The sequence below is a fragment of the Lederbergia galactosidilytica genome (genome assembly GCF_017873565.1).
GTDB lineage: Bacteria > Bacillota > Bacilli > Bacillales > Bacillaceae_C > Lederbergia > Lederbergia galactosidilytica.
Genome location: NZ_JAGGKH010000012.1, coordinates 57,672 through 115,342, shown reverse-complemented (window position 1 = coordinate 115,342; position 57,671 = coordinate 57,672). Strand labels below are relative to the sequence as shown.

Genomic DNA, 57,671 nt, shown 5'->3' with positions numbered 1-57,671 from the left:
ATTCAGGACATTCATCTCATTCCAGATGTAAAGAAGAAGAGTGTGGAGCTTCGTGTGAAAATTGATCGCAGGAAATGTCAAGATATGAGTGGATGGACACTAATAGCCAAAGTGATTCAACATGACGGCATAATGGATGCTGAAGCTCTTGAAGTAATTCCTGAGGAGAAAAATGGCCATTTTGTCAAACAACATCTGCACATTCAACTTGGAGATAAGGCTATATTTTGGTCACCAGATAATCCCTATCTATATGAATTGGAATTGATTTTACGACATCATGATGAAGTATATGATGTGAAAAAGACTACCTTTGGGTTAAGGAATTTGGAAACGGCAGGTAGACAAATTTTACTTAATGGCAAACCTATTTTTCTAACTGGATATGTGGATTGTTGTATTTTCCCACAAACGGGATATCCAATATGGGATGTAGATTATTATAGAATGCAGTTTAGGATAGTAAAAGGTTATGGATTTAATCATGTGCGGCTTCATGGCTGGACACCACCTAAACCGTTTTGGGAGGCGGCAGATCTTGAAGGGATGCTTGTCCAAACAGAATTACCGCATTGGAGTAAGCAATACTTGAATCGACGCAAGAGTGCGAACAATGAAACACATGGTTTTTTAAAGAGAGAACTAGAGCGCATCATTCGCAGTCTCCAATTACACCCATCTTTTGTTATGTTATCGTTGGGAAATGAGTTAATCAGTGCTGAAGGCCATCCACAATTAAATGAAATGGTCCAATTTGCAAGAAAACTAGATTGTTCAAGGCTTTATACAGATAATACAGGGTTTGGAGAGTTACCGAGTTTGGATCGGGAAGGTGATTATTTTACTCCGACATTCAATTGGCATCCTCCTTACAATATCGAACATGCGGCTCTTCCAGACACTACATTGGACTATGAAGAGATTACGAGACTGGAGAATAAACCACTGATCGCTCATGAGCATGGACAATTTACTATGTATGTCCGCCCTTTTGAAGCGGAGAAATATAAAGGGATTTTAAAGCCGCATTGGTTGGAAGCAATCAATGAAACACTGGAAGTGAAAAATGTAAGTGAAAGAGTACAGGACTTCATTAATGCAACGGGGATTCATCTTGTGCGTTCTTTAAAAGAAGCGATGGAAAAGGCAAGAAGAACAAACGGGTTAGCTGGTATTCAATTATTGGATATCCGTGACTTTCCTGGACAAGGTCATGCAACGGTTGGCATTTTGGACGTATTTTGGGATTCGAAACAAATTGTTAAGCCAGAGGAATTCCGTCAATTTAATGAGCAAACAATTTTATTAATGAGGGCAAAGAAGCGAACGTACTTTCAGGGAGAAATCCTTTCAGCGGATCTTGAAGTTTCTCATTTTGGAGAACCTATCACCTCAGCGATATTGTTATGGGAATTGAAGGCAGATAATAAAAGGATTGAAAAAGGCAGGAAGGAAGTATCATTCATTTCTGGGGATGGGATTACGGAGATAATTAAAGTGCGAGTCCCTTTGCGAAGTGAAGAAGCGCGAAGGCTGACATTAAGTGCAAGCTTAGATTATGAAGGAAAATCAGTTACAAATGAGTGGGATTTCTGGGAGTTTCCTCGGCAAAAATTGCCCCAACATCCTGAACGCATATGGACAAATATTGGAGCGATTCGGTCTGTTCTTTATGGTGCTAGGGTAGAGGGGATGATCGGGATTGAACAACATAGTTTTAAAGCAGAAGAGGATGTAGATCTTCTCATTACAGACCAACTCTCCAGAGATGTTTTGCAAAACTTAGTTGATGGTGGTTCTGTGTGGCTTATGGCGCAAAAGGATCGTCAATATGATGAGGTGCTAACAAAGTATTTGCCGATATTTTGGAATTATATTTGGTTTCCACAACAAAGAGGGACAACGATGGGAATGTTGATTCATGAGCATCCGGTATTGAAAAACTTCCCAAATGATCAATATTCCGATTGGCATTGGTTTCATCTTGTCGATAATACTGTTGCATTGGGAATGGAGCTACTGCCGAAAGTGAAGCCGATTGTTGAAGTAATTGATAATTTTAATCGGGCAAAACATTTAGCTTATGCTTATGAAGTGCAAGTCGGAAAAGGAAAGTTATTTGTGTCTACATTCAATCTCGCAAATAGGGAAACAATGAAACGACCAGAAGCCAATTATTTGTTTTTTGAGATATTGCAATATATTCAAAGCAAGGAATTTTCACCAGAGGTGAGAATATCAGTAGGAGAGCTGTTGGGAATTTTTAAAGTTAGATCATTAATTGAAATGAATTATGAATAGAATAGCGAAGAGAGTAAATTTACTATGTGGCAGTACGTGTAAATGGAGGTGGGGAGATGGACGTTGTTGGCATTGGAGAGACGATGGTATCATTTATGCCAGATACTTTTGGGCGGATGAGATATACGAATAGATTCACAAGTAGAATCGCTGGAGCAGAAACGAATACATTGATAGGTCTAGCAAAACTTAATCATCAAGTAGGCTGGATTAGCCGTGTGGGAGAAGATGAATTTGGAGCCTCCATTCTCAAGTTTGTTCGTGGAGAAGGAGTAGACATTTCGCAAGTGAAACAAACGAAAAATATTGCGACAGGAATATTTTTCAAGGAAGTTATCAATGAAAATGATGTTCATATCTATTATTATCGGAAAAATTCTGCAGCCAGTACGATCGAACGACGTGACATTAATGAAGAATATGTTAAAAGCGCAAAATACTTGTATTTGACTGGGATTACGCCAGCTTTAAGTGAATCTTGCCGAGAAGCGATTTTTCATTCTATTGAGGTTGCCAACTTCCATGGGGTGAAAGTGGTATTTGACCCGAATATTAGAAAGAAATTATGGAATGACGATCTAGCGAAAAAGACGATTTTGGCGATTGCTGAAAAGGCTGATATCCTCCTGCCTGGTATAGAGGAAGGAGAGTTTTTAGTAGGGAAAAGTACTCCAGATGAAATCGTTAAACAATTTCATAGGTTGGGGATAGATACCGTAGTGTTGAAACTCGGAGAAAAAGGTGCTTATTATTCTTGTCGAGATGAGTGTGGATTCGCTCCTGCCTACAAGATATCTAGAGTAGTAGACCCTGTTGGAGCAGGCGATGGCTTTGCGGCTGGCTTATTGTCTGGAATGTTAGATCAATTAGAAATGGCTGAGGCGGTGGCACGAGGATGTGCTGTGGGAGCACTAGTTGCAACGGTTTCTGGTGATGTGGAAGGTTTGCCTGACCGGGAACAGCTGAAGAAATTTACTCAATTGAATGACGGACAAGATGTATCAAGATAAATCCGGATAAAGGGGAATGTTCACATGATGGATGTTAAATCGCTGATTTTAGATAAAAAGTTGATTGCGATTCTAAGAAATGTGCCTGCGGATCACGTAATAGAAATTTCGAAAGCACTACAAAAAGGCGGTATAAGCATCATTGAAGTTACTTTGAATTCACCAGGGGCCCTATACGCGATTGAAAGAGTGGCCAATGAGCTTGGAGATGAAATACTTGTTGGTGCTGGAACTGTCCTAGATCCGGAGTCTGCGCAGCTGGCCATTTCTGCGGGAGCCAAATTCATATTATCACCTACCGTAAATCTTGAAACAATCAAGCTGACTAAAAGATATGGTGTGGTCAGCATACCGGGTGCACTGACACCAACCGAAATACTGACTGCCTATGAACAGGGGGCAGATATGATTAAGTTATTTCCTGCTCTTGTAGGAGCGGATTATATCAAAGCGATTCAGGGACCGTTGCCATTCATACCATTACTTGCTACAGGGGGAGTGGATCTTGATAATATCAAAGGCTTTTTACAAGCAGGTGCTGCTGGATTTGGAATTGGTGGTTCCCTCGTAAACGCTAATGAACCTTTTACAGCCGAATCGTTAGCGCGAATATCTGAAAAAGCAAGACAATTTGTAAAAGCGTTGGAGAGTGAACAGTAAAGATCAAGTATATTAATCTAGCTAAACTGGTAGTAGGATTCTTACTTCAGGAATTCGAGGAGAAAAAGTTGTTAATTCACTTTATCGAAAAAATAAGAAGAGGAGATGGAGACAGTGAAAATAATAAATATGGAATGTTTTATTGTTCCTCCTCGATGGTTATTTTTAAAGATCGAGACGGATAATGGTCTTGTTGGCTGGGGAGAACCAGTTGTTGAAGGAAGAGCACATACGGTCAAAGCGGCTGTTGAGGAGCTAAGTGATTATTTGATTGGCAAAGATCCAATGCGGATAGAGGATCATTGGCAAGTGATGTATAGAGCCGGCTTTTATCGTGGCGGACCTATTCTGATGAGTGCGATTGCAGGCATTGACCAAGCGTTATGGGATATAAAAGGAAAGTATTATCAAACACCCATCTATGAGTTGTTAGGCGGAGCATGTAGAGATAGTGTGCGGGTATATTCCTGGATAGGTGGCGACCGTCCTGTGGATGTAGCAATAGGAGCTAAAGAAAAAGCAGAGGCTGGGTTTACAGCGGTTAAAATGAATGCCACGGAAGAACTACAATACATTGATTCATTTAAAAAAATGGATGAAGTGATTGAAAGGGTGGCAAAGGTAAGAGAGGCAGTCGGCGATGACTTTGGAATAGGGATTGATTTTCACGGGCGTGTCCACAAACCAATGGCTAAATACTTAGCGAAGGAACTGGAGCCGTATCGCCCAATGTTCTTGGAAGAGCCTGTGTTACCTGAAAATAATGAAGCCCTTCGTGAAATAGCTCATGCTACCACAATCCCGATAGCAACAGGGGAGAGAATGTTTTCAAGATGGGATTTTAAAAAGTTATTATCAGATGGTTATGTGGATATTATTCAGCCGGATTTGTCACATGCGGGTGGGATCACCGAATGTAAAAAAATCTTCGCCATGGCAGAGGCATATGATGTGGCTGTTGCTCCACATTGCCCACTTGGACCGATTGCATTGGCAGCATGTTTACAAGTAGATGCCACAGCACATAATGTGTTCATTCAAGAACAAAGCTTAGGCATTCATTATAATGAGGAAAGTGACTTATTGGACTATCTTGAAGATTCATCTGTGTTCGAATATAAGGCCGGATCTGTTGCAAACCTGTCAGAACCTGGCCTTGGGATTAAAATAAATGAAGACTATGTTAAACAAAAGGAAAAAATCGGTCATAAATGGAGAAATCCAGTATGGAGACATAAAGACGGAACGATTGCAGAGTGGTGAAGATTTTAGAGAAGTGGCGTAAATCTATTATTTTGCAAGAGACTCGAACATTTAATATGGTAAACTCTGATAACGAATAATGCATGACTTTAGCGAAGGAAATATATTCAGACTTCTGCCAAAGGTCTGAGATGCTCCCCAAAAGTTAGGTAAATAATTTTTGGGGAGACACGTATGGAACAAACATAATAGTTCATTAATCGGGATATGAGAAAGGTTTTTTTGGTAAATACATTCTTATCCCAAGCTCTGTTCATTTGTTTTTTCTAATTCTATATGTGGATTCGTTCTCCATAGGAATAGGAATGCAAGTAGTATCGGACTTGGTGCTATGCTTCTAGAATGGGTATCTCAGTTTTGGAATTTCCAAGTTTTATTCATCGTTAGTGCAGTGTCAGTCGTCTGTTCCTTATTATTGTTCTCACTTTTCGTCCACCGGTTGCTGAAGAGCAAAAGGGATTCCCAAATGAGCGCTGGATCCCCTTCCTCTAAAACAATGTAAAAAATAGGTTACTGTTCATTGGAAAGGAAATGGATAGTAGCTATAGGGGAGGGGGGAAGGATATTTCCCGATTTTGAGTAAAGAGCCAAGGAAAAGTCAGTTGGCTTTCGGTGGTTTTACTTGATGGGGAGGTGAGGTATTATCCAATTCCCCATATATCTGATAGATTCATTTTACCCCTCTCCTACAATTAGAGAGGGGAGAGTAATGACAGTTATTCATAGCGCATATAATCTTAACTCTAAAAGCCTAGCAACAATCCGCTTATGAGGAGAAATTCCAACTAATTCAATCCTATAATATCCTTTCTAGCTCACTTGAGATTCTCTTATCCATTTGATAAGGAATTTGGAAGCTGCTCCTGAATTTCTTTTAAAAACATTTCAGCTGCCTTGGAAAAAACTTGATGCTTTTTCCACACAAAATTCAAGCCAGATTCAAGTCTCGGCTCTAATGGTCTAAAGCAGAGATTACGATCACTTGATGTATTTACTATTTTATCAAGGGCAATGGCATAACCGATCCCTTCTTCCACCATAATGGCAGCATTATAGGCAAGATTATAGGTCGTTACAACGTTTAATTTATCAAAGTCTTCTCCAAACCAATCCGCAAATTCATTTTTGGAATAGGTTTTCAAAGGCTGTCGTGAACAGATTAGTGGAATATTTAATAAATCGATTGCTTGAATAGTGTCTCTGGAAGCAAGTGGACTGTCTTTTCTCATCACAACACCCCAAACATCTTTGGCAGGGATCTCGATATAATTATATTTAGATAAATCAGCTGGTTGAATTAAAATCCCAAAATCAAGTAATCCTTTATCAAGTCGTTCTGTTACATCATCCTCGTTTCCGCTGTAGAGGTGGTAGCGAATATTGGGATAATTGGACTGTAAATCTTTTGCCACCCGGGCAATTTGTTTCATCGCGTCAGTTTCCCCACTGCCTATGTAAATATCTCCATTGATCGTTTCTTCCATTGCCTGAAATTCGTCCTCTAATTTTTCGACCATTCCTATAATTTCTTCTGCGCGCTTTCGGAGGAGTATCCCTTCGTCTGTAAGAATGACCCGATGGCGACTACGAGTAAAAAGCTTCTTCCCTAATTCTAGTTCAAGGTCTTTTAATTGCCTTGACAAAGTTGGCTGTGTCACGTGTAAAAAATCAGCGGCTGCTGTAATGCTTCCTTCGCGTGCAACCGTAAGAAAGTATCGTAAAACTCTTAATTCCATCCTAATTACTCCCCTTTACTCTTTCAGTATAGTGATTTTATAAATGCCTATTAGGCATATCTTACTATAATATATAAGTATTAGCTATATAATCAAAACGCGTTAGAATAAAGAAAGAAACAGGTTAGCAAAAAATCCTTGAAAATCTGAGTCAACTTTTTGTTATTAGGAGAGTAGGCACCGAGAAAGATCACGAAGTTCTATAGTGAGAATCATAGTTGAAAGGATGTTGTGTAATATGTCTAATCAAAATAAAGTGGTCATTATTATGGGAGCTTCAAGTGGAATTGGTGAAGCAACAACGAAGAAACTGGCCCACGCAGGGGCAAAGTTAGTCATTGCAGCACGCCGTGAAGAGCGCTTGAAAGCTCTTGTGGAATCATTGCCTGATGCTGATTTATCCTATGTTGTGGCCGATGTAACAAACAAAGCTGATGTTCAAGCTGTTGTGGATGTTGCTGTTGAAAAATATGGACGTGTGGATGTCCTCTTTAATAATGCGGGAATCATGCCCCAAAGTCCCCTTGCAGAAAAACGTTTTGATGAATGGCAACAAATGCTAGATATTAATATTATGGGCGTTCTAAATGGAATTGCTGCGGTCTTACCGATTATGAAAAAACAACAATCTGGTCAGATTGTGACAACGGATTCTGAAGCTGGGCATGTTGTATTTCCAGGAGGTGCTGTATATTGTGGGACTAAGTTTGCAGTTCGTGCGATCATGGAAGGCTTACGCCAAGAGGAGCGAGAAAATAATATTCGCAGCATCCTTATCTCCCCAGGAACAGTTGACACTGAACTTCATCTAACGATTCAAGATCCAGAAAGGCGCGAATGGACAGAGGATTTGCAACGAAGAATTGGTTTAAAATCAAGTGATGTTGCTGATGCCGTAGTGTATGCCATTAGTACACCTGAAACCGTTACTGTAAGTGAAATTGTTATTCTACCAACGAAAAAGGGGTTCTAATTATAGGGTGGTTAGTTGGTGCGAGCTTGAGACTGTTAACCACAAGAATTTAAAGTCCACCCGAACTGGCAGATTCGTTAAAAGAATGTGCAAAAATAAGTAGGCAATCGACAGCCGCAAAAGTTCGATTCATTCAATTAACAATTAGTGGGGGAGGAAGGGACCTCCTCTGATTGGAGTTTCACCTGTCCTCCTTTTTGCACGCATGAGCATACGGTTAAAGGTTATTTTTAGGAGGAATATTTTTGACTAAACGAGACCAATTGCTCGTATTTATCGTTACAATAGGGGTTTTCGGAATTATTAATACTGAAATGGGAGTGATTGGCATTTTACCTTCGATTGCGGATCACTTTCAAGTCAGTGTTTCAAAAGCGGGATTACTTGTAAGTCTCTTTGCCCTAGCTGTTGCAGTATCAGGGCCAACGATGCCACTCTTATTCTCAGGGGTTGATCGCAAAAAGATGATGTTACTCGTTCTCGGAATTTTTGTGATAGGGAATATGGTTTCCCTCTTAACGACGAACTTTATCATTGCTTTAATTGCTCGGGTGGTGCCAGCTTTTTTTCATCCAATTTATTGTTCATTAGCTTTTACCGTCGCTGCGGACTCTGTTAGTGAGGAAGAAGCACCAAAAGCTGTTGCGAAGGTCTTGATAGGGGTATCCGCGGGAATGGTGATAGGGGTACCCATTGTAAGTTTTCTAGATAGTGCTGTTTCATTTGAAATGGCAATGGCCTTTTTTGCGATTGTCAATGTTCTCGTCTTTTTTGCCACAGTAGTTTTTGTTCCATCTATGCCTGTGAAGGAAAGAATTTCTTATGGGACACAATTATCTGTATTAAAAAAACTAATTCCATGGCTTTCGATTGTCGCTGTAATTTTATTAAATTCGGCAGTATTCGGAGTGTATAGTTATCTAGCTGAATATTTAAAGACAGTGACAAATATGTCCCCAAATGCCACTAGTTTATTCTTATTTATTTATGGTGGGGCCAATATTATTGGAAACATTGCGGCAGGGAAGTTACTGACTAAAAATGCGCTTAAAACTGTAGTGATTTTCCCCTTTGCATTGGGTGTGATTTACACCATATTATACCTATTTGGTCAGCTTACATTTCCGATGGCAATTATTACTTTAATTTGGGGGATATTGGCTGGTATCGGAGCAAATATCAATCAATATTGGATTATGTCTTCAGCTCCTGAAGCACCTATTTTTGCTAATGGTTTATTTTTAACATCCGCTAACTTAGGAACCATGTTTGGTGCTGCTATCGGTGGAATATTTATTGCAAAATTAGGGACGCCATATGTGGTATTGGTAGGATTTATCTCATTACTACTAAGTGTTGTATTCATTTTACTTAGAAATTATCTGTCTTGTACAAAAAACAAATCAAGTTGCATGTTAAACTGGAACAGAAAATGATAAAGCTCAAACTAGGCAAGTTCGACTTCGTGCTTGCCTAGTTTGAGCTTTTTTATTTAAGAGGATTTTGACATTGCAGAATACTACTTATGAGTTAAATGGTGCTTAAATTAAGGGATTTTTCATTGCAAAGGTTTTAGTTTAACTTCATTCCGAAAGGAGTCTCCCTCTCCAAAAGGGTGTTAAGAAGGGGACATTCACTAATCTAAATGCCGATAACGGTTAAATGTAAAGACTCTGTAAAGGTTATGTAAATGATCTCATTCTATATTGAAAATAAGCAAAGCGTAACATATACTCGTGATATCGAAATGCGATATTGAAGACCGATATTAATAGGCAAGGAGAGGCTAGTTTGGAAGATAAAGTATTGCGGAAACTTTTTCTTGGTTTTATTCATATCCACATTTTGCATCATGCAAAAGAGCATCCCATATTCGGAGCGTGGATGTTAGAAGAACTTCGAGAACATGGCTATAGGATCAGTGCTGGTACACTTTATCCTATCCTCCATTCGATGGAATCTGATGGTCTTCTTATAAGAGAGGATAGAAATGTGGACGGGAAAATCAGAAAATATTACACGACCACGGAAAGGGGAAATCTCATCCTTAGTGAGGCTCGAGAAAAAGCATATGAACTTTTTAAGGAAATTAAAGAGTGATAAAAAGGAGTTAATGATGACTAAGAATAACCCAAACAGCGGCTTTAAATCGCTTCTAGAAATTTTGCTCGTTTCAACACGACTTGGTTTTACCTCCTTCGGTGGACCAACAGCTCATTTAGGATATTTTTATGAAGAATACGTACGTAGAAGAAAGTGGCTAGATGAAAAAAGTTATGCAGATTTAGTTGCTTTGGCGCAATTTTTACCCGGTCCGGCTAGTAGCCAAGTGGGAATTGGGATAGGTGTCATGCGAGCGGGTATATTAGGAGGTGTGGTATCCTTCCTTGGTTTTACATTACCTTCAGTAGTTGCCCTTATCCTTTTTGCCATCCTACTTACTGAGTTTGAAATCAATCATGTTGGCTGGATACACGGATTAAAGATTGTAGCAGTAGTAGTCGTTGCTCATGCCATAATGGGGATGGCAAAAAAATTAACCCCTGATTTAAAAAGAAAAGCAATTGCTTTATTTGCACTCATTACAACACTTATTTGGCAAACAGCCTTTACACAAGTAGGCGTCATTTTGATAGCCGCACTCATGGGTTTTCTTCTATTTAAGCATCAACAGGAAAAGGAAGAAGTTCGTTCATTCTTTCCAATTGCTAAGAGTGTTTCAATAATATCGTTACTGTTGTTTTTCGCTTTACTTTTTTTACTACCGATTATCAAGGAGGTAACAGGATCGGACTGGATCGCTATGTTCGATAGTTTTTATCGATCAGGCTCTCTGGTTTTCGGTGGGGGGCATGTAGTTTTACCTTTATTGGAACAAGAACTTGTACCGACCGGTTGGATGAGTGAAGAGACATTCTTAGCGGGGTATGGTGCTGCGCAAGCCGTTCCGGGTCCCTTGTTTACTTTTGCCGCTTATTTAGGCGCTGTTCTGAATGGCTGGCAAGGCGGACTGCTCGCAACGATTGCAATATTTTTACCAGCATTTCTGCTTATTATCGGCACACTACCATTTTGGGATCAGTTACGGAATAATAGGAAAATTAAAGGAGCGATTATGGGGGTAAATGCTGCAGTTGTGGGAATATTAATCTCAGCGTTTTATCATCCCATTTGGACGAGCTCCATTTTATCACCTGGGGATTTTGCTTTTGCTGCTATTTTATATAGTATGTTAGTCTATTGGAAATTACCGCCTTGGATTGTGGTGCTGACTGGTGTAATTGGTGGTTTACTTATGAGCTTAATTTAGGTAAACAATGCTATGTTCAACGGAATGGGGCCATGCTTAACAGGAGCGGATAAAGAATATTTGGAAAGGGGCCCAGGTATGACGGAATTATGGGAATCTAGTTTTCAAGCAAATCAAATGATGTGGGGATTTGAACCTTCCGACTCCGCAATCAAGACAAAGGACTTTTTCCTTGAAAAGAATGTGCAGGATATACTGATTCCAGGGATCGGATATGGCAGAAACGCAAAGGTCTTTCTGGATAACGGTATAAATGTAACAGGGATTGAAATTTCAAAAACAGCGATTGAATTGGCACGACAAAATGGACTTAATATGGATATTTTTCATGGGGCAGTTGGTGACATGCCGTTTGATGACAAATTGTATGATGGGATATTTTGCTATGCGTTGATTCATTTATTGAATGAACGTGAGCGAGAGAAGTTCATTCAAGATTGTTATAACCAGCTGAAGCCAAACGGTTATATGATTTTTACGGCGATTTCTAAAGATGCCCCGATGTATGGCAAAGGTAAAAAACTAGGGAAAAATTATTTCGAAATCACGGAAGGTATAAAAATGTTTTTTTATGACTCTAATACGATTAAGCATGAGTTTGGAAAGTACGGACTGGTTGAATACACTGAGATTATTGAGCCACATAAGGATAATGAAAAGAAACCTCCTTTTAAATTTTTAATGATAAAATGCCAAAAGGAACAATGATAAAGGTTTAGATCTTCAATGCCTTTAATAATTTGTAGGAGGGAGTCAACAGGCTTCCCTTCTTCTATTTAAGCTATTTCTGAAGGAGAACCGTGAATCGGTTTCTAATCATCAATTAGGTGAACTATCTACTTTAAAGGCGACATCTACACCATCTGGAACAATAGCGCGAATAGCCTCCACGGAATTTCCATTACTTGAGTTAATAATATGTGTTGTGCCTAATTCTTTCGCTTTTTCAAGGCGTGTTTCAGATAAATCTAACACGATGATCTTACTTGCACCCGCTGCTTTTGCAGCAATGACAGTTAATAATCCGATTGGCCCAGCACCGAATACAGCTATAGTATCCCAAAATTGAAGTTGACCTTCTTTGACAGCTTGTACAGCGACAGCCATTGGTTCTACCAATGCACCATCTTGTAAGCTTAATGTTTCTGGAAGATGATAAACATTGGATTCTGGCATTTGCATAACTCGTAAACCCGCCATCTCCGTGTAAGCCAATAAAACTGAATCCGTGTATACTAAGTATAAAAACGCTTAAAATTGTTTTTAGCCATTTCACATTCTTCGTTAATTGACTATAAATAACGCAAGCAATAGAGAATATTACATAATTAACTACTATCTTCGTCTTATAGTAGTTAGGGAATAATCTTGTTAGATATTGAACGACTTTTTTCCTGCTATGGGCGTTATTTGCAAAATATTCAAACCCTTGGGAAGAAAAAGAGGCGTACCTTTACGCCTCTTTTTGAATTTCTAGATTCAGTTAACACTATAGGAATCTATCATTGTTTTTAAGCCATATTTTGCAACTTCCAATGGTGATTGATCTCCATATTCCTCGATAAATAATTCTAATGATAAATATCCATTAAAGCCACTTTGTGCCAATACTAAGCCCATTTCTTTTGTATTGCCTATCCCTTCGCCAGGAAAAACCCGATCACGGTCCACTAAATTTCCGTTTATTGGAGTGGTAGGGTAATCATTAACATGGACCACTCCAATTTGGTTTGCTTGTATATTTTTTAATTCTGAGAAATCACTGCCACCAATATACATATGGAAAGGATCTATAAGAATTTTAGGTGAGGATATGTCGACTTTATCGATGATGTACCGAGCTTGAGTTAAAGTAGATAATTGCTCAGCCTTTCCCCAAAATTCAAGAATGGGTTCAATCCCTATATCGCGACCAAGTAGGACCAGTCGTTCAAAGTACTGGCTTATTTCGTCTAAGTGTACTGATTTTACATTCCCGAATGGAGGAGCAGCTATGGAAATACACCCTAACGATGCTAATAGCTTCATCTCCTTTTCAGCTTGTTCAAATGCTTTTTCTCGGGTTGATTGATCTTTGTCAGCCCACTTGAAAAAAGCTATCGCATTTATAAATGATAGATTTGTTCTGTTCAAAGCAGTTTGAATCGATTGGATTGTTCCTCCATTTGATAAATAATCTTCAATATCACGTACCCAAAGCTCAATCCCATCGTAGCCAGCTTGCTTGGTAATTTCTATTTGTTGAATGACATCTAGTTGAAATGGAAATAAAGTTGATGCATTTAGAGAAGTTTTAAATGGAAACATACAATTTCCCCTTATCTTGATATTATTTTCAATTATCCACTAGTAACGTCCGGCCTTCTTTATGGCTTTGCAATGCCCTTTCAATCAAGTGAATGTTATAGCTTGCTTCTTCTGGCTTCACTTCCAGCTCAATGTTTTCCATAATATGATCATAGATATTTTGGTAATAATTTTGATAGGCACCTGGAAGGGTTTCTATTTTTCCTTTCAAATGAATCTTGCCAAGCGAGGTATTTAATTCTCCCCATTGTCCCTCCGGCTCCACTCCCCATTGTGGAGTTGAAGCAGGGGATTGACCACTAATTAATGCTTTTTCTTGTGGGTCCAGTCCATATTTAATAAAAGAACCTTTCTCGCCATGTAAAATGTAACGGGGAGATTCGCTGCGTACAAATGGAGAAGACTTCAATGTTACTTTTAACTTGTCATCATATCCAAGTGTAACAGCAAAATAATCATGGGCATTTGCACCCTCCCGTTGAATCTGAATATCTGCTGCTATTTTATTTGGTTTACCAAAAAGCTGAACAGCTTGATCAAGTAAATGGACACCTAAATCATAAAAGACGCCTGCACCTTTACCTGCTTGATCTCGCCAGTTTTTTCTAGATGCGGTTGGGTGAAAACGATCCCAATGAAAGGCGCATTCCCTTATTCTGCCAAGTAAATTATTCTGCAAGATTTCTTGAATTGTCAAGAAGTCTCCATCCCAGCGACGGTTATGGAAAACACTTAGTACCTTATTTTTCTGTTTTGCTAATTGGATTAGCTCATCTGCTTCGCTTTTCGTTACTGTAAAAGGTTTCTCTACGACGACATGTTTTCCAGCATTCAGAGCATTTCGCACAAAATCCACATGGTCGGTACTAGGCGTTGTGATGATGATTAAATCAATATCTGAATCAGCGTACAGTTCATCAGCTGATTTTACAACTTCAACCCATGGATATCGTTCCTTGGCACTTTCGCTACTACGTTGAACCACTTTCTGCAAATTCAAACCGGGTATAGAAGTAATAATGGGGGCATGAAACGTTTTGCCAGCGAATCCATAGCCAATCAAGCCAACCTGAAGCTGCGGTTTCAAATTTAATCACTCTCCTCATGGTAAGTTGATATTACATTTGCTTCGCAGATGCTCTCAAGATTCTCGATGTTAGAATCAGCTGATGAATAAAGGGAACTATGGTATACCTAAATTACTAGTGTCTGAAATGATTGGAGATATGTATGATCCATTAACTGAGCTTGAACAACTTGATATGGTAATGATCTACTAACTTTCCTTATCGGTAAAAATAATATAGCATAGAATAGACCTATTATACAGAAGAATCCAATAATTTATTGGAGCTTTTTATTGTTGGGAAAAGGACACAAATGAGTAAGCGGGGGATATAAGCGGATTTTATCCCTATTAATGATTTTATTAAAAAGTCTTTTATAAAGTAGCTAAAGTTGATATATTATATCATAACAAGTTGTAAGGCGGGATAAAGATGAAGATACCATTATATAAAATTATCTACGAAAAAATTTTAGAGCAAATTAATGGGGGTGTTTTAGCTAAAGGCGATAAAATTCCTTCGGAAAAGGAATTAGCTGAGCAATTCGGGGTAAGTAGAATTACTTCAAAAAAAGCGTTAGATCTGTTGGCTCAAGAACAATTTATTGAACGGATTCAAGGAAAAGGTTCTTTTGTTGCTGACATTCATGGACAGATAAATAATCAGTCCAGTCCAGTTAAAGTGGAGGAGCAAGAGATCTATGTAAATACTAAACCAAAGATAGGATTAGTAATTTCCGACTTTTCAGATAGGTTTGGCTCTACTTTAGTGAAAGCGATTGAAAAGAATGTAACCGCTCGTAATGGGAGTTTGCTGATTAAAATAACAAAAGAGAATCTTGAGGATGAAGAAAAAGCGATTCAAGATCTATTGGAGGCCGGAATTAGCGGGATTATTATTTTGCCTATCCATGGAGAACATTATAACCATAAGATTCTCGAATTAGTACTAAAAAAGTTTCCTGTTGTCTTGGTTGATCGCTATTTACGCGGAATACAAATAGCTTCAGTGGTAACAGATAATTTTAAGGCAACAAAGGAAGCGACAGAATACTTAGTATCTTTAGGCCATGAGCATATTGCTTATATAACGGCTCCTTATGAGGGGACTACAGTTTTAGAAGATCGACTGAAAGGATATCAATTCGCATTTACTAAGCATCAGCTTGATTTAAATTTAAAATATACTTTTGAATCAATGGCCTCTGATTTTGTTCTACAGGAACGCAGTCAGTCAGAATTCACCTCTGAGCTAGAAAGAATGAAGCAATTTATAGAAAATAACCCTGAGATTACAGCATTTGTCGTATGTCGCTATGGTTTAGCAAAAATTTTATTACATGTAATTCACTTATTGGGGAAAAAGGTACCTGAGGATTATTCCATCATTTGCTTTGATTCCCCCCCAACAGATATTAGTGAACCATTGTTTACTCATATTGCTCAAAACGAAGAAAATATGGGTGGAAAGTCTGTGGAATTGTTGTTTAATCAAATTGAGGGCATAACGGAGGTAGTGACTGAAATCATTGACTTTGACATTATTGAAGGTAGGTCTACAGAAAAGCTAAAAGAGAATATTTAAGCATCTTTTAGATTAAGATATACCTTTTCCACTCTTCCAATATTTCTTAGTGAAAAGTATCACTTAACTGATTGCCGCTAGTAGAGGGAAAAATATAATAAATATGTCGAAAAAGAGAAACTAGTTTCTCTTTTTTATATTGACATATTATTATGGATGTTATATTCTATTGGAAAGATTAGTCATAAATCATTGGTTAAGTATGTTGTTATATGTAAGCGTTTTATAAGAAGGGGGTAATGATATAAAAATAATCTAAACAAAATACGCTCTTAGTATTTCGAACCTTCGGAATATTGGGTTGATAATTTACTTTCTTAGAGGATGGCCAGCAGATTATTCAAATTTTTCATTTAGGGGAGCGGTGAAAGATAACCGAAAAGTAGTAATTGAAACAAAGGGAGGGGTATCGTGAAAACACAAAAAGTCATTAGTCAAACTCCGCTGCAGAATGTTCAAAATAAAAGTCGTATACAAGAAGTGAAGAAGAAACTTAAAAAGAATATCCCGCTATACATCATTATCGCACCAGCAATTATTTACTTTATTATATGGCATTATTGGCCAATGTATGGAGTAATCATTGCTTTTAAAAACTTTTCACCCGCATTGGGGATATTTGATAGCCAATGGGCTGGATTCTCTCACTTCGAACGATTTTTTAATTCCTTTCATTTTTGGAGACTGTTGAAAAACACTTTAGGGTTAAGTATTTATAGTTTAGTAGTTGGTATACCTGCTCCTATTATTCTTGCATTATTATTTAACGAATTAAGATCAAAGTTTTTCCGAAATGTTGCACAGACGATCTCTTATGCCCCACATTTTCTATCTGTTGTTGTTTCGGTAGGAATACTATTTTTCTTCATTTCTCCTAATAACGGTATTATCAACGCGGTAATTGAAGCAATTGGAGGAAAACGAATTGATTTCCTAGCAAATCCCGATAATTTCTGGCATATCATGGTTTGGTCTGGAACTTGGCAAGGAATTGGTTGGGGATCACTTATTTATACAGCTGCAATGGCTGGGATCCCACAGGATCAATACGAGGCAGCTTACATCGATGGTGCAAGTAAATTACGGAGAATCTGGCATATCACACTCCCAGGAATTCGCCCGACAATTGTTATACTTGCTATTTTAGCAGTGGGAGGAATCATGGGTTCAGACTTCCAAAAAATCTTATTACTGCAAAATGGTTTGAACTTGGAAAAATCAGAGGTTATCGCAACTTATGTTTATAAGAGCGGTATTATAGAAGCACAATATAGTTTCTCGGCAGCAGTAGGGTTATTTAATAACGTAGTAGGTTGTATTCTTCTGATTATCGTGAATTGGATTGCAAAAAAGGTAAACGAGACGAGTCTATGGTAATGTACGCGTTTGCGGAAAGGGAGTGGCATCATGTTGAATCAAATTAAAAGGTCAACAGGCGAAAAGATATTGGATGGTTTCATCCTTGCTATGGTTATCTTGATCATATTTATGTTTTTATATCCACTAATCTTTGTGTTATTTGCCTCGTTAAGTGATCCAAGGTTAATTTATGAAAGTCCACTACTCATTTGGCCAAAAGGCTTTAATATAACAAGTTATATCGAGGTCTTTAAAAACAGCGAGATTTGGATTGCCTTCAAAAATACAATTATCTATACAACGATAGGGACCTTTATAAATATTTTTATGACGACTTTAGGGGCTTATCCATTATCAAGAGATCGATTCTATGGGAAAAACGTCATCACATTCTTTATAGTTCTTACTATGTTCTTTAGTGGTGGATTAATTCCACTCTATCTCGTAAACCAACAGCTAGGATTAATGAATACGATGTGGGCACTAGTTCTTCCGCCGGCAATTAGTGTATTTAACCTGGTCATTATGAGAACGTACTTCCAAACAAATCTCCCGAAGGAAGTAGAGGAAAGTGCCTTTGTGGATGGTGCTACAGAATTTCAACTGTTATATAAAATTGTATTACCTTTATCTACTCCCATCATCGCCGTATTAATATTATTTTATGGAGTAGCCCATTGGAACTCTTATTTTGAAGCATTGATTTATTTAACAGATCGAGAAAAGTTTCCATTACAGCTTATTTTAAGAGAGATCCTCGTACAAAACTCGATGGAACAAATGCTTGAAACGGCAGTAGATGCTGGATACGCAGACCGAATGATTGAAAAACAAAGTTTAAAATATGCGGTAGTTATAGTATCAACATTGCCATTGTTAATTTTATACCCATTGTTATCTAAATTTTTTGAAAAGGGTATCATGGTTGGTTCTTTAAAAGGATAGATTTTCATTTTGAAACTAATTGAAAGGAGGAGAGTTAAGCAGACCAAGTCGTTTTTTTCAAATCATGAGAATGAAATATAATAAAAAATTCGATATCTAGAATACGACTGTATTCTTTAGATATAAAGAATTAAAAATTAGGAGGAGTAAGATGAAAAAACTTTCATGGTTGGGATTGATTTTGCTTCTAATTTTTTCAATGGTATTAACTGCTTGTACTGGTGGGGGTTCCAAAACTAGCAAAGAAGAGAATAAGACGGAAGATGGCAAATTATCACTGCACTTTATGAAAAGAGGTTTTGGCAGTATCCACCCACCAGCAGATGAATTATGGATGTGGAAAAAGATGGAGGAAAAAACAGATATCCACATCAAATGGGAAGAGATTCCTGATGAGAGTAGAGGAGAGAAAAAGAATGTCATCATGTCATCCAAGGAATTACCTGATGCGTTCTATGGAGCTTTCGGCTTTTCAGCAGATGAAGTTGCAAAATATGGACAAGAGGGTCTATTTATTCCACTTGAAGACTTGATCGCAGAACATGCACCAAATCTAACAGCATTATTTGAAGAATATCCGTCAATTAAACAAGCTGTCACAATGCCAGATGGACATATTTATTCTTTGCCATATGTCGATTTCTCGGGGCCGGAACGCTCTTTAAGGTATAACATTAATAAAAAATGGTTAGAAAATATCGGCATCGATGATCCTTCCTCAATCACGACTTTAGATCAATTTACGGATGTACTTCGTAAATTTAAATCAGAAGACGCCAATGGCAATGGGGATGCCAGTGACGAAGTGCCGGTTTCTCTAGCACCTGGTGCAATTGGAATGTTTGAGGAACAAATGCTTGGATCCTTTGGGATGGGAAATGGTGGTCTAAAGGCAGCTGGAATGAAGCTATATTTAGACGAAAAAGGTGAATTACAACTAACCCTTACAGATGAGAAGTTCAAAGATTTATGGTCATATTTTAACATGCTTTGGCAGGAAGAATTATTTCATCCACAAACATTCTCTGATATGGAGTATGAAGAGTGGGTAACAGAAGGAACCCAAGATAAAGTCGGTGTTTTTTCATGGGTAGGTCCAGATTATTTAGGAAGTAAAGTTGCAGACAATTTTGTTGGGTTGCATGCTTTTGAAGGAGCGAATGGTGACAGAGTATTAAACTGGATTGACCACCCCGCCCGTGGTACGACTCAATTTATGATTACGAAGGATAATCAAAATCCTGAAGAAACGATTGAATGGGTTGATTACTTCTACGGTGAAGAAGGTTCCAATTTCGGCTTCTTTGGAATTGAAGGTGAAACATATGAAATGGTGGATGGAGCTCCTCTTTATAATGATGAGATTTTAAACTATGAGGGTGGTCCACAATTAGGTGCATTCCAATATGTGGATAATGTGTACGGTGCATTTTATCCCTATCTTGAACCTGAACCAGCATGGCGCGCAAAAGCTAGAGGGCTAGAAATTGATGATATATATAACGCTAATACTGAAGAAATTGAAACATTAGAGCCAGAAACAATCTTACCTCAATTCCAAAGTACGGCGGAAGAAAGTGCTGAAATTTCCGCCATCATGACAGATGTTGACACATATGTTGAAGAGATGCGTGCGAAGTTTGTAACAGGTAAGGCGGATATCGAAAAAGATTGGGAAGGCTATGTGAAAAACTTAGAAAAAATGGGGATTGATCGTTACTTAGAAATTAGACGGGCCCAATATGAAAGAATTCAAAGTCAATAAACCCAAAATTCGAAAGATAAATAGATTGATAGGTGAGTCAATTTCATCATTGCATTAATGATCAATACACGAACGTTATTGTTAAAGGAGATTGAATGGTTAATCCATGTATTTCCTTAACTTAGTTGATTGGAGCGAAAGGTGGTGACTCCTGGTGCTTAGCGTGACAGATGAGATCCCACAGGAGCATACGAGCTGTCCACCTGAAGCGTAAATCAATGTTGTTCGGATTTGAATGCTAAAATCTCTATTATGAAATTGATTCAGGTAATAAAATGGCTATCAAACTTTTAAACATTTAGGCAAAACAGGGAGGGATTTTCTGATTGTTCAAAGTTCCTCCCTAGTTCTGAAATAAAGAGAAAAGTATTCTCTAGACACTAATTTTAGGTTTTTAAAATTGGAGGAATGCTCTATGAATTTTCAAATTGGAATGCGGATCCCACCGTACATCGGTAAACAGGGAATTGAACAGGTTGCACATTGGGCTGCCGATATCGGCTTAGATGTAATAGACGTACCAGTTTATAACGAAAAGACAAAAACGGCCTTACATAGTTTGGGGCTTGAGGTTGGCTCAGTCGATCTAAAAAATACTTCATCTTTACTTAGTGAAGATGAAACTTCTCGTGCGGATGCTATAGAATCAATGAAACAACAAATTACTGAAGTATCTGAGCTAGGCGGCAAAGTGATGTTTATGGTCCTTGTTCCACAAGATGCCAACCAATCACGCGAAAAAAGTTTCTCGATTTGGAAAGAGACATTTCCTGAAGTAGTCAGTCATGCAGAAGAGAAGGGCATATACATGGCGTTAGAAGGATGGCCCGGACCAGCTCCACAATATCCTGCTATTGGCTGTACACCTGAAACAATAAGGGCTATGTTCAATCATATTCCGTCCAAACATTTTGGTCTTAACTATGATCCATCGCATTTAGTGCGTCTTGGGATTGATTATTTACGAGTTCTCGCAGAATTTGGGGATCGGGTTAATTATTGCCATGGGAAAGACACCGAAATACTAAGGGATGAATTATATGAATTTGGAACATTGCCTACCACATTTGGAGCAAATTATGGTTTTTCAGATGGCTCATGGCGATATACAATCCCGGGACATGGAGATGTGGAATGGGGGAAGGTAGCTGTTCGTCTAGAGAAAATAGGCTATAAAGGACCGATCAGTATTGAATTGGAGGATCAACGTTTTTGGGGGTCACTAGAAGCAGAACAACAGGGAATTATTAAAGCAAAAAATCACCTGGAATTATATTTTAAGTAAAGCAATCATAATATTAATAGGATTTTCCATATATATCTAAAGTATCTATTTCTAAAAAATCAAAAAGTGGATAATGGAAGGGAACTGATTATTATGGATAAAATTCGCGTAGGCATGATTGGAACAGGTGGGATCTCGAATTTACATGGGGATCAATTAGCGGAATTGGACTATGTAGAGGTTGTCGCGCTTACAGATCCAAATGTAGAAAATAGAAAGAAATTTATTACAAAGTATCAACTTAATGATGCAAAAGAATTTGCAGACCATAAAGAGATGCTTAATCACAGTCAATTGGATGCTGTCATTATTTGTTCACCCCATACCCTCCACTTTGACCAAGCTATGGATGTAATGAATCATGGTTGCCATGTATTGATAGAAAAACCTATGGCTTGTTCAAAAAAAGAGGCAGAAGAATTAATTGAAACCTCCGAAAAGCTAGGGAGAGTATTACAAGTCTCATACCAACGCCATTTTGAACCAGAGTTTATCTATATTCGTGATACAATCGCAAGTGGTGAAATTGGCAAATTAACTTCTGTCACCGCCTCCCTTTATCAACAATGGGGACATGGCCCTGATAATGTATGGCGTAAAAATCCCGCGCTCTCAGGTGGTGGGATGTTAATGGACTCGGGTAGCCACATCTGTGATGTCTTACTCTGGACAACAGGATTGACTCCACTAGAAGTAACTACACAAATGGAAAAACATCATTCACCAGTTGAACTAGATTCTTTTACTGCAATCCGCTTTGAAAATAATGTAGTGGCTGGACTGAATATTGTTGGTTATGCACCAATTTGGCATGAAACCTATGCCTTCTGCGGAGACAAAGGTGGGATCTTTTATGATAATGGAAAAGTGACCCTTCATCGATTAAGAGAAGAGCCTATTGTACCGGAACTTCCCGAAAAGACAACTAATCAAGATAAAAGCTTTTTCGATGCCATCTTAGGAAAACATGAAATTAAGGTGCCAGGCCATTTTGCCAAAGAAGTTGTCAATCTTACAGAAATGATCTACAATGCAGCAGGATATAAACCGTTGGAAAGTAATGCGATAAAGTAAAACGTATTTTCATAGGAAAATAGAAATTGTATCTCGAAGTAGTGTTGTTTTTATGAACATAAACACGAGTTAACTTTGCTAATTTTTGCTAAATACCAGGTTCTCGACAATGCTGAATATTGTCGAAGCCTGGTATTTTGTAATTTACATTAACTCTTAACTATTCTATAATGAAGCAAATGTTCTTAATATTTGGCCATGTAGAGAAAAAAGTCTGAAAAAACATTGGCATTTACATTTAATAAGTTTTAGGAATGACCATACCTTCCAATTTTATTCCCCTTCAAGTTAGATGACTTCTCCGAGGAATTCCCCGGCCTATACAATCGATCACTTTTTTCAAGGTTCTTCAAAATTTAGCTAGTTTAATAATTTGAATCAATATCATCATTGCTTATTCATGATCAATACACGAACTTTTTGTTAGAGAAGATTTCAATGTTAGTCAATGTATTTCCTAACCCAATCGATTGGAGGGGAAGGTGGTGACTTATCGGGCCTCAATCTAGACTTTCAGATGTATAATTAGCTTAGCCAAATTAATTTTCATCACTTGAGTAATTCCTCCCTTACTAACATCTACAGCCCCCAATTACATCAATGATCTATACTATCTACTAAATTAAGAGTAAATCCATACCAAGTCCTGAGAATATTAGATATTTTTGTAGTTTTTACGGATAGTTTTTAAATTTGGAAGCGCTATAATTTATTTTGATAGCGCTTTATATAGTGAAGGATGGGAGGAAATTGTAATGAAGAAGTTAGGTTATATCTTTATAGGATTACTTATGGTGGTAGTTCTAGCTGCGTGTGGTAGTAAAGATGCTAAAGAAACACAAGCCGTAAAGGATGGAAGTATTGAACTGACACTTTGGACGGATTGGACTGAGGATCGTCCAGAAAATACCCTTTATAAAGACCTTATTTCTAAATTTAATCAAGAGCATGAAGATATCCAAATTAAGGTGGAGGCCATTCCCCATGACCAATATGAAACAAAATTAAGAACTCAGGCGGCAGGTAATCAATTGCCTGATATGATGCGTGTATGGCCCGGTGCTAGAACAGCCCCTCTTGCCGAAGGTGGAGCTATACTTCCCCTCAATCCAATCATTGATAATTGGGAGGGAGATATTTTAGATTCAATTCTCCAAGACTATGCGATTGATGGAAATTATTATGCTATCCCGGCAAATGTAAGTATCACAAGCTTGATTTTTTATCATAAAGACCAGCTTCAAGATGCTGGTTATGATGAGTTTCCTCAAACATATGATGAATTGAAAGAGCTTATAAAAGCTCTAAATGATAAAGGAACAACCCCAATTGCTTTAGGGAATAAAGCCATTTGGCCATTACAATCTGTCTATCTATCAACCATTGCGGACCGATATACTGATAGCGATTTCTTAGAGAGTGCATTAAACGGAGATGGAACATTTGAGGATCCACAATTTATCAGTGCATTATCTGTTATCGATGAATTAACGAAGGCAAATGCATTTAATGAAGACATGAATACTCTCGATGAGGCTCAATCTAGAAATGAATTCATTAAAGGAACCGCCGCCATGCACTTTGCTGGTTCATGGGCGATTGGACCAATTTTAGAAAGTGTTGAGAATATTGGAAATATTGGAGTGGCACCATTCCCGACATTTCCAGGGGGTAACGGGGACCCTGCAAAAATTTCCGGTGCCGCTGGTGGTGGGATTGCAGTAAGTAGCCAATTAAGTGAAGAAGAACAAGAAGCAGCTTTTACTTTTTTAAAATATTTTTATGGTGAGGAATTATACCAGGGGTTAATCAAGGCGAATGTCGTAATTCCAGCTGATATTGAAATGGATGACAACATCCCAGAAATCTTTAAAGAGGCTAATAGCTTTGTTCAGGGTGGACTAGCCCCAGTATATGATGCAACATTGACACCTGAATTAACCGATATGATTAACAATGGCTTACAATCGATTACTTTAGGGGAAAAAGCACCAGAAGGGTTAGCTAAAGATATGCAAAAAGAGAATGAAAATAAATAACAGTCCGATACATCAACCATGGGTTGTCATAAAAGTCAAAAGTCCTCAAATAGACTGCCTGCTCAGGCCTACTGGAAGTAAGCCAAGCAGGCATTGCGGTTTCAAGATGACTAGTGCAGACTAAGCAACAGAATTGCCTTATGAGTCTACTGCTAGGGGAACGTCAACTAAGCCATCGATCCCACTTCGTTTTGGGGGCTTCTGGTGCTATTCCCGTAGTCGTATCGCCATTTTTGAGGATTTTAATTCGAGTGATTTGACAAGAAACTAACTTCCCTTGTCTTTTTAATCTAAAGACCTACTAGACAGCCCAGTGAACATTTAGGGGGGAGAACATGAGATTAACAGGAAAAAGTAAATTCGCTATTATATTAGGCATATTACCTGCTTTTGCCCTATATGTTGTTTTTGCCATCTATCCAATTCTTCAATCCTTCTATTATTCTCTTATGGATTGGAATGGTTTTAATGAAATGACATATGTAGGATTTAATAATTTTAAAAAGTTATTTGCGGATCCCCTTTTTTGGAATTCTGTAAAAAACAATATATACGTAGTATTAGCCTCTGTATTAGGTCAAGTCCCCATTGCTTTATTCTTTGCCCTTTTGCTTAACCGCAAAATGAAGGGAGCAAAGTTATTTAGAACGATTGGGTTTTTACCAGTTGTTTTATCAACTGTTGTAATCTCCTTAACATGGAGTTTAATTTATAATTCCCGTAATGGATTAATTAATGAAGTTTTACGCTCTATTGGTTTAGATGCGCTAGCCCAAAATTGGTTAGGTGATACAAAGTGGACAATGGGAGCTGTCTTAGTTGTTGTTATTTGGCAGTTCGTTGGTTTATATTTAATTATTTTCCTTGCAGCTTTACAAAATGTGCCAAACGAGATCATGGAAGCAGCGAAAATAGACGGTGCTTCAGAATGGAAGAGAACCTGGAAAATTACAATCCCGATGATTTGGGATACAATTTTAGTAGCGATTATCTTATGTATTTCAGGGAGTCTGAAAACATTCGACTTAATTTATGTTATGACAAATGGTGGCCCAGCGCATTCTACAGATGTTATGGCGCTCTACATGTTTAATGAAACATTTACAAAATTACAGTATGGCTATGGAAGTGCTGTGTCAGTTTTTATTTTCTTCTTTAGTCTTATTTTAATTGTCATTGTTAACAAAGTTTTAGGAAAGAAAATGATTTAGGAGGTGGGCATAATGGCGAAGAAAAGCAAAGGTCCTCAGAGTAAAAAGATTAAAAAAATAAGTATTTATCTAGCATTAATCATATTCGCGATCATTAACGCCTACCCAATTATTTGGATGGCCATTAATTCCTTTAAATCAGAAAAGGAATTTGCAACAAATCAATTTGGTTTTCCTAAAAAATTTGTATTAGAAAATTACACTGCTGCATGGGATATCGCCAATCTTGGTGTCCTATTTAAAAATAGTATTTTTATTACCGTAACAGCCACTGTGATTACTGTTATTATAGGAGCATTAGCGTCTTATTTTTTATCTAGATTCGAGTTTAGGATGAGCAAGTGGATATATGGTTTTTTCATCTTTGGATTACTGATTCCGATCCATGCAACATTAGTGCCAATGTTTATTTTAATGAAGAATTTAGGATTATTGAATACACCGATTACTCTAATCTTTCCATATATTGCTTTTCATTTACCAATTACAATTTTTATTTTAACAAGTTTTATGAAAGGCTTTCCTAAGGATATTGAGGAATCGGCGATTATGGATGGCTGTGGAATTTTTCGGATATTTAGGTCGATTATATTGCCGATGTCTCGTCCAGCATTAGCAACGGTTGTTATTTTAAACTTTATTTATAACTGGAATGAGTTTTCCTTTGCCCTTGTGTTAATCAATGATCCAAACCTTCAAACATTGCCTTTAGGTTTAGCTAACTTTGCGGGACAATTTACAACAAATTATGGCGCACAAATGTCGGGGCTAACCATGTCATTGATTCCAATTGTCATTTTCTACATCTTATTCGAAAAGAATATTGTGAAAGGTATGACTGCTGGAGCGGTAAAAGGATAATATTCAAAAGGTTGAATGCGAATGATGCAAAATTGGGGCTTAAAAAAGAAATTTTTTATCATCTTCCTTGTTCTTATCACTCTTCCAACGACATTGTATGGAATATTTATCTATAGTCAAACAACAGAAGTCCTTAAAAATCAAGTAGAGGAGGATATATTAGAAAGATTGAATAAGGATGAACAAAATCTGTTGTCCATTATCCGCGATGTCGAAAGCATGTCTTCTTACATGATATACAGCGATGACTTCCGAAGATTTTTTACAACTGCCGAGGAAACCTCTTCCACATATAAGAACAGTGTAAATGGAATAAAAGGTTATTTTACCTTTCAGTTGATGTCTAATGAGTATATATCCTCGATCCAGCTACAAGGCATGAATGGGAATAAGTTAGAGTTTGGAGAGCCAGTTTTTGGCGATGAGGAAAATCTTGATGAAGCTGCGGCAGGAGGGAAGGGGGCACCGATCTGGAGTGATACGTACAAAGTTACTAGTGGCTGGGGTGGAGAGAAATATGTCATTAGTCTTTCAAGGGTAATCAATGACTTAAATCGAATTACTTATCCTATTGGCACGGTAAGAATAAGACTTGACCAAGAAAAGATTATGAGAAGTTTAGAAGTGAAGCAGGGGCATTATCTTGTCATGTCAAAGTCAGGTGAAATTATTCTTCACTCCAATCAAAAGTTTTTAGCTGAAAGCTACGATGATCCTGCGTTTGTTCATTGGGTTAATCATGGGGAGGAATTAGTGCACGACTTTACTATCCATAATCAAGATTACAAAGCGGTAAAAAAAGAGCTAAGTGGGACAAATTGGACATCGGTTGTGATGGTGGATGAAAAAGATTTAGTGAAGGAACTCTTTACTGTCCGAAAGTCGATTCGCAATATGATTATTCTCCTCCTTTTATTGGGTGTGGTTGCCTTTTATGGATTTTATCGTTCCAATGTGAAACGAGTTATTGAATTAACAATCCAGACAGAGGAGCTTGAGAAAGGTAACTTCTCGGCAAAGGTGGATGTATCAGCAAATGATGAAATCGGTCGTCTAGGCATGCGTTTTAATAAAATGGTCAAAACGATCCAAAGATATATTGATACAGAATATAAGCTAAAGATTAAACAAAAGGAATCAGAACTAAATGCCCTGCAAAATCAAATTGATCCGCACTTTCTCTATAATACATTAGACATGATTCGTTGGTCGGCACGTCTCGAAAATGCAATGGAGACAAGTGAACAAATTGAACAGCTTTCAAAAGTCTTTCGAATGAATTTAAATAATGGAAAAACATGGGTTTCTATTGAAGAAGAAATAGCCTATATCAACTCCTATCTAGATTTACAAAAAAGTAGATTAGGAGAGCGACTTGCTTACTTCATATTCATAGATCACCAAATAAAAAAATCGTTTATTATGAAACAACTTATACAACCATTAGTAGAAAATAGTATTCAGCATGGCTTTAAAGAATTGCCACACCAAGGAATCATTACTATTCGCTGTTACCAAGTTGAGGAACAAGTTTGGATTGATGTGATTGACAATGGCTGGGGAATTGAAAAAGGCGATCATGATACGGGTTACGCTATGCAAAATTTAAAAGAACGATTAGCGATTGCGTTTGGAGCACCATTTGGAATCCAGGTGGTAGAAGTAAAACAAGGTGCGAAAATCCGACTTATATTACCACTTTTATTAAATAGCCAAGAAAACTTGTGACCTCACTCATGAGATGAATCATGGTCAGAGTTCAGAACGATGTTGGATCCAAAGTAAAGTGGTATGGAATAGTCGACTATGTTCCCATTGTGGCCACCAACACAAAGACGTTAAGGATCTAGCGCTACGTGATTGGACATGCCCATCATCCAATTCCCATCACCAATTCGACCTTAAAACAAGTATTAATCTTCGCAATGAAGCATTACGATTAACCGCAGGAACTGTGGGGATAGCCTCATCCATTAGAACTCAATGGGTTACTGTACATAGAAATCTCGTGATTTCTGTCAAGAGAGGTTCAAGGGATACAAATATACGGAGAATTTAGGTGAAAGCTCATGACATATAAAATGTTACTAGTTGATGATGAACCTATTATTTTGCGCGGATTACGGTTAACTATCCCATGGGAAACGATCAATGTGGAAGTAATAGATATTGCTCAAGATGGAGAGGAAGCTATTGAGAAGATTAAAGAGCATGGAAACATTGAAATTGTTATTACTGATGTGAAAATGACAAAGGTGGATGGATTGCAGCTAGCCAATTTTTTGTATAATCATTTTCCCCATATTCGTACCATCATTTTAAGTGGTTATGATGAATTTGAGTATGCCCAACAAGCAATAAAGTTAGGTGTGAAGGATTATTTGCTTAAGCCAGTAAAAATTGCAGAACTTGTTGAGAAAGTGAAACTTCTGGCAAATGAAATAGAACTGGAAAAACATCAACGGAAAAAAATGCATGAAACAAGGCTGCGAAACAGCATTATGGAACAGATTTCAGATATACAGGGTGGGATTATTACTGCCTTGGACTCATCTAATCCCACAAAGGTTTACCCGTTTATTAGTCTACACCAAAATTATATGCGAAAGATAAACAATTTATCGGATGGAAAGTTTGAAGAATTTTTAGTCGGCTGGGAGAAAACAATTGAGAACAGGTTAAATGAATTTGGTCTCTCCTCCTATTCGTTTTTTACAGAGAAAAATATCTTATTAACATGTGTTTATGATGAAGAAAGACAGCAGATGTCAGCACAGATGTTGCAAAGTCTAAAATGGGATGATGATCTTGCCCTCCGCTTTATTCCATTCGATAAATGGATACCTGTTGAAAATCTTAAGACTGTGTATCCACTGCTCGTAGCTGCTGTTAAATTTTTGCCGTTTACAGATGACTTTTGTATAGTCGTTTCAGATCAGCTGTGTCGGGCAACAGAACCAGCCTATCCACATGAACTAGAAAAGAAAGTAATACATTCAATTGTCCACAAGGAGGATGAGAATGTATATTTGCTGGTAAATGAATTATTTCAGTACTTTTCAAGCAATAAATTTTTCTTAGAGGAAGTTATTGAAGTGTGTAGAAATCTGTTCAATCAAATCTCCCAACACTATGAATCTCTAGGTGGGAAAAAAGTTCATCAATGGGATTTCCATTTCAAAGAAACTATCAATGTTCATTTATATAACTCCTATGAACTGTTAGCTGAGCTTTTCTATCAGGATCTTTCCATTATTCGTAAAGAACAGTCTGAACTAGAAAGTATTGATAAACAAGATTTGTTAATCGATCATGCCAAGGAATATATTCATGAATTTTATGGAACAAATATTAAAGTTCATGAAGTGGCAGATATTATTAATATAACTCCTAACTACTTTAGTTCTCTATTTAAACGGAAAACAGGGGTTAATTTCAATGAATATGTCAACCAATTAAGGGTTAATGAAGCAAAGGTATTACTTGTGGAAACTCCATTTAAAGTCAGTGAAATTTCGGAACAAGTAGGGTTTCTTGAGTACAAGTATTTTGTTGGAGTCTTTAAAAAACATACAGGTATGACCCCAACGAACTATCGAAAGTTCAGGAGTTTACAGAGCGTGAAATAGAATGAAGAAATGAAGATAAGTTACTAGAAAGACAATATTGTAGATAGAAAAAATAAAAACCTTCTTCTTGGAAGAGGGTTTTTATTTTTCAGGAGAACATTGTCTTTCATGCTCTGTTATAAGTTTGAAAAGTTGTAGTTAGAGAAGTGGTAGTCAAATCAGGGATAGAAAAGTTATACACTAGGTTAGAACCTAGTGTAGACACCTACATAGGTATATAGAACGGGGGATATTTCTCGTTGTCCATATTGTCTTTATTCAAAAAGTTTTTCAAAAAGTAAATGAAAGCACTTTACTTTAGAAAGGTTTAACGCTAAACTATAAGAGAAAAATGAGGGTTTAACGCTAAACCTAAATAGGGGGTATTTATAAATGAAAAAGTTAGTTGGAGCAATATTTATGGTTTTATTGTTAGTCGGAATGACAGCGTGTTCATCAAATAATAACACTTCTGGAACGGTTAAAGATGAACAGGAGGATAAAGGTCTAGAGGAATTTGGTCATACAGTAAAATATAATCCTAATAAGCTAGTAAATAATGGTGACCCGATAGAAATTGAATATTGGACTTGGATAGGAAATGACGCAGTAATAAAAATGGCTAAAGAATATGAAGATATCTACCCGAACATAAAAATAAAGATTGTCGAACAACCATGGGATGATATTTGGACAAAATTACCACTTGCTTTGAAAGGTGATAAGGGGCCGGCAATGTTTGGAATCCATAATTCTCAACATGATTTATTAATATCATATTTAGCCCCTTACGATATTCCTGTAAGTGATTTGCAAGCTGATTTTAATTCAGTGGAACCTCATGTCATTGATGATAAAGTCTACTACATAGATTCAGTGATTAATACGGGAAATATTTATTATAACAAACAACTTTGGGATGAAGCTGGATTGACAGACTCAGATATTCCGAAGACTTGGGATCAATTTAGAGAAGTTGCGAAAAAATTGACTAAGATTGAAAACGGGAAAATGGTACAGGCAGGATTTAACTATAATGGAAGCGGCGGATTTGATGCACTGTTCCAAGGTATGAATTACCAAAAAGGTGAATTGTTGTTTAAAGAAGACGGTAAGACTGTTAATTTTGATCATGAAGCAACAAAGGAAAACGCAAAGTTTTTAGTGGATTTATATGAAAGCGATAAAGTTGGATCAAAAGATTTTGGGGATGATTCAACTATGAGCTTTGGCAATGGTCAATCTGCTATGGTGTACAAATGGGGTTGGATGGCAGGAGAATTGGCTTCAAAATATCCAGACATTGAATACGGTGTTTTTCCTACTCCTACTCCATCTGAAGAAGTACCGTTTGCATTTGATCGATACAATGGTGAAAGTACTCCTGGCATAAATATTAATCAATCAGAAGAGCAACAGGCTGTAGCCCAGGACTTTCTAAAGTTTCTCCTAGCAAATGATGATTACTCAAAAGAAGTTGCTTTTTTAAATGCATCTTTTCCAACAAAGAAATCTTTAGCCGATGATGAAGAAATTATAAGCGATCCAGTGTTGAAAGTGTTAGCACCACGAATCGAACGATTGATTTGGCCGGGATCATTCCCTTCGACAATCGAAACAACGGCTAATCAAGTAATAGAGAACATTCTTTATAATGGACAAGATATTGATGCAGCTATTAAAGAAGGCCAAGAAAAAATGGAATTTGATATGAAAGATATGGACTTTACATCTTTAGAGGATAAATATCAATTTTATAGCGAAATTAAATAAATTAGTTTTGGCAGCAGTCAGAAGTGAATTGAATGTCTGCTGCCATAATTATTGAAAAGGGAGATAAACATGAGTGCTTCTATACAAGATAAAATCAAAAAGTGGTTAAGCCTAAGAAACACTGCCGTATTGTTTTTAGTCGTTTATTTTGCCATTTTTATGATTTATCCCATTTTCAAAGCTTTTGCAGGAAGCTTACATAATTGGAACCCACTTATTGATCAATATGACTTTGTCGGATTAGATAACTTTAAAAGTGTCATTCAAAATAAATTGTTCTGGGATTCTATTAGCAATACATTATTCTTTGCTTTTTTCTCTGTACTTTTTCGGGTTATCTTTGGGTTAGGACTTGCCATGCTATTGTATTCGAAATTAACTAAATTCAAGTCGTTTTTTAATGGTATGTTTTATATGCCAACGATTACCCCTTTGGTCGCCGTTTCATTTGTCTGGTTATGGATGTTCAATCCTCAATTTGGCTTAATTAATAATGTTTTTAATTTAGATATTAACTGGCTTAATGATAGCAAATATGCTTTGCCAGCCATTACTATAATGACAATATGGAAAGACTTTGGATATGCCACAGTTATTTTTTTAGCAGGTTTAATGGGATTGCCTAAGGATGTTTTTGAAGCAGCAGATGTAGATGGTGCAGGCAAATTTAGGAAGTTCTTCAATATTACTTTGCCTTTATTAAAACCGATAACTTTATTTGTTGTGATTACATCTTTAATCTCATATCTTCAAGCATATGTACAAATTCTTATTATGACTGAAGGTGGCCCCGGAACTTCAACTTATGTAATTTCATACCTAATCTTTGATGAAGCATTTGTAAAATATAATTTTGGAACAGCTTCTGCGATGTCAATTATACTATTTGTAATAATAGCTATTTTGACGGCAATAATGTTTAAATTGACTAGTGAAAGGAAGACGACCTCGTGAAAAGAGTTAGTACAATAATCTTCAATTTAATCCTTTTAATAATGGCGGTTATTACAATCATTCCTTTCATTTGGATGTTAATTTCTTCATTTGCGCCAAATAGCGAGATTGTAAAAATCGGTGGATCTTTTTGGCCAGGTCAGTTTACTTTAGATAATTATGTGGGCATTCAAGAAAAGTTTAATTTTATGAGAATGTTTGGCAATAGTTTATTTATCGCGATTGCCACGACTTTAATTATTATTTATACGAGTGCACTGCTTGGTTTCGTCTTTGCAAAATTTAAATTTAGAGGAAATACATTTCTATTTACAATTGTATTATCAACAATGATGATACCGTGGGCTGTTACAATCATCCCCAAATACGATATGATGATGGACTTTGGTTGGCTAGATACTTATACATCACTAATTGTTCCTTCAATGGTAAGTGGCTTTGGAATTTTTCTATTTCGCCAATCAATCTCACAAATTTCGGATGAAATGCTTGAAGCTGCTCGGGTAGATGGTGCATCAGATTGGTTTATATTTCATAGAATCATATTACCAATGTCTAGAAATACTATCTCAAGTTTAGCTATCTTTCAATTTTTATGGAGCTGGGAAGATTTCTTATGGCCTTTCTTAATGATCAATGATCAGAGTAAGCAGCTACTTTCAGTTGGATTAAGAATATTCAATGGTCAATATGGAACAGATTATGGCGGATTATTCGCAGCAACCTCCCTTTCTATTATTCCTGTTATAATTGTATATCTTATTTTTCAGAAACAATTTATAGCAGGAGTTCAAAGTGGTTCTGGAAAATAATATATATATGAGTTTCCAAATAATGAAATTGGGTGAAGTAGTAGATGAAGGTAAATTTAAAAACAATTGCTGATGAAGCTGGAGTAAGTATGACCACTGTCACAAATGTTATTAAACAAAGGACGGATCGAGTCTCTAAGGAAAAAATAGAATTAATTGAAGGGATTATTAGAAAGTACAATTATGTTCCTAATATGAATGCAAGGTCATTATCTAATTCCTCATCTAATTTAATTGGGTTGTTATACCATTCAGTGGGAGAGAAAATTAACTTTTCAGATCCATTTGTTTCAGAGGTGCTCGCTGGGATAGAAGAAAGAACAAAAGATTTAGGTTATTTTATTTTGGTTTATAATATTCAAACAATCGAGGATGTAATTGCTGTTCAAAAGAATTGGAAATTTGAAGGTTTTATTTTTGTAGGAGTGCTCGCTAAGAAGTTTGACGAAATTCAAAGGGAAATTCCAGAAGAGACACCAGTTGTATTTGTTGACACGCATTTTTCTAATTCAATGAAAGACAAGGTTGCAAAATTACCGCAGCGCTTTTTTATATCGAGTGCAGATGAAAAAGTAGGGTATGATGCAACACGTTATGTCTTGGAACAAGGGCATAGAAATATTGGTTTCCTTTCGTTTAATTTTGATGTTGGTGAGGCGGGGGTCATTAATGAACGCTTTACGGGTTATCTACGTGCATTAAAAAAATATGATCTTCAGTATAATAAAGAATTAATTTTCACTGATCAGGAATTTGGGAAAATAGCTAAAAATTTAGATAAGCTTACCGCGTTGGTCATCTCTTCAGATTTCCTAGCTGTTAAATTCATTCACTATTTAAAGAAAAAAGGCTTATTTAATGAGGATAAACTTTCGGTCATAGGATTTGATGATGTATCATATGCAAAGTTTTTAGAACCAGCATTAACGACAATTAGGTTGAATCCTAAGAACAAGGGAATAACTGCTTTTAATGTTTTATATAAGGCAATCCAAAATGAACCGGTAGATAAGTTTATTACCTTACCAGGAGAGTTAGTTGTAAGAGAGTCGGTAATAAAAATTAATCCGCCTCAAAATTTATAATATTGTTCATCTAGCTAAAATTGTCATCGATTCAATCCCCAAGCACCTTCGGCTTCCTCTAGCAGTGAGGTCGAAGGAGTTGAGAAGATTGTATCTGATGAATGCAGATATAAATTGTTTTTTTACACAATAAACGACCATCTGATGTAATCGTATCCAACGGTCGTTTTTATCTATACTAGTTTTAGTATTCTTAAATTATCAACCGCCTATAAAGGGCCGATATAAAGACTTATCTATTTCAACAATTGGCAGGAAATTCCCTTTTTTAGGGTAAAGTAGGGTAATGTAAAGAGTAATTATCCTCTTTACATTATTTTGTAAACACCTTACTAAAATCAATAAGGTAGAACGATACAGGGACCAAAGGTTATAATGAACGAAAAAGGATGCATACCATGCCAATCAATTCTTTTGAAAACTATCCGTTGAGTTGGAAGCCGACTATTGATAAAATGAAAAAGCCTATTTATCAAGCACTTGCTAGTCAATTGGAAGAAGATATTTTAAATGGAGTGTTATTGCCTGGAACAAAGCTGCCTCCACAGCGAGAACTGGCTGATTATTTAGATTTAAATTTGAGCACGATCACAAAGGCTTTTAAATTATGTGGGGGAAAGGGCTTGCTGAGTGCATCTGTTGGAAACGGTACATTTGTTTCGTATGATGCGTTATCGAATGCGTATTTACTAGAAGATACGAAACCAAGGCATTTAATTGAAATGGGAGCTACTTTGCCTGATAATGCTTCATATGATCCAATACGAGAACAACTAAAAAGTATGTTGCAAGAGGCAGATTATGAAAAATGGTTTGGTTATGGCCGAGCAGGAGAAAGCCTTTGGCAAAAGGATGCAGCTGTAAAGCTTATTCGAAAAGGCGGATTAGACACAACCGTTGATCATATTGTAATGGCAAATGGGGGCCAAAATGCGATCGCCGCGACACTTGCGAGTCTTTGTAATCCAGGGGATCGGATTGGTGTTGATCAACACACATATCCAGGTCTAAAAACTGTTGCCGCAATGCTAAATGTGCAAATAGTACCGATAAAATCGGAAAACTATGAAATGTGTCCAACCGCTTTTGAAGATGCGTGTACAAATGACAATATTAAAGGGATTTATTTAATTCCCGATTACCATAATCCTACAGCAACCTATTTATCTGTCGAGAAGCGAAAGAAGATCGCAGCCATTGCTAAGAGACATAATCAGTTTATTATTGAAGATGCATCATACCATCTTCTTAACAAAAGACCTCTTCCAGCAATGGCATCGTTTGCACCGGAACAAGTTATCTATATTGCGAGTTTATCGAAATCGATCGCACCAGGGTTACGATTAGCCTACGTGGCCGTTCCAAGCCGATTCAAAGATCCGATTTCAAAGGCCCTTTATAATCTAAATGTATCAGTTTCTCCATTATTAGCGGAATTAGCAGCACGGATAATTGTATCAAATCAGTTTGAGATCTTAATTGAGAAGCATCGCCAACAAAATATTGAAAGAAACCAACTATTAAATCGGCATTTGGCAGATTATTCTTGTCTAGGAGATGAAACAGGCATTTTTCGGTGGTTGCTATTACCGGACAAGATGACAGGTGCTGAATTTGAAAGGTTGGCTGCACAGAAAGGGGTACAAGTATATGCGGCTGAACGTTTTGTTGTTGGGAATAGTTGCCCAGAACGGGCTGTAAGAGTATCAGTATCTGCACCGGATACGCTTGAAGAGTTTGAAGAGGGATTAATGACCCTAAAACGTCTGCTAAATGTCATACCTCAACTTAATCCCATACATTTATAATATTGTACGCCATACAATTTATCTATTGTATGGCGTTTTTCTTCATGTTAGGATTATTGAAATCTAGTTGGAAAATTATAAGCTTTCTAGAAAGGTAGGTTAGACTGTGTTACGCGAAAGGGTTAGAAAGTTAGACATTCAATCGCCTTCATTACAAGCCTATATCCACTCTCCAGAAAAACAGCAACAACTTTATAAAAGAACATTAATGGTAATTGTACTATCTCAAATTTTTGGGGGAGCAGGACTTGCAGCAGGAATAACAGTGGGAGCACTTCTTGCCCAAGACATGTTAGGAACAGATAGTGTAACGGGAATTCCGGCCGCGTTATTTACCTTAGGATCAGCAGGTGCGGCGCTCCTTGTAGGACGACTTTCTCAGCGATTCGGACGTCGGTCTGGACTTGCGGCGGGATTTTTTTCTGGAGGTATTGGTGCGATCGGAATAGTCATTTCCGCATTAACCAATAGCATTTTCCTCTTATTTATTTCCCTGTTTATCTATGGGGCTGGATCAGCTACAAACTTACAAGCACGGTACGCAGGAACGGATTTGGCAAGCTCGACACAGAGGGCAAAGGCTGTGAGTATGGCCATGGTCTCCACCACATTTGGTGCTGTTGCAGGCCCAAACCTGGTGGATGTTATGGGGGGATTTGCGCAATCTTTAGGAATTCCTCCTTTGGCTGGTCCATTTATTTTAGCAGCAGCAGCGTATATACTTGCTGGTTCTGTTCTATTTATTTTACTTCGTCCTGATCCCTTCATTGTTGCTAAAGCAATTTCCGATATTCAAAGAACAACTCGTCATTTACGATCAGAGGAAGCTTCTAATTTGCCAGCAATTAACAAGCGTGGAGTTTTTACAGGGGCTGCAGTAATGGTACTAACTCAATTTGTCATGACAGCCATTATGACTATGACCCCCATTCATATGGGACATCATGGGCATGATTTAAGGGCAGTAGGACTTGTGATTGGCTTTCATATAGGAGCAATGTATTTGCCTTCTCTGGTTACTGGTTTCCTTGTAGATAAAATTGGACGTGCAACAATGGCGATTGCTTCTGCTATTACACTGCTTGCAGCTGGGATTTTGGCTGCGGTTGGACCAGCTGATTCCCTAATGTTCATCATTACAGCACTTGTTTTACTAGGACTTGGCTGGAACTTTGGATTAATTAGTGGCACAGCAATCCTTGTAGATGCAACGCCACTATCTACTCGTGCTAAGACGCAAGGATCTGTAGATGTTGGCATTGCCTTGTCAGGAGCATTAGCAGCAGGTTTATCTGGAATGATTGTTGCCACTTCAAGTTATTCAATATTATCACTTGTCGGAGGAGTTTTATCCTTATTACTCATTCCAGCAGTAATCTGGTCCCGAAGATCCAAAACATTAAATGCAAACCAACAGCAAGTTCAGGACTAAATAGAAATTTTATATGAATGATTTATCTAGGTTAATTTTCTTGAAACAGGGGTGGCAATTCATTTCTAGCTTTAACTAAAAGCGGAGTAAGCAAGTATTAAATATAAAGAGCTGTCTAATAAGTTTCCAATAAATAAAAAGAAGGGAGAATCCCCTTCTTTTTATTTATGAATAATGAATAAACTCCAAGAAAACCGCCATAAACGCCACTACGCCTGCGGGAATAGTAAGACACGGAATATTCGCCCCCAACATCAAAGACTAGATATCCTCTACCAATCGTTAGTATAGAAATATTTTTTATCAACCTTGCTTGAAAATGCGTTTCTTGTTAAACTGTTTTTAGTAAAACTAATCAATTTTACTAGTTATGTTTACTAGTTTTTTAAAAAGTTCATATAACTTAAAGTTTGGAATACAGCCAAACGAATCATTGTACAGAGAATTCCCAATGAGATAAAAAAATAAACCATCTGTAAAATGGAGGGAAAAGATGTTTAGGCTCGACGAAGGCATTAAATTTCAAATGAAGAAGAATGATATTTTGACAGTTGGGGAACTCCTGATTGATATGATTTCTGAAGAGTATGATGAGGACATCAATAGCAATCTTTTTCATAAGTATTTTGGCGGTTCTCCTGCAAACATAGCTATGAATACGAAGAAATTAGGTATTCAATCTTTGCTAGCATCTGCTGTGGGGGATGACGGCTTCGGGAAGTTCTTATTGAACCATTTGCGTAAGGAAGATATTGATTCTAGCAATATTCAAGTAATGGACCAATCAACTAGTATGGTTGTTGTAACGAAGAGCAAGGCAACACCAATCCCAATCTTTTATAGAGGTGCTGACTATCAATTAGCTTATACTTCCCAACTTGAACAAGTTTTACTCCATTCTAAGATTGTTCACTTTTCTAGCTGGCCGATTTCCATGAAACCCGCGCGTAACACAATCGAAAAGATTATCCAAACAGCTAAAAATAATGGTATTCTTATCTGTTTTGATCCTAATTATCACTCAATGCTTTGGCAGAAGGATGAAGATGGGGTTGCCTATATAAAATCTATTATTCGCGATGTTGATATTATAAAGCCATCTGAAGATGATGCTGAAAGATTGTTTGGAAAAGATACTCCGGAAAACCAAATAGAGAAATTCCTGAAGTTGGGAGCAAAACTAGTGATCATGACGCTTGGAAAAGACGGAGTGCTAGTGTCAAATGGTAAAGAAACGATGAGGAGTCAAACATTAGCAAAAGAGGTTGTTGACACAACAGGAGCCGGAGACGCTTTTTGGTCGGGATTTTACTCGGCAGTTGTAAAAGGGTATACCATTAAAGAAGCGGTTCAATTAGGATCAGCTGTCAGTGCCTTTAAGTTAAAATACACAGGGGCAGTCGTAGAGTTGCCAAGTTTGGAAAAAATAAAAGAACTTTTTGAACTATAGGAGGATGAAAATGGCTGTAAAAAATCAAGTGCAACTTATTACATATCCAGATTCATTAGGGGGAGATTTAAAGTCACTACATCATGTACTAAATGAGCACTTTTCCGATATTTTTAAAGGAGGTATTCATATTTTGCCGCCTTATCCATCTTCGGGGGATCGGGGCTTTGCTCCACTGACATATTTAGAAATTGATCCAGCCTTTGGGACCTGGGATGATGTGAGAGCAATTGGTGAGAAATATGATATTTTGGTCGATTTAATGGTGAATCATATTTCCAGACAGTCAGAATACTTCCAGGACTTTCTAAAAAAAGGGAGACAATCAGAGTACGCAGATTATTTCATCACACTAGATAAGTTATGGGAAGATGGCATACCAGTACAGGAAGATATTGATAAAATGTTCTTGCGCAGACCTGTACCTTATTCGTCCTTTATGATTGAGGAAACGGGTGAAGAGGAAAAGGTTTGGACGACATTTGGTAAAACCAATCCATCTGAGCAAATTGACCTAGATGTCAACTCAGAAAAAGTGAAACAATTACTCACAACTTACTTTGAAAACTTTAAGGAACAAAATATTAAAATTGTCCGTCTGGATGCAGTTGGCTATATTATTAAGAAGTTGGGAACAAGCTGCTTTTTTGTCGAGCCAGATATTTATAAATTCTTGGATTGGATTACGGAGCTTGCCCATTCATTGAATATAGAACTACTTCCAGAGGTCCATTCACACTATAGTATTCAGTATAAGCTGGCAGAGCATGGCCACTTGATTTACGACTTTATTTTACCTTATCGAGTGCTTGACACACTTATAAATAAAAATAGCAAAGAACTTCTTCATTATTTAAAGAATCGCCCTCATAAACAATTTACGATGTTAGATTGTCATGATGGTATTCCGCTAAAACCGGATTTAGACGGTCTAATGAACACGGAGGAAGCGAGAAAAGTAGTCGATGTTTGTTTAGAAAGAGGTTCGAATCTTAGTTTGATACTTTCGGACGAGCATAAAGATCCAGACGGCTTTGATGTACACCAAATTAGAGGAACATATTATTCTGTGCTTAATTGTGATAATGATGCTTATTTAGCAGCAAGGGCCATCCAATTTTTTACACCAGGTGTCCCACAAGTATATTATGTAGGACTTCTTGCAGGGGAAAATGACTATGAAAATGCGGAAAAAACCGGTGATGGACGCGATATAAATCGCCATAATTATAATCTTGAGGAAATTGAACAATCTCTTGGACATGAAGTAGTTCAAAGGCTGCTAAAATTGATTCGCTTTAGAAATGAGTATGATGCTTTTAATGGTACATTTACGGTACTAGATTCTGCTTATGATGAAATTCATCTTACATGGCGCAAAGCGGATAAGCATTGTTCACTATTTATAGATCTAAAAACTAATAAAACAACAATTCGTTATGTAGATAAGAGTGGTCAAGAAATAGATTATATTGTATAAGAATAACTAGTAGATTCTTTAATAAGAAGAAGGATAAAAGGTAAAATGATTTGATCATTTTACCTTTTCCAATAAAGTAATCATTGGGAAATTCTAGTTATGTTTACTAAAAATGTGTAAAAAGCATTGTTTTTTCTATTAAGTATTGTATGGAAGCGGATTACATGGTATATTAATGAATGTTAAGTTTAGTTAATTTAACTAAACTTAGGACGGAGTGAGGATATGGCTACAATAAAAGATATAGCTAAGCAAGCAAATGTTTCAACGGCAACGGTCTCAAGGATTTTAAACAATGATCCGACCTTATCAGTTGCAGATGAGACGAGAAAAAAGGTATTGGAAACGGTAAATAAGTTAAATTATAAGCCGCTAAGAAAAAAGAATGTAAAAGCGAAAGAAAAAACAAAAGTAAGAAATATCGGGTTAATTTTCTTGAATGATGAATCCGTTGATCCTTATTTTCAGTCCATCCGAGTAGGTGTTGAAAGCAGTTGTCATGAATACCGTCTTAATATTGTTTTGACAATGATGGTGGGAAAAGTTGATATTACCTCACAAGACTTAAGTGATTTAGATGGTTTGATAATTATTGGAGATATTGATACAGAGGAAATAAAAGAATTGTATTACAAAACCGATCACATTGTCGTTGTAGACTATTTGCCGAAAGACCCTACAGTCGATGTCGTAATTTCCGATTTTGAAGGTGCTACTGAACAAGCTGTTCGTTATTTAATGGAGCTTGGTCACAGGGAGATTGCCTTTATTGGAGGGAAAGGACATGTATATGGGGTCGTTAGTGGGAAAGCTGTAGAGAAAGTCGATGTTCGTAGAGAGACTTTTGAACATATTACAAAGGCTGAGGGAATATTGAACCCTTCCTTAATTTTAGAAGAAGACTGGGGCCCGAAAAGCGGTTATGAGCTTACTTCACAATTAATTGAAAGCGGTCAGCTCCCGAGTGCAATCTTTGCAGCGAGCGATCCAACGGCACTTGGAGTTCTCCGTGCTTTGCAAGAATCAGGTATTCAAGTTCCTAAAGACGTATCTGTCCTTAGTTTTGATGATATCGAAGCAGCTGCATATGTTAACCCTCGCTTAACAACAGTCAAAGTGCATGGGGAAGAAATGGGAAGAACGGCAGTTAAGCTGCTGTATGATCGGATGATGGGAAGAAAACTACCGATGAAGGTCATACTCCCAACGGAACTAATTGTTCGCGATAGTACAAGCCAAAAACAATAAATGAGGCACTAACGAGTGTAGACCAGTTTAGCTAATCTTTTGTAACCAATGTCTTTCATTACAACCCAAGTAAAATTCCAATTATATATATTAATGGAGGAAAACAACATGAAAAAGACAGTTTCATTGCTTGTTGCTGGAGCGTTATCGATTTCCTTATTAGCAGGTTGCGCCAGTGGAGAAAACGCTGCTGAAAAAGATGGGAAGGTAAAAATTGAATTTTTCCATCATAAGCGTGAAGGAATGGAAACTTTTGATAAACTAATCGAGAAATTTGAAGAAGAAAATCCGGATATCACCGTAGAACAAGCGAGTCCTCCTGAACCATCAACCGTTATCCGAACTAGAGTATCCAAAGGGGATATGCCTGATATTGTAGCGGTTGGTGGAGACATGACTTACAAAGATTTGGCTGATGCCGGTGTATTTACGGATGTATCTGATGATGAAAAACTTGAGAAAGTTCAACCATCCTATATTCAAATGTTAAAAGATATATCAGGTAAGGAAGAGGTTTACGCAATACCATTTGCAACAAATGCAGTAGGTGTAATTTATAATAAAACTATTTTTAAAGAACTGGGTCTAGAAATTCCTAAAACATGGGATGAACTTCTTGCTGTAGCAGAAGAAATTCAATCTGCTGGCCAAATTCCTTTCTACCATACGTATAAAGATGCTTGGACAACCTTGCCTTCGTTTAATGCCCTTGCAGCGAATACACAGGGGGAGGATTTCTATAGTGAACTCAATGAAGGAAATATCCTTGCTGGTGAAAGATTTAAAGAAGCAGCAGAAAAAATGGTGGAGTTAGCAAAATATGGACATAAAAATCAACAAGGTGTTGCTTACAATGATGGGAATACAGCCTTTGCCAATGGTAAAGCGGCTATGTATTTACAAGGGATCTGGGTTATTCCAGAAATTAAAAAGGCCAATCCTGATATTGATTTAGGAGTATTTCCATTCCCAGCAACTAATAATGCTGACGAGATTCAACTTGTTTCAGGAGTCGATTTATTATTCGGTATAGCTGAGTCTTCTAAACATAAGGAAGAAGCGATGAAATTTGTGGAATTCCTACTACAAGATGAAAATGCACAACAATATATTACAGAGCAAAATTCATTCTCTGCTTTAAAGGGGATCGTTCAGGAAGATCCCTCAGTAGAAGCGTTAAATGAAAGTTTTGAAAAAGGTGCTCTATCTGATTTCCCTGACCATTATATTCCAACTGGTGTTGCGCCAGATAAATCCTTACAGACTCTCGTTCAAGATAAAGATATCGATGCCTTCTTAAAAAAGATTCAAGCTGATTGGGAAAAAGTCGAAAATCGTAAGTAGCCTTTAATGGGGAAATGTGAGTGAGTGTTTATAATCTCTCCATTTTCCCTATCTTTTATCAGGGAGTGAAAAAAATGAAAAACGAACAGACCATCCACGACCTTCGACCTTCTCCCTCTAATTCTTTTAAAGGAAAGAAGAAGAAAAACGCTAGAATGAATGCTTTTTATGTGATGGTAATCCCGGCACTATTACTCTTCTTTGCGTTCCACACATATCCTGCCTTGAAAGGTGTTTATTATTCTTTCACAAACTGGAACGGAATGACAGCTGATTATGACTTCGTCGGATTTAAAAATTACCTCAATCTATTTAAAGATGATGTTGTGAAAGAATCGTATTGGTTTACGTTTAAATTTGCCATTCTGGCAGCTATTCTCATTAATATTATTAGTCTAGCAGTAGCTATGGGATTAAACGCAAAAATTAAAGGTAAAAACATCTTTAGGGCGATTTATTTCTTGCCCAATATTTTAAGTGTATTGATTGTTGGATTTATCTTTAATTACATTTTCACGAATATTATCCCAGGGCTGGGTGAGAAGTACGGCATTGAATTTCTAACTGCTAATATTCTAGGTAATGCTGATTTCGCTTGGATCGGAATTTTATTGGTCTTTGTATGGCAGGCTTGCGCTTTTAATATCATTTTGTATTTATCAGGATTACAGACCGTACCAACTGAGCTGTATGAAGCATCAAGTCTTGATGGTGCCAATATCTGGCAGCAGTTTTGGAAGGTGACTTTCCCAATGATTGCACCGTTCTTTACCATCAACATGGTTTTGGCAATGAAGAACTCTTTAATGGTATTTGACCAAATTGTCGCGATGACAGAGGGAGGACCTGGTACATCAACGATGTCCATCTCTTACTTAATTTACACGGGTGGATTTACTGGTGGAGAGTTTGCATTCCAATCTGCCAACGCAGTCGTTTATTTCATTGTCATCATGTTTATCTCTATATTCCAGCTTAAGGTTCTACAAAAAAGGGAGATGGATATGTAATGAAAGAAAAAACAAACTGGCTTGTCACGATTTTAATCGCTTTAGGTTCCTTGCTTATTCTGATTCCTTTGTATATTACAATCTCGATTGCATTAAAAAATCCGCAGGAATTGGCAGAGTCGGCTTTATCCTTGCCACTTAATTTCCATTGGGAAAATTTTACTCGCGCTATAGAAACAACTAACTTTTTTAATGCTTTAAAAAATAGTGCCATTATTACTGCCTTTACATTAGTGTTAACAATCTTATCAAACTCGGTTGTTGCATATGCAATCGCAAGAAATATGCACCGTAAATTCTTTAGATATTTGTATTATTACTTCGTGAGCGCTTTGTTTATTCCTTTTCCAATTATCATGCTACCGATTGTAAAACAAACATCTGCGCTTGGCTTAAATAATCCAACTGGATTAGTACTTTTGTACGTAGTCTACGGGATGGCTATGAATATCTTTATTTATGTTGGATACATACGCTCGATTCCGATTGAGCTTGAGGAAGCTGCTATCGTTGATGGAACTAGTACTTGGGGATTATTCTGGAAAATTATTTTCCCGCTATTAACCCCAATCAATGCTACGGTAGGGATTTTAACATGTTTATGGGCTTGGAACGACTTCATGCTTCCATTAGTCATCCTGAATGATTCTGCTGATGCGACCTTGCCGCTTGTCCAATATGTATTTCAAACAGAATTTGGAACAGATTATAATCTAGCATTTGCTTCTTACTTAATGGCGATGGCTCCAATGGTAATTGTATATCTATTTGCTCAAAAATGGATTATCGGTGGAGTTGTTAAAGGGGCTATCAAATAATATTGCTTTAGGAGTGTCGTTGAATGGGAATTCATTATGATTCGAAAAATAAAACCTTTCATTTAAAGGCTAAAGATACAAGTTATGTAATGGGGATTTTACGAGATGGCTATCTAGCTCATTTATATTGGGGAAAAGGGATTGGTGCTTACCATCATTCTAACTTCCTTCAGTACCTTGATCGTGGTTTCTCTGGAAATCCGTATCAACATAAAGAGGATCGGACTTTCTCTTTAGATACATTACCGCAAGAATATCCACAATATGGGAGTACTGATTTTAGAAAGCCGGCTTATCAAATTCAATTGGAAAATGGCTCGACAGTATCTGATTTACGGTATGTAGCGCATACTATTTTTAAAGGGAAAACTCCTCTATTGGGTCTACCTGCCACGTACGTAGAATCTGATGATGAAGCTGAAACGTTGGAAATTACGCTAGAGGATTCATTAATCGGGTTAAAGGTTATCTTAAGTTATACTGTCTTTGAACAATATAATGCGATGACACGCTCTGTTCGTTTTGTGAATGAAGGCAATCAATCTATTAAATTACTACAAGCATTAAGTGTAAATGTTGATTTCCGAGATGCTGAATTTGACTTTTTACACCTGCATGGCGCTCATGTAAAAGAGAGACATATTGAAAGACAACCATTGCGCCACGGTATTCAATCAGTGGAAAGTACTCGGGGATCAAGTAGCCACCAGCACAATCCATTTATTGCTTTATTACGAAAAGGTACGACAGAGGATACTGGTGAGGTGTATGGATTTAACTTTGTTTATAGTGGAAACTTCTTGGCACAGGCAGAGGTGGACCAATTCAGAAATACACGCGTAACGATGGGGATTAACCCATTTGATTTTACCTGGAAATTAGAGACTGGTGAAAGCTTTCAGACTCCGGAAGCAGTAATGGTTTATTCCTCCGCAGGTCTTGGTGATATGTCACGCACGTTCCACGAATTATATCGTACTCGTTTAGTGAGAGGAACATACAGAGATCAAGTACGTCCAATACTAGTAAATAACTGGGAAGCAACATACTTTGATTTTAATGAAGAAAAGATTTTAGAAATTGCAGAGGTAGGCCGAGAGGTAGGAATTGAGTTATTCGTGTTGGATGATGGATGGTTTGGTAAGCGTGATGATGATCGATCTTCCCTTGGAGATTGGTTTGTTGATAAGGAAAAGCTTCCTAATGGCTTGAATCATCTAGCTTCTGATGTAAACGCAAAGGGAATGAAATTTGGTCTTTGGTTTGAACCAGAAATGATCTCCGTTGACAGTGATCTATACAGAGAGCATCCAGATTGGTGTCTTCATGTTCCTGATCGTACGCGTTCGGAAAGTCGCAATCAGCTAATTTTGGATTTCTCTAGAGATGATGTTTGTAAAGAGATAACGAAACGTGTTTCTAATATTCTAGCAAGTGCTCCCATTACTTATGTAAAATGGGATATGAATCGCAATATGACGGAGATTGGTAGTGCTGTTCTTCCTGCTGATCGCCAAAGAGAAACAGCGCATCGTTATATGTTAGGACTCTATAAGGTAATGGAGGAAATAACAACAAGCTTTCCACATATTTTATTTGAAAGTTGTTCTGGTGGTGGAGGAAGATTTGATCCAGGAATGCTTTATTATATGCCACAGACATGGACAAGTGATAATACAGATGCTGTTTCTCGGTTGAAAATCCAATATGGTACTAGCTTAGTGTATCCGATCGTTTCCATGGGGGCTCACGTTTCTGCTGTACCTAACCATCAAGTAGACCGTAGTACATCGATGAAAATGCGCGGTGATGTAGCGATGTCTGGGAATCTCGGTTACGAATTGGATCTAACAAAATTGACGAACGAGGAAAAAGAAATTGTGAAAGAGCAAGTGTCAGCCTATAAAGAAATTCGCTCTCTCATCCAGTTTGGCGAGTTTTATCGCTTGATGAGTCCGTTTGAAGGCAATCAAACAGCTTGGATGTTCACAAACAAAGATAAATCAGAAGTGATTGTCTATTATTTCCGCGTCTTAGCAGAGCCAGCAGCTCCGATGACCTTCCTACGACTAAAAGGAATAGACGTTACAAAGCAATATGAACACATTGGTACGAACAATATATATGGAGGAGATGAGCTTGCCTACGCAGGACTCAGCATCCCGATCGAGCTAAAAGGCGACTTCCAAAGCAAAGTATGGCATTTCAGACAAAAATAAAATAAACAGTCATGACATACTCATAGAACATTCAACTAATCTATGGAAGGCGAGTAGAACATATCTTATGTAACATATAACCTTCGTCAAAATAATCCTGTAATGGCACCTGTGCAGAAAACATAGGTGCCATCTTTTTTTGAGGACAGTTTTCCAATTAGATAGAGAGTTAGTGTATGAAGGTTCACAAAGAATAGTGCTAGGTTTTCCGATATAGAGAGCTGCTTTTTTAAGTGCTCCCTTATCTAGTTATCAGCTTATTAGAAATTGGAAAAGGGACCTAATAGTAGGCTGCTTTATTTATGAACAGCTAGGAATAATCAACAAAATCTCGCCAACACTGTGCTTCAAAGATCATTCATTACTCCAATTCTTAGAGATAAATTTAGTCTGTCTTGTGTTTTCTTTGTCTTCTTACAAGGAGATAGGTTGCTCCTAACCGGCAGTGATGGACGTTTATTTATACTAAATGAAACGTTGGCTTATCGAGTATACAATTAAGAAATTATTGAAATGGATGAGAGTGAAGTGAAATTAAATATATCAGCCCTATCGTTATGAATATCAAAGATTATTAATTCAGGTGTATTTTACCTCTTAAAGGCCTGGCTGACTAAAGCAAGACAGCAACTACGCTCTTTTTGCGAGAAGTCATTAGGGGACTTATCCGCAGACTTGACTCTAGCGCCTTGAAAAATGAATCGACATCCAATAAAAATAGTGCTATACTCATAGAGCGATGAGCTGATTTGTGTAAGTCGAAGATAAGGCAATACATGTGCTGTGAACACATGATCCTCGCCACAAATAATTTCGTAATGAGCACCTGTGCCGGAAGCATGGGTGCTTTCTTTTATAATATGGTTATATGTATGGGATATTCTTGAAGTAAGTAATTGGAAAATTATTTAGTCGCAATGCTGACCATGTAGTCTAAATGTAATATGCTTCTAGTATGTGTTCGTGAATTTTATTTTTTGTATTGCTAATATTTTATTAATTTGAGAAAGTAAGATTAAAAGGATGCTATAAGGAGAATTTGATGATTCATGTATAGTTTATTAATGGGGATAGGATTAAGTTCATCAACAGGCTACAAACCTTTCATACCACTATTAATCATTGGTATTTCCTCAAGATTAGGTTTTATAGAGTTGACGGAACAGAGTCAATGGATTAGTTCTACTTTATTTATTTGTATTTTGGTTGCACTCTCTGTATTAGAAGTTTTTAGCGCATCCATACCTATTATTGGAAGAATTTTTGAGGTTCTGGGTATTCCCATTACTTTAGTATGTGGATATATAACTATCACTTCATTAGCGGGTAATTTAGTTGAAAGTAATATTATTATTAAACATCTAATTGGAATACTTTTAGGGAGCGGTACTGCTGGGCTTATTAAGACTTTAACGATAATTAAAAATACCTTAAGTGATACTGTTACATTTGGTCTATCAAGTTTTTTGAATTCTATGATCGATACGATAAAAGCTATTTTTATTTCTATTGTTGCAATAGTGGCTCCTATATTAGGCTGTATAATATTAGTGGCGTCTCTTTTTATTACATATAGAGGAATAAAGAAATTAATGGCATTTAGGAATTTTAAAGGTCTAAAAAGGGCTCATAGTTAGTTTTTTAAGCGTACAATATCCCTAGCTGTTCATTTGCTGGGGATATTGTCGTTTCTGAGCAAACAAGGCCCTACTTAACCCAGTTGGTGCTTCTACGATCCCCTGAATTCTCGATCATTTTTACCAGCAGGAAACTCCCATCGGAAATGAGAGGGACCGCTGGAAAAGGTCTAAAAACCTTTATAAGTAGCTTCTAAATGCAGTTCACACTATAGTTTGCTTTTCACGGTCGTGTCTCAAGTCTCCTTAGGCTCCGCCTTCCGCGATGTGGTCGATCTCATACTTCCCGTAGGAGTCTTCATATAGGCAGGCGACTTTGTATCAGAAATTCCCTTAATTATATAGTTTTTCAGCAGCCACTAGAAATGCGATGGGAAATGAATAGCCAATCCTGTGAGTAGTTAATAGTTGCTAAAGAAATTTTCTTAGAAGCTAGCAACTATTGTTTAAAGTCTAGCTCCAACTTCCCATTCTTTAATTCAAGTGGGGCGTCGAATTTTTTGCCAGTTGAGGTAGTGAAACCTTTGATTACGTTGGTTCTCCCTTTAGTACACAATAATTTTATTTGCGTTGGCGTCAATTTCTTTTTTAAAAAGGTGCCAGGAAAGGTCTGTTTGCAGCCATTTTTATAATTGCTACAGCCGTAAAATGATTTTCGTGCTATGATCGTACCTTTACCGCATGTTGGACAGGGTGCCACTTCTTTCGGTTGATAACGACTTTTTCGAGAAGAGGCAGGCGGAAGTGTGATATCCAATTGTTGTTTTGCCAACTGTTCTGGTACCTCTTGCAAAAGTTTGTGAATAAATTTTCCAATATTGTCCAAAAAATGAGTTCCTGTTCCCTCTCCATTGCCAATTTTTCGCAAATAAGTTTCCCATTTTGCTGTCATAGAGGGACTTGCAAGTAGATTGCCTTCGATGGCTTGGCAGAGGATACGGCCTTTATCTGTAATTGTGACAATATTTTTGGTGACATTAATATAGTCGTGCTTTTTAATCGTTTCAATAATACCACTTCTTGTGGCTTCTGTTCCGAGTCCTTCGATTTCTTTTAAAACATTTGTTTCCATTTGGTCTTCGACGAGTTTCCCACATGTTTTCATCATGGTGATTAATTGCCCTTCTGTATATGGCTTTGGTGGCTGGGTTTTACCTTCTGTAATCCCAATTTCACTTTGCACTGTTTCGTCACGGTTCAATGGTGGAAGGGCTGGTTCATCAGAATTCTTGGACCTTTTGGAAGGCGGAAAAAGCTCTTTCCAGCCTTTATCGCGTTCCGTTTTGCCAATCGAGAAAAATGGCAGTCCTTTAACAGTTGTTGTGACTTTCGTTTCGGTGTACAAATAATCACGATGAAACATGGCAAGTGTCGTGCGGATAATTTCTTCATATAAATTTCTTTCAAGTGACGACAGTTTAGCAAGTGCTGCTTTGGTCGGCCGTTTTTTTGTTGGAATGATGGCATAATGTTCTTGGACCTTTGAACTGTCAACAAACCGTTTTTTCGGTGTACGTGATGCCACTGCAAATGGCTGCTCAATAAGCCCTTGAAGATCTTCAATCGAGGCAACGAGATAGGAAAATTCGGCCGGAGTGATGTATCTTGTATCGGTTCGTGGATAGGAAACGAGCTTCTTTTCGTATAACATTTGCATTGTCTTTAGTACTGTTGCTGGGCTTGTCTTCCATCTGCGATTAGCGGTAGCCTGCAGGGAGGAGAGTGAGTGCAACTGTGGTGGTGGCATGCGTTTTTCTGTCTGGGACAGATCAGTGATCGTACCTGGCGTGTTGGGTCGTATATGCCGATCATTCAATTGTTTAGCAACTAGTTCACGCTTTGCCTCTTTTATTTTTGCTTTTCCTTTATATGGACCATGTTGAGCGGTGAATTGGGCTTCTACTTCAAAAAATGGTTCAGATACGAATGTCTCGATCTCCCGTTGACGCTGGTAAATTAGATAAACCGTCGGTGATTGTACGCGCCCGATCGGAAAGACGTGTTGAATGCCCTTTTTCTTCATTAGTAGTGTGTATAGACGCGAGCCGTTCATCCCAACAAGCCAGTCACTGATCTGTCGAGCTTTTGCCTCTTCATACAATTGCAAGTCTTTTTGGTTATCGCGCAGATCTGCAAACCCGTTGCGTACTTCGTCTGCTTCTAACGAATTGATCCACAATCGTTTGATAGTCTGTCCACGTGCCCCTGTCTGATTGTAGATGCTGTAGAAAATATTGGAGCCTTCACGGTCGACATCACAGGCGTTAATTACAGTATCTGTGCTACGAATTAGCTTTTTTACGATATTAAATTGCTTCGCCTTCCCCTTTGCCACTTGAAATTCATAATGATCTGGTAGGATCGGTAAGCTCTCAAGTGACCAACGCTTCCAAGCAGGATTGTATGTATGTGGTTCTTTTAATTCCACAAGATGACCAACACCCCAAGTTAAATAAGCCCCTTTTGTAAAGATGGAACAGGGGGAAATTTCTATATAGCCCTCATATTTTCGAGTTGTAAATGCATCTGCATAGGCCTTTGCCTGGCTTGGCTTCTCAGCTAAGATAACAGGTTTCATAACAGCACCTCTAATTATAAAACGCACACTTGTTCTGATGTGATTATCCCATAAAAGGGAAATTATAGCAAGTAAACTGGGATTAAAAGAATTGAAAAGAAGCTTTGCAAAATAGAAATGAAACATTTCGTTTGATTCTTGTATGTAGAATAACCCTTATAATCAACTGCAATTATCTCTATAGCTATCATAAAAAGTACCTCTTGGAATATAGTAGAAAGGAATGAAAGAAGCATAGGAGATAGATATCTTGAGTCCTCTACAGGTGCAGGATTAAGTGAATTATTGGAACAATTTCTAGAAGTGGATTTTGACGAAGATTTCGAGCCAAATGAATGGCATTATTTGGGGAAATGAAAACCATGCGATCATCATAAAAAGAGTGAGCAAAATCGCTGAACAATTGAAAAAATATTATGAGGGTATGGAAATTGCGTTATTTGCCCAAGGTACTCTTAATCAATATCTTATTAGAGAGTTAATCGGTCTAGCTAATTCTCAATATATCCATTTTTCGGGAAGTGTTAATTGATTCACGATTACGAAGGACTTTACGAGAGGGAATAAAATGGGAGACATCCATCATTTGAACGGGCTTGCCAAAATAAGTAAGTGAAAAGACTATGAGACATGCTAACTCCCCTTGCAGTGAACTACTCACCACTTAATTTTCTAATGATAATTTGAAGTGGGAGCTGTTCCACGATGAAAGCAACCTTTCATCTCCCTGAGCGTTGCTTCCCGCTGTTCCAGCGGTAGATGTCCGACAGTTTCAGAGGTTCTTTCGTTACCTTGGATCTTTTACGCACAGAAGGACAACTTGGTTTTCGTATATTTGATTCTGTGCAACCCTATATATCCAGTTATTAAGGAACACTTGTACTTATTATATCATATTTTTATGAATAGTAAGTAACTTCGGCTTACGCCAACCGAAATTCATCTCCCCCTTATCGTTGGGCTACGCTCTGAACACGATTGAAGATGGAGACTTCTTTCGGGAATCTGTTAAAACCTACCAAACATGGCTGTCAGATCGATTTATATGGAAAAGGTGTGAGCAATCTTCTCAATGAAATTGCCTAAATGTTGATGATCTTCTTTTAGAGTTGTTCTTGCCTTTAAGGTAGATTGAAATATAAAACAATCCTAAATTGTGCCAGAACATGTGACATATTAATGATGAAAAATAAATCAAGCTCAAACAAAAAAGTGTAAGTCGAAGATAAGGCAATACATGTGATGTGAACACATGATTTTCGCCATGAATATTTCGTTGCGGCACCTGTGGCGGGAAGTATAGGTGCTTTTCTTATTCCCCTAAATAAAAAGATTCGAGTCAATAAAAGTCAAAAACTTGGTTGTTTAAGGAATAAGTTCTTCTGCGGCTGCTTTCAATAATTCTTCACCACCCCATGCTTGTAGACCCGCCCCAATAGATTGGATTAAATCCCCTGTGACTGCCGTTTTTTCAGCTTTGAATATGGAAGACTTATCCGTTGTGTTAATTTGCTGGGTAACACCTAAAGCCTCCATTAATTGCCCAAGGGTTTGTACCCATATTCCGGTTAAAATTTTATCTTCACCTTCTTCAACATTCTCCTTTAATGAATATAACTTGGATAGCAGTACTGCTTCCGTAAGAATAGCAGCCGCTTGAATCCATTGTAAAGTTGCAATTTGTTCCTCTAAAGCTGCCATTAGTTCTTCATCTTCTAAAATATGTTCACTTTTGCCCGCATTATTTTTGCTATTCATCATGTTCACCCTAATTCTCTATCATTATATGCCTACTATCTAGGTGTTTTTAGAAATGCAGACATGTGGAAATTGGATTAAATGTATTACCTCTATATTATGTTTAAACATTTTCTCGGACACTAAATGTCAAGAGAAGATTTTTTAATCAAATAGGCAAGTTATCAATATACGCCAATATATATGGATAAGGATGTTAAAGAGGAGGTGGAGAAATTTGCGTGTTATAGGGAAAAGTGTGATTCGAAAAGAGGCCTTTGATAAAGTGACAGGGAGAGCCAAATATACAGCTGATGAACGAATTATTGATACACTTCATGTCAAAATCGTACCAAGTGCATATGGTCATGCGAAAATTGTATCCATTGAGGATTCCTTGGCAAAACAAATACCGGGTGTCAGAGCCATTATTGTAGGAAGTGATGATTTGCCCCTTACGGGAGAAGAAATTAGAGATCGTCCTCCCATTGCAGTAGATAAAGTCCGGTACTATGGGGAACCTGTCGCTCTTGTCGTGGCGGACCGTCCCGAAATCGCCCAAAAAGCAGCAGGATTAATCGAAATCCAATATGATCAGCTTCCTGTTGTGAATACGCCAACAGAGGCTCTAAAAGAAAATGCTTCTATTATCCACGAAAATTTAGTTTCTTATGAAAAATTAGGAACTGCCTACCCAGTACCCAATTCAAATATTGCCAATGTAACGAAAATCCGTAAAGGTAATATGGATCTAGGCTGGAAGCAGTCAGAGGTCCAAGTCGAGGAGAATTATCGATTTTCTCCTTCAAGCCATGCAGCAATGGAAACGAGAAGTGCAACAGCAGAAATTAAACCAGATGGATATGTGCATATTACAACATCTTCCCAGGCACCATTTATGGTCAAAAAATTAATGAGTATTTATTTTGGAATCGAAGTAGGAAAAATCGTTGTAGAAACTCCCTTGGTAGGAGGAGCTTATGGAGGAAAAGCTCCTGTACAATGGGAAATTCTAGCGTATATCGCTTCTAAAGCTGTTGGTGGAAGGCGCGTAAAGGTTATGTATACGAGAGAAGAAGATTTAACGACTGCTCCCTGTCATGTTGGTTTAGAAGCGAAAGTGAAGCTTGGTTGCACAAAGGATGGAATGATTAAAGCAGCTGAAATGTTGTATTGGTTTGATGGTGGTGCTTATTCCGATAAGGCGATTGATGTAAGCCGTGCCGGTGGCGTTGACTGTACAGGTCCTTATCATATTGAACATGTATGGTGTAATTCACTTTGTGTATACACCAATCATCCATATGGCAGTCCATTTAGAGGGTTTGGCCATTCTGAGGTTCTATTTGCTTTTGAAAGAACAATGGATACATTAGCGAAAAAGTTGGGAATGGATCCACTTGAACTGCGAAGGAAAAATGCTATTCTACCAGGTCATACGACTCCGACACAGGTGCTATTAAACAAAAGTAATGTGGGGAATGTCGTTGCCTGTATTGATCGCTTAAAAGAACTTGTTGATTGGGACCAGGGACAAATAGAGGAAATAGATGAAAGAAAGGTACGGGTAAAAGGGGTTGCTTGCGGTTGGAAGACTTCTACCATTGATACAAATGCAAGTTCCGGAGTGATTTTAACGTTTAATCCAGATGGGAGTATAAACTTAATTTCTGGCGTAGTGGAAATTGGTACGGGGACGAAGACCGCGCTTGCTCAAATACTTGCAGAACGAATGAAAATGGGCGTTGATCAAATCCATGTAAAAATGAGGATTGACACGCAAACAACGCCGGATCATTGGAAGACAGTAGCTAGCAGAGGAACTTTTATGGCCGGAAGGGCCGTGTTAGAAGCTGCGGATGACGTGATCAGACAAATTAAGGATATTGCGGCCTTTGTATTAAGGACCTCTACCGAGGATCTTGAAGTAGCGTTTGGAAAAGTGTTTTTAAGGGATGATCCCAACGTTAGCTTGGATTTGAAAGAGGTTGTTTATGGGTATACATTTCCAAATGGACATTCCATTGGTGGTCAAATTATTGGCCATGGAAGTTATATTATAAGACGGATAACGAAATTGGATCCTAAAACAGGTGCTGGACAGCCTGGGCCAGAATGGGCGGTCGCAGCGTATTACGTTGAAGTGGAATATGATAAAAGAGATTTTACATACAAATTAGTGAAAGCGGCAACGGTCGTTGATATAGGGGCTGTCATAAACCGCAAAGCAGCACTTGGGCAAGTGATGGGAGCGATGAGTATGGGATTAGCCTATGCTGGGCGAGAAACTTTTATATTTGACGTGTTGGGGAGGGTTCTTAATCCGCAACTGCGAACATATAGACCGATTCATTATGGAGAGAATCCGCAGTATATGGTAGATTTTGTCACGACTCCTCATATAGACGCCCCATATGGTGCAAGAGGAGTCGGAGAACACGGGTTATTAGGAATGCCTGCAGCGCTTGCCAATTGTTTAACCGTTGCGGCCGAAGTCGACATCAATGAACTGCCTGTCACTCCTGAATTTATATGGAGATGTAAGGGGGAAAAGCGTTGATATCGTATGATTTTGCATATTACGAATCCGCTTCCATTGCTGAAGCAACATCCTTATTTGTTGATTTAGACCAACAGGGAAAGTCCCCATTGTTTTTTTCGGGTGGTACGGAAATAATTACACTCGGGAGATTAAATCTTGTGAAAACAGGAGCAGTGATCGATATTAAGGGCATTTTGGAATGCAATATGATGGAGCTAAATGAAGATACCCTCATAATAGGGGCAGCTAAGACTTTAACGGACATAGAGGAAATGAATCTGTTTCCATTATTAAGTAAAACGGTTCGTGAAATTGCTGATCGAACAGCAAGGAATAAAATCACGGTCGGTGGAAATATTTGTGGGCAGATTTTTTACCGTGAAGCAGTGTTACCTTTTTTATTGGCTGACAGTCAAATGGTAATAGCCGGAAGTCAGGGAATCACAACGGTACCTATTGGCGAAGTTTTCAACGAACAACTTTTATTAAATCGTGGCGAGTTTCTCGTCCAAATCAAAACAAACCGGAGATATATTGAAATGCCCTTTATAAGTGTAAAAAGGAGGCGGCAATGGAATACGGGGTATCCTCTTATTACCGTTGCTGTACTTAAGGTAGAAGAGAAGCTTAGAGTCGCTATAAGTGGTCTAACTCATTTTCCGTTTCGGGCTAGTCAAATCGAGGACTTTCTAAACAGAGTGGAACTTACCTATGAAGAAAGAATTGAACTTGCTTTGAGTCGTTTAGATGTACCTGTTTTAGATGATACGGAAGGTTCGTCCGGTTATCGATTGTTTGTCTTAAAAAATACTCTTTATGATATTTTGCGTGAATTAGGAGGAGAGGAAAATGGAGTCGTCTAGCTCCTTGAAAGTAAGCACAAAATTATCGATAAATGGGGAAGAGAAAGAGGTAACATTCCGCTATTCAGAGATTCTTTTAGATGTCTTGAGAAATAAATCAGGCTTAACAGGAGCAAAACCAGGTTGTCTAAATGGAGATTGTGGAGCCTGTACGGTTAATATTGATGGTGTTGCTCAAAAGTCTTGTCTAACTTTAGCTGTTGAAGTGAGGGAGAAGGAAATTCTTACGATCGAGGGATGAAATGATTCCATCCAAGGAGCATTTGTCGATCACTTTGCTTTTCAATGTGGATATTGTACACCTGGATTTCTAATGAATTGTCATTCTTTACTCAAAATGCGAAAAAATCCCTCAGATGAGGAAATAACGAAGTGGCTTGAATCTAACATTTGTCGCTGTACAGGGTATATAGAAATAGAAAAGGCTGTTAAATCAGTGATAAACATGTCAACTGATTAGAAGGGTTCTGAAAACATGTGAGAAATAATGGATATCTTAGGTTACAAAATACGTTATACTTAA

Annotated in this window: 42 protein-coding genes and 3 pseudogenes (1 of these 45 only partly in view); 38 read left to right on the top strand and 7 right to left on the bottom strand. The window is 37.6% G+C overall.

Going from position 1 to position 57,671, the window contains the following annotated elements:
• The 4 genes from J2Z23_RS13780 to dgoD form a co-directional block, all read left to right on the top strand.
• Nucleotides 1-2,301, top strand: the 3' portion of a protein-coding gene (locus J2Z23_RS13780; RefSeq protein ID WP_209974266.1) for a glycoside hydrolase family 2 protein. The gene continues 528 nt to the left of window position 1, outside the view; the window shows 2,301 of its 2,829 coding nt (coding positions 529-2,829); the start codon falls outside the window, past its left edge; its stop codon occupies nt 2,299-2,301.
• A 56-nt stretch (nt 2,302-2,357) separates the two neighbouring features.
• Complete coding sequence (locus J2Z23_RS13775; protein ID WP_064468922.1) at nt 2,358-3,311, top strand: sugar kinase; 954 nt, start codon at nt 2,358-2,360, stop codon at nt 3,309-3,311.
• A gap of 27 nt (nt 3,312-3,338) precedes the next feature.
• Entirely contained in the window at nt 3,339-3,971 is a 633-nt protein-coding gene (locus J2Z23_RS13770) for a bifunctional 4-hydroxy-2-oxoglutarate aldolase/2-dehydro-3-deoxy-phosphogluconate aldolase (protein ID WP_057984817.1), read from the top strand.
• Nucleotides 3,972-4,085: 114 nt separating this feature from the next.
• Nucleotides 4,086-5,234, top strand: a complete 1,149-nt coding sequence (gene dgoD, locus J2Z23_RS13765) for a galactonate dehydratase (protein WP_064468923.1) — start codon at nt 4,086-4,088, stop codon at nt 5,232-5,234.
• A gap of 830 nt (nt 5,235-6,064) precedes the next feature.
• Here dgoD and J2Z23_RS13760 read toward each other — a convergent pair.
• The gene (locus J2Z23_RS13760) at nt 6,065-6,970 is read right to left on the bottom strand and encodes a LysR family transcriptional regulator (protein WP_057993905.1); all 906 of its coding nucleotides are present in this window, start codon (nt 6,968-6,970) and stop codon (nt 6,065-6,067) included.
• A gap of 238 nt (nt 6,971-7,208) precedes the next feature.
• Between J2Z23_RS13760 and J2Z23_RS13755 the strand changes: the two genes are divergently transcribed.
• The 5 genes from J2Z23_RS13755 to J2Z23_RS13735 all read left to right on the top strand — a co-directional run bounded on the left by J2Z23_RS13755 (nt 7,209) and on the right by J2Z23_RS13735 (nt 11,961).
• Nucleotides 7,209-7,943, top strand: a complete 735-nt coding sequence (locus tag J2Z23_RS13755) for an SDR family oxidoreductase (RefSeq protein WP_064468925.1) — start codon at nt 7,209-7,211, stop codon at nt 7,941-7,943.
• A 245-nt stretch (nt 7,944-8,188) separates the two neighbouring features.
• A complete protein-coding gene (locus tag J2Z23_RS13750) occupies nt 8,189-9,379 on the top strand; it encodes an MFS transporter (protein ID WP_209974264.1) in 1,191 nt (396 codons plus the stop codon).
• A 355-nt stretch (nt 9,380-9,734) separates the two neighbouring features.
• Nucleotides 9,735-10,043: a PadR family transcriptional regulator gene (locus J2Z23_RS13745; RefSeq protein WP_057989008.1), complete on the top strand. Its 309-nt coding sequence runs from the start codon at nt 9,735-9,737 to the stop codon at nt 10,041-10,043.
• A gap of 16 nt (nt 10,044-10,059) precedes the next feature.
• On the top strand, nt 10,060-11,253 hold the full coding sequence (locus J2Z23_RS13740; RefSeq protein ID WP_057989014.1) for a chromate transporter: 1,194 nt from the start codon (nt 10,060-10,062) through the stop codon (nt 11,251-11,253).
• 78 nt (nt 11,254-11,331) lie between these two features.
• Nucleotides 11,332-11,961, top strand: coding sequence for a class I SAM-dependent methyltransferase (locus tag J2Z23_RS13735; protein ID WP_064468964.1), 630 nt, complete (start codon nt 11,332-11,334; stop codon nt 11,959-11,961).
• Between the two features lie 129 nt (nt 11,962-12,090).
• Here the strand turns inward: J2Z23_RS13735 and J2Z23_RS13730 are convergent.
• From J2Z23_RS13730 to J2Z23_RS13720, 4 genes and pseudogenes are all read right to left on the bottom strand, one after another.
• Nucleotides 12,091-12,481: pseudogene (locus J2Z23_RS13730) on the bottom strand (zinc-binding dehydrogenase); the annotation flags it as partial.
• A 12-nt stretch (nt 12,482-12,493) separates the two neighbouring features.
• Nucleotides 12,494-12,676 (bottom strand): annotated as a pseudogene (locus tag J2Z23_RS22790) (hypothetical protein); the annotation flags it as partial.
• A 56-nt stretch (nt 12,677-12,732) separates the two neighbouring features.
• Nucleotides 12,733-13,560 carry a sugar phosphate isomerase/epimerase family protein gene (locus J2Z23_RS13725; protein WP_057983732.1) on the bottom strand — a complete coding sequence of 276 codons (828 nt, stop codon included), beginning with the start codon at nt 13,558-13,560 and terminating at the stop codon, nt 12,733-12,735.
• A 28-nt stretch (nt 13,561-13,588) separates the two neighbouring features.
• Entirely contained in the window at nt 13,589-14,647 is a 1,059-nt protein-coding gene (locus J2Z23_RS13720) for an oxidoreductase (RefSeq protein WP_057983730.1), read from the bottom strand.
• Between the two features lie 412 nt (nt 14,648-15,059).
• Here J2Z23_RS13720 and J2Z23_RS13715 point away from each other — a divergent pair, with 412 nt between their 5' ends.
• The 25 genes from J2Z23_RS13715 (at nt 15,060) to J2Z23_RS13590 (ending at nt 49,428) form a co-directional block, all read left to right on the top strand.
• Nucleotides 15,060-16,211, top strand: a complete 1,152-nt coding sequence (locus tag J2Z23_RS13715; RefSeq protein WP_057983729.1) for a GntR family transcriptional regulator — start codon at nt 15,060-15,062, stop codon at nt 16,209-16,211.
• 429 nt (nt 16,212-16,640) lie between these two features.
• Nucleotides 16,641-17,588, top strand: coding sequence for an ABC transporter permease (locus tag J2Z23_RS13710; RefSeq protein WP_238456246.1), 948 nt, complete (start codon nt 16,641-16,643; stop codon nt 17,586-17,588).
• Between the two features lie 30 nt (nt 17,589-17,618).
• On the top strand, nt 17,619-18,515 hold the full coding sequence (locus tag J2Z23_RS13705; protein WP_082881492.1) for a carbohydrate ABC transporter permease: 897 nt from the start codon (nt 17,619-17,621) through the stop codon (nt 18,513-18,515).
• A 151-nt stretch (nt 18,516-18,666) separates the two neighbouring features.
• Nucleotides 18,667-20,280: an extracellular solute-binding protein gene (locus J2Z23_RS13700; protein ID WP_057983725.1), complete on the top strand. Its 1,614-nt coding sequence runs from the start codon at nt 18,667-18,669 to the stop codon at nt 20,278-20,280.
• Nucleotides 20,281-20,695: 415 nt separating this feature from the next.
• Nucleotides 20,696-21,565 carry a sugar phosphate isomerase/epimerase family protein gene (locus J2Z23_RS13695; RefSeq protein ID WP_064468926.1) on the top strand — a complete coding sequence of 290 codons (870 nt, stop codon included), beginning with the start codon at nt 20,696-20,698 and terminating at the stop codon, nt 21,563-21,565.
• A gap of 93 nt (nt 21,566-21,658) precedes the next feature.
• Nucleotides 21,659-22,639, top strand: coding sequence for a Gfo/Idh/MocA family protein (locus J2Z23_RS13690; RefSeq protein WP_057983720.1), 981 nt, complete (start codon nt 21,659-21,661; stop codon nt 22,637-22,639).
• A gap of 755 nt (nt 22,640-23,394) precedes the next feature.
• On the top strand, nt 23,395-24,678 hold the full coding sequence (locus J2Z23_RS13685; protein ID WP_209974260.1) for an extracellular solute-binding protein: 1,284 nt from the start codon (nt 23,395-23,397) through the stop codon (nt 24,676-24,678).
• 335 nt (nt 24,679-25,013) lie between these two features.
• Nucleotides 25,014-25,889, top strand: coding sequence for a carbohydrate ABC transporter permease (locus tag J2Z23_RS13680; protein ID WP_057983704.1), 876 nt, complete (start codon nt 25,014-25,016; stop codon nt 25,887-25,889).
• Nucleotides 25,890-25,901: 12 nt separating this feature from the next.
• Nucleotides 25,902-26,750, top strand: coding sequence for a carbohydrate ABC transporter permease (locus J2Z23_RS13675; protein WP_057983702.1), 849 nt, complete (start codon nt 25,902-25,904; stop codon nt 26,748-26,750).
• Nucleotides 26,751-26,771: 21 nt separating this feature from the next.
• Nucleotides 26,772-28,478 (top strand): cache domain-containing sensor histidine kinase, encoded by a 1,707-nt coding sequence (locus tag J2Z23_RS13670; RefSeq protein WP_238482762.1) that lies wholly within the window; start codon nt 26,772-26,774, stop codon nt 28,476-28,478.
• Between the two features lie 341 nt (nt 28,479-28,819).
• On the top strand, nt 28,820-30,379 hold the full coding sequence (locus tag J2Z23_RS13660; RefSeq protein ID WP_209974257.1) for a response regulator: 1,560 nt from the start codon (nt 28,820-28,822) through the stop codon (nt 30,377-30,379).
• Between the two features lie 372 nt (nt 30,380-30,751).
• Nucleotides 30,752-32,131, top strand: a complete 1,380-nt coding sequence (locus tag J2Z23_RS13655) for an extracellular solute-binding protein (protein WP_057983698.1) — start codon at nt 30,752-30,754, stop codon at nt 32,129-32,131.
• Between the two features lie 69 nt (nt 32,132-32,200).
• Complete coding sequence (locus J2Z23_RS13650) at nt 32,201-33,085, top strand: carbohydrate ABC transporter permease (protein WP_209974255.1); 885 nt, start codon at nt 32,201-32,203, stop codon at nt 33,083-33,085.
• Nucleotides 33,082-33,897 carry a carbohydrate ABC transporter permease gene (locus tag J2Z23_RS13645; RefSeq protein WP_238456239.1) on the top strand — a complete coding sequence of 272 codons (816 nt, stop codon included), beginning with the start codon at nt 33,082-33,084 and terminating at the stop codon, nt 33,895-33,897. The genes J2Z23_RS13650 and J2Z23_RS13645 overlap by 4 nt, the downstream gene beginning before the upstream one ends.
• A gap of 44 nt (nt 33,898-33,941) precedes the next feature.
• A complete protein-coding gene (locus J2Z23_RS13640; protein WP_057983694.1) occupies nt 33,942-34,982 on the top strand; it encodes a LacI family DNA-binding transcriptional regulator in 1,041 nt (346 codons plus the stop codon).
• A 398-nt stretch (nt 34,983-35,380) separates the two neighbouring features.
• Nucleotides 35,381-36,790: an aminotransferase-like domain-containing protein gene (locus J2Z23_RS13635; protein WP_209974253.1), complete on the top strand. Its 1,410-nt coding sequence runs from the start codon at nt 35,381-35,383 to the stop codon at nt 36,788-36,790.
• A 106-nt stretch (nt 36,791-36,896) separates the two neighbouring features.
• Nucleotides 36,897-38,222 (top strand): MFS transporter, encoded by a 1,326-nt coding sequence (locus J2Z23_RS13630; RefSeq protein WP_209974251.1) that lies wholly within the window; start codon nt 36,897-36,899, stop codon nt 38,220-38,222.
• A gap of 493 nt (nt 38,223-38,715) precedes the next feature.
• Nucleotides 38,716-39,672: a carbohydrate kinase family protein gene (locus J2Z23_RS13625; protein ID WP_209974249.1), complete on the top strand. Its 957-nt coding sequence runs from the start codon at nt 38,716-38,718 to the stop codon at nt 39,670-39,672.
• Between the two features lie 10 nt (nt 39,673-39,682).
• On the top strand, nt 39,683-41,152 hold the full coding sequence (gene gtfA / locus J2Z23_RS13620; RefSeq protein ID WP_209974248.1) for a sucrose phosphorylase: 1,470 nt from the start codon (nt 39,683-39,685) through the stop codon (nt 41,150-41,152).
• A gap of 225 nt (nt 41,153-41,377) precedes the next feature.
• Complete coding sequence (locus tag J2Z23_RS13615) at nt 41,378-42,400, top strand: LacI family DNA-binding transcriptional regulator (RefSeq protein ID WP_057983686.1); 1,023 nt, start codon at nt 41,378-41,380, stop codon at nt 42,398-42,400.
• 108 nt (nt 42,401-42,508) lie between these two features.
• Nucleotides 42,509-43,744, top strand: coding sequence for an ABC transporter substrate-binding protein (locus J2Z23_RS13610; protein WP_057983684.1), 1,236 nt, complete (start codon nt 42,509-42,511; stop codon nt 43,742-43,744).
• A 155-nt stretch (nt 43,745-43,899) separates the two neighbouring features.
• Nucleotides 43,900-44,754 carry a carbohydrate ABC transporter permease gene (locus J2Z23_RS13605; protein WP_238482767.1) on the top strand — a complete coding sequence of 285 codons (855 nt, stop codon included), beginning with the start codon at nt 43,900-43,902 and terminating at the stop codon, nt 44,752-44,754.
• Nucleotides 44,754-45,572 carry a carbohydrate ABC transporter permease gene (locus J2Z23_RS13600; RefSeq protein ID WP_057983683.1) on the top strand — a complete coding sequence of 273 codons (819 nt, stop codon included), beginning with the start codon at nt 44,754-44,756 and terminating at the stop codon, nt 45,570-45,572. Before J2Z23_RS13605 ends, J2Z23_RS13600 begins: the two co-directional genes overlap by 1 nt.
• Nucleotides 45,573-45,595: 23 nt before the next feature.
• Nucleotides 45,596-47,791, top strand: coding sequence for an alpha-galactosidase (locus J2Z23_RS13595; protein ID WP_209974243.1), 2,196 nt, complete (start codon nt 45,596-45,598; stop codon nt 47,789-47,791).
• Between the two features lie 1,049 nt (nt 47,792-48,840).
• Entirely contained in the window at nt 48,841-49,428 is a 588-nt protein-coding gene (locus J2Z23_RS13590) for a DUF4126 domain-containing protein (protein WP_209974242.1), read from the top strand.
• Nucleotides 49,429-49,867: 439 nt separating this feature from the next.
• Here J2Z23_RS13590 and J2Z23_RS13585 read toward each other — a convergent pair whose 3' ends face one another.
• Nucleotides 49,868-52,006 carry a type IA DNA topoisomerase gene (locus J2Z23_RS13585; protein ID WP_209974240.1) on the bottom strand — a complete coding sequence of 713 codons (2,139 nt, stop codon included), beginning with the start codon at nt 52,004-52,006 and terminating at the stop codon, nt 49,868-49,870.
• 310 nt (nt 52,007-52,316) lie between these two features.
• On the opposite strand from J2Z23_RS13585, the gene J2Z23_RS13580 reads away from it, so the two are divergent.
• The gene (locus J2Z23_RS13580) at nt 52,317-52,538 is read left to right on the top strand and encodes a hypothetical protein (RefSeq protein WP_057996070.1); all 222 of its coding nucleotides are present in this window, start codon (nt 52,317-52,319) and stop codon (nt 52,536-52,538) included.
• 833 nt (nt 52,539-53,371) lie between these two features.
• Here the strand turns inward: J2Z23_RS13580 and J2Z23_RS13575 are convergent.
• Nucleotides 53,372-53,764 carry a hypothetical protein gene (locus tag J2Z23_RS13575; RefSeq protein WP_209974238.1) on the bottom strand — a complete coding sequence of 131 codons (393 nt, stop codon included), beginning with the start codon at nt 53,762-53,764 and terminating at the stop codon, nt 53,372-53,374.
• A 193-nt stretch (nt 53,765-53,957) separates the two neighbouring features.
• Between J2Z23_RS13575 and J2Z23_RS13570 the strand changes: the two genes are divergently transcribed.
• From J2Z23_RS13570 to J2Z23_RS13560, 3 genes and pseudogenes are all read left to right on the top strand, one after another.
• Complete coding sequence (locus J2Z23_RS13570; RefSeq protein WP_209974236.1) at nt 53,958-56,303, top strand: xanthine dehydrogenase family protein molybdopterin-binding subunit; 2,346 nt, start codon at nt 53,958-53,960, stop codon at nt 56,301-56,303.
• Entirely contained in the window at nt 56,300-57,148 is an 849-nt protein-coding gene (locus J2Z23_RS13565) for an FAD binding domain-containing protein (protein ID WP_209974234.1), read from the top strand. Before J2Z23_RS13570 ends, J2Z23_RS13565 begins: the two co-directional genes overlap by 4 nt.
• Nucleotides 57,135-57,608 (top strand): annotated as a pseudogene (locus J2Z23_RS13560) ((2Fe-2S)-binding protein). The gene J2Z23_RS13565 and the pseudogene J2Z23_RS13560 overlap by 14 nt, the downstream one beginning before the upstream one ends.
• The last annotated feature ends 63 nt before the right edge of the window (nt 57,609-57,671 follow it).

Excerpts from the sequence above, each read along its gene's own strand:
- J2Z23_RS13725 (WP_057983732.1), bottom strand. The coding sequence starts at position 13,560 with ATGTTTCCATTTAAAACTTCTCTAAATGCATCAACTTTATTTCCATTT.
- J2Z23_RS13660 (WP_209974257.1), top strand. The coding sequence starts at position 28,820 with ATGACATATAAAATGTTACTAGTTGATGATGAACCTATTATTTTGCGC.
- J2Z23_RS13700 (WP_057983725.1), top strand. The coding sequence starts at position 18,667 with ATGAAAAAACTTTCATGGTTGGGATTGATTTTGCTTCTAATTTTTTCA.
- J2Z23_RS13775 (WP_064468922.1), top strand. The coding sequence starts at position 2,358 with ATGGACGTTGTTGGCATTGGAGAGACGATGGTATCATTTATGCCAGAT.
- J2Z23_RS13705 (WP_082881492.1), top strand. The coding sequence starts at position 17,619 with ATGTTGAATCAAATTAAAAGGTCAACAGGCGAAAAGATATTGGATGGT.
- J2Z23_RS13755 (WP_064468925.1), top strand. The coding sequence starts at position 7,209 with ATGTCTAATCAAAATAAAGTGGTCATTATTATGGGAGCTTCAAGTGGA.
- J2Z23_RS13715 (WP_057983729.1), top strand. The coding sequence starts at position 15,060 with ATGAAGATACCATTATATAAAATTATCTACGAAAAAATTTTAGAGCAA.
- J2Z23_RS13685 (WP_209974260.1), top strand. The coding sequence starts at position 23,395 with ATGAAGAAGTTAGGTTATATCTTTATAGGATTACTTATGGTGGTAGTT.
- J2Z23_RS13590 (WP_209974242.1), top strand. The coding sequence starts at position 48,841 with ATGTATAGTTTATTAATGGGGATAGGATTAAGTTCATCAACAGGCTAC.
- J2Z23_RS13675 (WP_057983702.1), top strand. The coding sequence starts at position 25,902 with ATGGCGAAGAAAAGCAAAGGTCCTCAGAGTAAAAAGATTAAAAAAATA.
- J2Z23_RS13670 (WP_238482762.1), top strand. The coding sequence starts at position 26,772 with ATGATGCAAAATTGGGGCTTAAAAAAGAAATTTTTTATCATCTTCCTT.
- J2Z23_RS13640 (WP_057983694.1), top strand. The coding sequence starts at position 33,942 with ATGAAGGTAAATTTAAAAACAATTGCTGATGAAGCTGGAGTAAGTATG.
- J2Z23_RS13635 (WP_209974253.1), top strand. The coding sequence starts at position 35,381 with ATGCCAATCAATTCTTTTGAAAACTATCCGTTGAGTTGGAAGCCGACT.
- gtfA (WP_209974248.1), top strand. The coding sequence starts at position 39,683 with ATGGCTGTAAAAAATCAAGTGCAACTTATTACATATCCAGATTCATTA.
- J2Z23_RS13570 (WP_209974236.1), top strand. The coding sequence starts at position 53,958 with ATGTTAAAGAGGAGGTGGAGAAATTTGCGTGTTATAGGGAAAAGTGTG.
- J2Z23_RS13740 (WP_057989014.1), top strand. The coding sequence starts at position 10,060 with ATGACTAAGAATAACCCAAACAGCGGCTTTAAATCGCTTCTAGAAATT.
- J2Z23_RS13650 (WP_209974255.1), top strand. The coding sequence starts at position 32,201 with ATGAGTGCTTCTATACAAGATAAAATCAAAAAGTGGTTAAGCCTAAGA.
- J2Z23_RS13770 (WP_057984817.1), top strand. The coding sequence starts at position 3,339 with ATGGATGTTAAATCGCTGATTTTAGATAAAAAGTTGATTGCGATTCTA.
- J2Z23_RS13610 (WP_057983684.1), top strand. The coding sequence starts at position 42,509 with ATGAAAAAGACAGTTTCATTGCTTGTTGCTGGAGCGTTATCGATTTCC.
- J2Z23_RS13695 (WP_064468926.1), top strand. The coding sequence starts at position 20,696 with ATGAATTTTCAAATTGGAATGCGGATCCCACCGTACATCGGTAAACAG.
- J2Z23_RS13605 (WP_238482767.1), top strand. The coding sequence starts at position 43,900 with ATGAATGCTTTTTATGTGATGGTAATCCCGGCACTATTACTCTTCTTT.
- J2Z23_RS13615 (WP_057983686.1), top strand. The coding sequence starts at position 41,378 with ATGGCTACAATAAAAGATATAGCTAAGCAAGCAAATGTTTCAACGGCA.
- J2Z23_RS13575 (WP_209974238.1), bottom strand. The coding sequence starts at position 53,764 with ATGAATAGCAAAAATAATGCGGGCAAAAGTGAACATATTTTAGAAGAT.
- J2Z23_RS13735 (WP_064468964.1), top strand. The coding sequence starts at position 11,332 with ATGACGGAATTATGGGAATCTAGTTTTCAAGCAAATCAAATGATGTGG.
- J2Z23_RS13655 (WP_057983698.1), top strand. The coding sequence starts at position 30,752 with ATGAAAAAGTTAGTTGGAGCAATATTTATGGTTTTATTGTTAGTCGGA.
- J2Z23_RS13680 (WP_057983704.1), top strand. The coding sequence starts at position 25,014 with ATGAGATTAACAGGAAAAAGTAAATTCGCTATTATATTAGGCATATTA.
- J2Z23_RS13625 (WP_209974249.1), top strand. The coding sequence starts at position 38,716 with ATGTTTAGGCTCGACGAAGGCATTAAATTTCAAATGAAGAAGAATGAT.
- J2Z23_RS13600 (WP_057983683.1), top strand. The coding sequence starts at position 44,754 with ATGAAAGAAAAAACAAACTGGCTTGTCACGATTTTAATCGCTTTAGGT.
- J2Z23_RS13760 (WP_057993905.1), bottom strand. The coding sequence starts at position 6,970 with ATGGAATTAAGAGTTTTACGATACTTTCTTACGGTTGCACGCGAAGGA.
- J2Z23_RS13690 (WP_057983720.1), top strand. The coding sequence starts at position 21,659 with ATGGATAAAATTCGCGTAGGCATGATTGGAACAGGTGGGATCTCGAAT.
- J2Z23_RS13595 (WP_209974243.1), top strand. The coding sequence starts at position 45,596 with ATGGGAATTCATTATGATTCGAAAAATAAAACCTTTCATTTAAAGGCT.
- J2Z23_RS13585 (WP_209974240.1), bottom strand. The coding sequence starts at position 52,006 with ATGAAACCTGTTATCTTAGCTGAGAAGCCAAGCCAGGCAAAGGCCTAT.